General features: G+C 60.4%; 54 protein-coding genes (1 of these 54 running past the window's edge). 19 read left to right on the forward strand and 35 right to left on the reverse strand.

The features are described from left to right. Window positions 1-29 precede the first annotated feature (29 nt). The 18 genes from ACF8GF_RS14575 to rpmH form a co-directional block, all read right to left on the reverse strand. Window positions 30-449: a F0F1 ATP synthase subunit epsilon gene (locus ACF8GF_RS14575; protein ID WP_003260039.1), complete on the reverse strand. Its 420-nt coding sequence runs from the start codon at window positions 447-449 to the stop codon at window positions 30-32. Window positions 450-492: 43 nt separating this feature from the next. Continuing rightward, window positions 493-1,869 (reverse strand): F0F1 ATP synthase subunit beta, encoded by a 1,377-nt coding sequence (gene atpD / locus ACF8GF_RS14580; protein ID WP_003253197.1) that lies wholly within the window; start codon window positions 1,867-1,869, stop codon window positions 493-495. Window positions 1,870-1,896: 27 nt separating this feature from the next. Next, window positions 1,897-2,757, reverse strand: coding sequence for a F0F1 ATP synthase subunit gamma (atpG, locus tag ACF8GF_RS14585; RefSeq protein ID WP_003253195.1), 861 nt, complete (start codon window positions 2,755-2,757; stop codon window positions 1,897-1,899). Window positions 2,758-2,805: 48 nt separating this feature from the next. After that, entirely contained in the window at window positions 2,806-4,350 is a 1,545-nt protein-coding gene (gene atpA / locus ACF8GF_RS14590; protein WP_176682956.1) for a F0F1 ATP synthase subunit alpha, read from the reverse strand. 21 nt (window positions 4,351-4,371) lie between these two features. Continuing rightward, window positions 4,372-4,908: a F0F1 ATP synthase subunit delta gene (locus ACF8GF_RS14595; protein ID WP_003253191.1), complete on the reverse strand. Its 537-nt coding sequence runs from the start codon at window positions 4,906-4,908 to the stop codon at window positions 4,372-4,374. 12 nt (window positions 4,909-4,920) lie between these two features. Next, complete coding sequence (locus ACF8GF_RS14600; RefSeq protein ID WP_010955888.1) at window positions 4,921-5,391, reverse strand: F0F1 ATP synthase subunit B; 471 nt, start codon at window positions 5,389-5,391, stop codon at window positions 4,921-4,923. Window positions 5,392-5,447: 56 nt separating this feature from the next. Next, a complete protein-coding gene (gene atpE / locus ACF8GF_RS14605; protein ID WP_003097235.1) occupies window positions 5,448-5,705 on the reverse strand; it encodes a F0F1 ATP synthase subunit C in 258 nt (85 codons plus the stop codon). Window positions 5,706-5,849: 144 nt separating this feature from the next. Further along, window positions 5,850-6,719, reverse strand: coding sequence for a F0F1 ATP synthase subunit A (gene atpB, locus ACF8GF_RS14610; protein WP_010955889.1), 870 nt, complete (start codon window positions 6,717-6,719; stop codon window positions 5,850-5,852). A 16-nt stretch (window positions 6,720-6,735) separates the two neighbouring features. Then, window positions 6,736-7,143, reverse strand: a complete 408-nt coding sequence (locus tag ACF8GF_RS14615) for a F0F1 ATP synthase subunit I (RefSeq protein WP_010955890.1) — start codon at window positions 7,141-7,143, stop codon at window positions 6,736-6,738. Between the two features lie 149 nt (window positions 7,144-7,292). Then, window positions 7,293-8,165, reverse strand: coding sequence for a ParB/RepB/Spo0J family partition protein (locus ACF8GF_RS14620; RefSeq protein WP_003253185.1), 873 nt, complete (start codon window positions 8,163-8,165; stop codon window positions 7,293-7,295). A 9-nt stretch (window positions 8,166-8,174) separates the two neighbouring features. Then, entirely contained in the window at window positions 8,175-8,966 is a 792-nt protein-coding gene (locus ACF8GF_RS14625; RefSeq protein WP_003253182.1) for a ParA family protein, read from the reverse strand. An 18-nt stretch (window positions 8,967-8,984) separates the two neighbouring features. Continuing rightward, the gene (rsmG, locus tag ACF8GF_RS14630) at window positions 8,985-9,635 is read right to left on the reverse strand and encodes a 16S rRNA (guanine(527)-N(7))-methyltransferase RsmG (RefSeq protein WP_176682958.1); all 651 of its coding nucleotides are present in this window, start codon (window positions 9,633-9,635) and stop codon (window positions 8,985-8,987) included. After that, entirely contained in the window at window positions 9,632-11,524 is a 1,893-nt protein-coding gene (gene mnmG, locus ACF8GF_RS14635) for a tRNA uridine-5-carboxymethylaminomethyl(34) synthesis enzyme MnmG (protein ID WP_176682959.1), read from the reverse strand. The genes rsmG and mnmG overlap by 4 nt, the downstream gene beginning before the upstream one ends. 633 nt (window positions 11,525-12,157) lie before the next feature. Beyond that, window positions 12,158-13,528 (reverse strand): tRNA uridine-5-carboxymethylaminomethyl(34) synthesis GTPase MnmE, encoded by a 1,371-nt coding sequence (gene mnmE, locus ACF8GF_RS14640; protein ID WP_176682961.1) that lies wholly within the window; start codon window positions 13,526-13,528, stop codon window positions 12,158-12,160. An 87-nt stretch (window positions 13,529-13,615) separates the two neighbouring features. Beyond that, window positions 13,616-15,298, reverse strand: coding sequence for a membrane protein insertase YidC (yidC, locus tag ACF8GF_RS14645; RefSeq protein ID WP_176682962.1), 1,683 nt, complete (start codon window positions 15,296-15,298; stop codon window positions 13,616-13,618). A gap of 2 nt (window positions 15,299-15,300) precedes the next feature. Continuing rightward, entirely contained in the window at window positions 15,301-15,546 is a 246-nt protein-coding gene (gene yidD / locus ACF8GF_RS14650) for a membrane protein insertion efficiency factor YidD (RefSeq protein WP_003253169.1), read from the reverse strand. Further along, window positions 15,539-15,943, reverse strand: coding sequence for a ribonuclease P protein component (rnpA, locus tag ACF8GF_RS14655; RefSeq protein ID WP_003253166.1), 405 nt, complete (start codon window positions 15,941-15,943; stop codon window positions 15,539-15,541). The genes yidD and rnpA overlap by 8 nt, the downstream gene beginning before the upstream one ends. A gap of 13 nt (window positions 15,944-15,956) precedes the next feature. Continuing rightward, the gene (gene rpmH, locus ACF8GF_RS14660; protein WP_003253163.1) at window positions 15,957-16,091 is read right to left on the reverse strand and encodes a 50S ribosomal protein L34; all 135 of its coding nucleotides are present in this window, start codon (window positions 16,089-16,091) and stop codon (window positions 15,957-15,959) included. A gap of 593 nt (window positions 16,092-16,684) precedes the next feature. Between rpmH and dnaA the strand changes: the two genes are divergently transcribed. Genes dnaA through gyrB form a run of 4 tightly spaced genes read left to right on the forward strand, consistent with a single transcriptional unit; the run spans window position 16,685 to window position 22,890 of the window. Beyond that, a complete protein-coding gene (gene dnaA, locus ACF8GF_RS14665) occupies window positions 16,685-18,202 on the forward strand; it encodes a chromosomal replication initiator protein DnaA (protein ID WP_392461463.1) in 1,518 nt (505 codons plus the stop codon). A gap of 40 nt (window positions 18,203-18,242) precedes the next feature. After that, window positions 18,243-19,346, forward strand: a complete 1,104-nt coding sequence (gene dnaN / locus ACF8GF_RS14670; RefSeq protein ID WP_021785316.1) for a DNA polymerase III subunit beta — start codon at window positions 18,243-18,245, stop codon at window positions 19,344-19,346. A 15-nt stretch (window positions 19,347-19,361) separates the two neighbouring features. After that, window positions 19,362-20,465, forward strand: a complete 1,104-nt coding sequence (gene recF, locus ACF8GF_RS14675) for a DNA replication/repair protein RecF (protein WP_176682964.1) — start codon at window positions 19,362-19,364, stop codon at window positions 20,463-20,465. A gap of 4 nt (window positions 20,466-20,469) precedes the next feature. Beyond that, window positions 20,470-22,890 carry a DNA topoisomerase (ATP-hydrolyzing) subunit B gene (gene gyrB, locus ACF8GF_RS14680; protein ID WP_103469538.1) on the forward strand — a complete coding sequence of 807 codons (2,421 nt, stop codon included), beginning with the start codon at window positions 20,470-20,472 and terminating at the stop codon, window positions 22,888-22,890. 64 nt (window positions 22,891-22,954) lie between these two features. Here gyrB and ACF8GF_RS14685 read toward each other — a convergent pair whose 3' ends face one another. Both ACF8GF_RS14685 and ACF8GF_RS14690 read right to left on the reverse strand, forming a co-directional pair. Beyond that, a complete protein-coding gene (locus ACF8GF_RS14685; RefSeq protein ID WP_392487810.1) occupies window positions 22,955-23,362 on the reverse strand; it encodes an RcnB family protein in 408 nt (135 codons plus the stop codon). A 129-nt stretch (window positions 23,363-23,491) separates the two neighbouring features. Beyond that, a complete protein-coding gene (locus ACF8GF_RS14690) occupies window positions 23,492-24,784 on the reverse strand; it encodes a sigma-54 interaction domain-containing protein (protein WP_392487811.1) in 1,293 nt (430 codons plus the stop codon). A gap of 222 nt (window positions 24,785-25,006) precedes the next feature. Between ACF8GF_RS14690 and ACF8GF_RS14695 the strand changes: the two genes are divergently transcribed. Genes ACF8GF_RS14695 through ACF8GF_RS14705 form a run of 3 tightly spaced genes read left to right on the forward strand, consistent with a single transcriptional unit; the run spans window position 25,007 to window position 28,015 of the window. Next, on the forward strand, window positions 25,007-25,891 hold the full coding sequence (locus ACF8GF_RS14695; RefSeq protein ID WP_176682967.1) for an MBL fold metallo-hydrolase: 885 nt from the start codon (window positions 25,007-25,009) through the stop codon (window positions 25,889-25,891). 40 nt (window positions 25,892-25,931) lie between these two features. Then, complete coding sequence (locus tag ACF8GF_RS14700; protein ID WP_176682968.1) at window positions 25,932-27,200, forward strand: FAD/NAD(P)-binding oxidoreductase; 1,269 nt, start codon at window positions 25,932-25,934, stop codon at window positions 27,198-27,200. Then, window positions 27,197-28,015, forward strand: coding sequence for a sulfite exporter TauE/SafE family protein (locus ACF8GF_RS14705; RefSeq protein ID WP_392461457.1), 819 nt, complete (start codon window positions 27,197-27,199; stop codon window positions 28,013-28,015). Before ACF8GF_RS14700 ends, ACF8GF_RS14705 begins: the two co-directional genes overlap by 4 nt. Here the strand turns inward: ACF8GF_RS14705 and ACF8GF_RS14710 are convergent. After that, window positions 28,004-28,891, reverse strand: a complete 888-nt coding sequence (locus tag ACF8GF_RS14710) for a LysR family transcriptional regulator (protein WP_021784548.1) — start codon at window positions 28,889-28,891, stop codon at window positions 28,004-28,006. The two genes, ACF8GF_RS14705 and ACF8GF_RS14710, sit on opposite strands and share 12 nt — an antisense overlap. Before the next feature lie 231 nt (window positions 28,892-29,122). Between ACF8GF_RS14710 and ACF8GF_RS14715 the strand changes: the two genes are divergently transcribed. Beyond that, complete coding sequence (locus ACF8GF_RS14715; RefSeq protein WP_176682970.1) at window positions 29,123-30,769, forward strand: GMC family oxidoreductase; 1,647 nt, start codon at window positions 29,123-29,125, stop codon at window positions 30,767-30,769. A 97-nt stretch (window positions 30,770-30,866) separates the two neighbouring features. After that, window positions 30,867-32,486 (forward strand): MFS transporter, encoded by a 1,620-nt coding sequence (locus tag ACF8GF_RS14720; protein WP_176682971.1) that lies wholly within the window; start codon window positions 30,867-30,869, stop codon window positions 32,484-32,486. Between the two features lie 177 nt (window positions 32,487-32,663). Here ACF8GF_RS14720 and ACF8GF_RS14725 read toward each other — a convergent pair whose 3' ends face one another. Genes ACF8GF_RS14725 through glyQ form a run of 4 tightly spaced genes read right to left on the reverse strand, consistent with a single transcriptional unit; the run spans window position 32,664 to window position 37,025 of the window. After that, window positions 32,664-33,449, reverse strand: coding sequence for a 1-acyl-sn-glycerol-3-phosphate acyltransferase (locus ACF8GF_RS14725; protein ID WP_209969016.1), 786 nt, complete (start codon window positions 33,447-33,449; stop codon window positions 32,664-32,666). A 46-nt stretch (window positions 33,450-33,495) separates the two neighbouring features. After that, entirely contained in the window at window positions 33,496-34,023 is a 528-nt protein-coding gene (gene gmhB / locus ACF8GF_RS14730; protein ID WP_176682973.1) for a D-glycero-beta-D-manno-heptose 1,7-bisphosphate 7-phosphatase, read from the reverse strand. Window positions 34,024-34,026: 3 nt separating this feature from the next. After that, window positions 34,027-36,081, reverse strand: coding sequence for a glycine--tRNA ligase subunit beta (gene glyS, locus ACF8GF_RS14735; RefSeq protein WP_176682974.1), 2,055 nt, complete (start codon window positions 36,079-36,081; stop codon window positions 34,027-34,029). After that, window positions 36,078-37,025: a glycine--tRNA ligase subunit alpha gene (gene glyQ / locus ACF8GF_RS14740; protein WP_003253126.1), complete on the reverse strand. Its 948-nt coding sequence runs from the start codon at window positions 37,023-37,025 to the stop codon at window positions 36,078-36,080. The genes glyS and glyQ overlap by 4 nt, the downstream gene beginning before the upstream one ends. 83 nt (window positions 37,026-37,108) lie before the next feature. On the opposite strand from glyQ, the gene ACF8GF_RS14745 reads away from it, so the two are divergent. Both ACF8GF_RS14745 and ACF8GF_RS14750 read left to right on the forward strand, forming a co-directional pair. Continuing rightward, window positions 37,109-37,660, forward strand: coding sequence for a DNA-3-methyladenine glycosylase I (locus ACF8GF_RS14745; protein ID WP_392487812.1), 552 nt, complete (start codon window positions 37,109-37,111; stop codon window positions 37,658-37,660). 41 nt (window positions 37,661-37,701) lie between these two features. Then, window positions 37,702-38,589: a lysophospholipid acyltransferase gene (locus ACF8GF_RS14750; protein WP_003253121.1), complete on the forward strand. Its 888-nt coding sequence runs from the start codon at window positions 37,702-37,704 to the stop codon at window positions 38,587-38,589. 99 nt (window positions 38,590-38,688) lie between these two features. On the opposite strand, the gene ACF8GF_RS14755 is transcribed toward ACF8GF_RS14750, so the two are convergent. The 5 genes from ACF8GF_RS14755 to def are packed head-to-tail and all read right to left on the reverse strand — an operon-like array spanning window position 38,689 to window position 43,218. After that, window positions 38,689-39,003, reverse strand: a complete 315-nt coding sequence (locus ACF8GF_RS14755) for a tetratricopeptide repeat protein (protein ID WP_003253119.1) — start codon at window positions 39,001-39,003, stop codon at window positions 38,689-38,691. 11 nt (window positions 39,004-39,014) lie between these two features. Then, a complete protein-coding gene (trkA, locus tag ACF8GF_RS14760) occupies window positions 39,015-40,388 on the reverse strand; it encodes a Trk system potassium transporter TrkA (protein ID WP_010951472.1) in 1,374 nt (457 codons plus the stop codon). Window positions 40,389-40,411: 23 nt separating this feature from the next. Next, window positions 40,412-41,722, reverse strand: coding sequence for a 16S rRNA (cytosine(967)-C(5))-methyltransferase RsmB (gene rsmB, locus ACF8GF_RS14765; RefSeq protein WP_176682976.1), 1,311 nt, complete (start codon window positions 41,720-41,722; stop codon window positions 40,412-40,414). Then, window positions 41,719-42,651, reverse strand: coding sequence for a methionyl-tRNA formyltransferase (fmt, locus tag ACF8GF_RS14770; RefSeq protein ID WP_392487813.1), 933 nt, complete (start codon window positions 42,649-42,651; stop codon window positions 41,719-41,721). Before fmt ends, rsmB begins: the two co-directional genes overlap by 4 nt. Before the next feature lie 60 nt (window positions 42,652-42,711). Continuing rightward, complete coding sequence (def, locus tag ACF8GF_RS14775) at window positions 42,712-43,218, reverse strand: peptide deformylase (RefSeq protein WP_003253111.1); 507 nt, start codon at window positions 43,216-43,218, stop codon at window positions 42,712-42,714. Window positions 43,219-43,424: 206 nt separating this feature from the next. Between def and dprA the strand changes: the two genes are divergently transcribed. From dprA to ACF8GF_RS14795, 4 genes are all read left to right on the forward strand, one after another. Next, on the forward strand, window positions 43,425-44,522 hold the full coding sequence (gene dprA / locus ACF8GF_RS14780; RefSeq protein ID WP_019436826.1) for a DNA-processing protein DprA: 1,098 nt from the start codon (window positions 43,425-43,427) through the stop codon (window positions 44,520-44,522). 42 nt (window positions 44,523-44,564) lie between these two features. Continuing rightward, complete coding sequence (locus ACF8GF_RS14785) at window positions 44,565-45,122, forward strand: L-threonylcarbamoyladenylate synthase (RefSeq protein WP_014859478.1); 558 nt, start codon at window positions 44,565-44,567, stop codon at window positions 45,120-45,122. Between the two features lie 333 nt (window positions 45,123-45,455). Beyond that, window positions 45,456-45,950: a hypothetical protein gene (locus ACF8GF_RS14790; protein WP_064492537.1), complete on the forward strand. Its 495-nt coding sequence runs from the start codon at window positions 45,456-45,458 to the stop codon at window positions 45,948-45,950. Between the two features lie 428 nt (window positions 45,951-46,378). Further along, window positions 46,379-46,696: a hypothetical protein gene (locus tag ACF8GF_RS14795; protein WP_049588432.1), complete on the forward strand. Its 318-nt coding sequence runs from the start codon at window positions 46,379-46,381 to the stop codon at window positions 46,694-46,696. 127 nt (window positions 46,697-46,823) lie between these two features. Here the strand turns inward: ACF8GF_RS14795 and ACF8GF_RS14800 are convergent, their stop codons facing one another. Next, window positions 46,824-47,801 (reverse strand): NADPH:quinone reductase, encoded by a 978-nt coding sequence (locus ACF8GF_RS14800; protein WP_176682978.1) that lies wholly within the window; start codon window positions 47,799-47,801, stop codon window positions 46,824-46,826. Between the two features lie 134 nt (window positions 47,802-47,935). Between ACF8GF_RS14800 and hemF the strand changes: the two genes are divergently transcribed. Both hemF and aroE read left to right on the forward strand, forming a co-directional pair. Next, complete coding sequence (gene hemF, locus ACF8GF_RS14805) at window positions 47,936-48,847, forward strand: oxygen-dependent coproporphyrinogen oxidase (protein ID WP_104960527.1); 912 nt, start codon at window positions 47,936-47,938, stop codon at window positions 48,845-48,847. A 25-nt stretch (window positions 48,848-48,872) separates the two neighbouring features. Further along, a complete protein-coding gene (aroE, locus tag ACF8GF_RS14810) occupies window positions 48,873-49,697 on the forward strand; it encodes a shikimate dehydrogenase (RefSeq protein WP_003253098.1) in 825 nt (274 codons plus the stop codon). A gap of 129 nt (window positions 49,698-49,826) precedes the next feature. Here aroE and ACF8GF_RS14815 read toward each other — a convergent pair whose 3' ends face one another. The 3 genes from ACF8GF_RS14815 to betC all read right to left on the reverse strand — a co-directional run bounded on the left by ACF8GF_RS14815 (window position 49,827) and on the right by betC (window position 53,992). Beyond that, window positions 49,827-51,392 (reverse strand): SulP family inorganic anion transporter, encoded by a 1,566-nt coding sequence (locus ACF8GF_RS14815; RefSeq protein ID WP_176682980.1) that lies wholly within the window; start codon window positions 51,390-51,392, stop codon window positions 49,827-49,829. Between the two features lie 144 nt (window positions 51,393-51,536). Next, the gene (gene choX, locus ACF8GF_RS14820) at window positions 51,537-52,460 is read right to left on the reverse strand and encodes a choline ABC transporter substrate-binding protein (protein WP_392487814.1); all 924 of its coding nucleotides are present in this window, start codon (window positions 52,458-52,460) and stop codon (window positions 51,537-51,539) included. A gap of 14 nt (window positions 52,461-52,474) precedes the next feature. Continuing rightward, complete coding sequence (gene betC / locus ACF8GF_RS14825; RefSeq protein ID WP_176682982.1) at window positions 52,475-53,992, reverse strand: choline-sulfatase; 1,518 nt, start codon at window positions 53,990-53,992, stop codon at window positions 52,475-52,477. A 108-nt stretch (window positions 53,993-54,100) separates the two neighbouring features. On the opposite strand from betC, the gene ACF8GF_RS14830 reads away from it, so the two are divergent. Continuing rightward, window positions 54,101-55,000 (forward strand): choline sulfate utilization transcriptional regulator, encoded by a 900-nt coding sequence (locus ACF8GF_RS14830; RefSeq protein WP_392461445.1) that lies wholly within the window; start codon window positions 54,101-54,103, stop codon window positions 54,998-55,000. Between the two features lie 119 nt (window positions 55,001-55,119). On the opposite strand, the gene ACF8GF_RS14835 is transcribed toward ACF8GF_RS14830, so the two are convergent. Beyond that, entirely contained in the window at window positions 55,120-55,737 is a 618-nt protein-coding gene (locus tag ACF8GF_RS14835; RefSeq protein ID WP_392460489.1) for an NAD(P)H-binding protein, read from the reverse strand. A 52-nt stretch (window positions 55,738-55,789) separates the two neighbouring features. Between ACF8GF_RS14835 and ACF8GF_RS14840 the strand changes: the two genes are divergently transcribed. After that, a protein-coding gene (locus ACF8GF_RS14840; protein ID WP_020189868.1) for a DOPA 4,5-dioxygenase family protein crosses the window boundary here: on the forward strand, window positions 55,790-55,893 show its 5' end (the start). 229 nt of this gene lie beyond the right edge of the window; 104 of the gene's 333 nt are visible here — the first part of the coding sequence; the start codon lies at window positions 55,790-55,792; the stop codon falls past the right edge of the window.

Genomic DNA, 55,893 nt, shown 5'->3' on the forward strand with positions numbered 1-55,893 from the left:
TCGCAACAGAAGTTATCAGCCGTAGCCGATTACTTGCCTCTGCGCATTTGCTGGACGGTACGCAGCTGAGCTGCGGCCTCGGCCAGACGTGCGGCGGCGGCGCCGTAGTCGAAGTCCGCGCCTTTCAGATTCAGGGCGTTCTCGGCAGCCTTGAGGGCCTCCTGAGCCTGAGCTTCATCCAGGTCTGCAGCACGTTGCACGGTATCGGCAAGCACCTTGACCATGTTCGGCTGAACCTCGAGGAAACCACCAGAGATGTAGAACACCTCTTGTGCGCCACCCTGCTTGGTCAGCGTGATCGGACCAGGCTTGAGATTGGTGATCAGTGGCGCATGGCCTGGAGCGATACCAAGATCACCCAGGTTACCGTGCGCAACCACCATCTCGACCAGGCCGGAGAAGATCTCTCCTTCCGCGCTGACGATATCGCAATGGACTGTCATAGCCATCTGCTTGCCTCAACCTGATAGCGCCCCTTGCGGGGCGCAGGAATTACAGTTTCTTGGCTTTCTCGATCGCTTCGTCGATGCTGCCGACCATGTAGAACGCTTGTTCTGGCAGGTGGTCGTAGTCACCTTTGAGGATGCCGCTGAAGCCAGCGATGGTGTCTTTCAGGGAAACGTACTTGCCTGGCGAACCGGTGAAGACTTCTGCCACGAAGAACGGCTGCGACAGGAAGCGCTGGATCTTACGAGCGCGGGCTACCAGTTGCTTGTCGGCTTCGGACAGTTCGTCCATACCCAGGATCGCAATGATGTCCTTCAGCTCTTTGTAGCGCTGCAGAACATACTGAACGCCACGAGCGGTCTCGTAGTGCTCGTTGCCGATCACGTTCGGGTCCAGCTGGCGCGAAGTCGAGTCCAGTGGGTCGACCGCTGGGTAGATACCCAGGGAGGCGATGTCACGGGACAGAACGACGGTGGCGTCCAAGTGGGCGAAGGTGGTCGCTGGCGACGGGTCGGTCAAGTCGTCCGCAGGTACATATACGGCCTGTACGGAGGTGATCGAACCTTCCTTGGTGGAGGTGATGCGCTCTTGCAGAACGCCCATCTCTTCAGCCAGGGTCGGCTGGTAACCTACTGCCGAAGGCATACGGCCCAGCAGTGCGGATACTTCGGTACCGGCCAGGGTGTAACGATAGATGTTGTCGACGAACAGCAGAACGTCGTTACCTTCGTCACGGAACTTCTCGGCCATGGTCAGGCCGGTCAGCGCTACACGCAGACGGTTTCCTGGTGGCTCGTTCATCTGACCGTAGACCAGCGCTACCTTGTCGAGAACGTTGGAGTCCTTCATCTCGTGGTAGAAGTCGTTACCCTCACGAGTACGCTCACCCACACCAGCGAACACGGAGTAACCGCTGTGTTCCATGGCGATGTTACGGATCAGTTCCATCATGTTTACGGTCTTGCCGACACCGGCACCACCGAACAGACCAACCTTACCACCCTTGGCGAACGGGCAAACCAGGTCGATAACCTTGATGCCGGTTTCCAGCAGGTCGTTGCCGCCCGCCTGGTCAGCGAACGAAGGCGCTGGCTGGTGGATACCGCGACGCTCTTCTTCGCCGATCGGGCCGGCTTCGTCGATCGGGTTGCCCAGTACGTCCATGATACGGCCCAGGGTGGCCTTACCAACTGGAACGGAAATGGCAGCGCCGGTGTCGACGACATCCAGACCGCGCTTCAGGCCTTCGGTCGAGCCCATCGCAATGGTACGAACCACGCCGTCGCCCAGCTGCTGCTGAACTTCCAGGGTGGTTTCCGCGCCTTGTACTTTAAGCGCGTTGTATACACTCGGCACGACGTCACGTGGGAATTCCACGTCGATGACGGCGCCGATGATTTGAACGATACGTCCGCTACTCATAGCTGGATCCTCTGAATATGTGAACCGTTAAACCGCGGCAGCGCCGCCGACGATTTCCGAGATCTCCTGGGTGATCGCAGCCTGACGCGCCTTGTTGTAGATCAACTGAAGCTCTTTGATCAAATCACCGGCGTTGTCTGTGGCGTTCTTCATGGCGATCATCCGGGCCGCTTGTTCAGCAGCGTTGTTCTCGACCACCGCCTGGTATACCTGCGACTCCACGTAACGCACCATCAAGCCGTCCAGCAGCTCTTTTGCGTCGGGTTCATACAGGTAGTCCCAGTGATGCTTGAGATCCTGATCCGGGGTTGCCACCAACGGTACCAATTGCTCGACCGTCGGCTTCTGGGTCATGGTATTGATGAACTTGTTCGAAACCACCGAGAGGCGATCGATACGGCCGTCCAGGTAGGCGTCCAGCATCACTTTGACGGAGCCGATCAGATCGTTGATCGATGGCTCTTCGCCCAAGTGGCTGATCGCTGCTACGACGTTGCCGCCAAAGATGCGGAAGAAAGTCGCACCCTTGCTGCCGATCACGCACAGGTCGATTTCCACGCCCTGTTCGCGGTTTGCGCTCATGTCCTTGACCAGGGCCTTGAACAGGTTGGTGTTCAAGCCACCGCACAGACCACGGTCACTGCTCACCACGATATAACCGGCGCGCTTTACAGGGCGCTCGATCATGAACGGGTGGCGGTATTCCGGGTTGGCGTTGGCCAGATGACCGATCACCTGGCGGATACGTTCCGCGTAAGGACGGCTAGCAGCCATGCGCATTTGTGCCTTGCGCATCTTGCTGACCGCCACTTTCTCCATGGCGCTGGTAATTTTTTGCGTGCTTTTGATGCTCGCAATCTTACTGCGAATCTCTTTTGCGCCTGCCATGTATCACCTATCAGGTTAGCAAGCGGGGGCCTGAGCCCCCGCTGCGGCTTACCAGGTCTGGGTGGCCTTGAACTTCTCGATACCGGCTTTCAGGCCTGCGTCGATTTCGTCGTTGAAGTCACCCTTCACGTTGATCTTCGCCATCAGTTCAGCGTGATCACGGTTGAAGAAGGCGATCAGTGCTTGCTCGAAGCTGCCGATCTTGGAGACCTCTACGTCGGTCAGGAAGCCACGCTCAGCGGCGTACAGCGACAGAGCCATGTCCGCGATGGACATCGGCGCGTACTGCTTCTGCTTCATCAGCTCGGTAACGCGCTGACCATGCTCCAGCTGCTTGCGGGTCGCTTCGTCCAGATCGGACGCGAACTGGGCGAATGCAGCCAGTTCACGGTACTGAGCCAGAGCGGTACGAATACCACCGGACAGCTTCTTGATGATCTTGGTCTGAGCGGCACCACCTACGCGGGATACCGAAACACCGGCGTTAACTGCAGGGCGGATGCCCGAGTTGAACATGGCCGATTCCAGGAAGATCTGACCGTCGGTGATGGAAATCACGTTGGTCGGAACGAACGCAGAAACGTCGCCAGCCTGGGTTTCGATGATCGGCAGAGCGGTCAGGGAACCAGTTTTGCCAGTGACAGCACCGTTGGTGAACTTCTCGACGTACTCTTCCGAAACGCGCGATGCACGCTCCAGCAGACGGGAGTGGAGATAGAACACGTCGCCTGGGTATGCTTCGCGTCCTGGTGGACGGCGCAGCAGCAGGGAGATCTGACGGTAGGCAACAGCCTGCTTGGACAGGTCATCGTAAACGATCAGTGCGTCTTCACCGCGGTCGCGGAAGAACTCGCCCATGGTGCAACCGGCGTATGGCGCCAGGAATTGCAGTGCGGCGGATTCCGAAGCACTGGCAACAACCACGATGGTGTTGGCCAGGGCGCCGGTTTCTTCCAGCTTGCGAACGATGTTGGCAACGGTGGAACGCTTCTGGCCGACTGCAACATAAACACAGAAAATACCGGAGTCTTTCTGGTTGATGATGGCGTCGATGGCCATGGCGGTCTTGCCGATCTGACGGTCGCCAATGATCAGCTCGCGCTGGCCACGGCCGACAGGGATCATGGCGTCGACGGACTTGTAGCCAGTCTGTACAGGCTGGTCTACCGACTTACGCCAGATCACGCCTGGAGCCACTTTCTCGACTGCGTCGGTCTCGGTGTTGCCCAGAGGACCTTTGCCGTCGATCGGGTTACCCAGTGCGTCAACGACGCGGCCCAGCAGTTCCTTACCAACCGGAACTTCCAGGATGCGGCCGGTGCACTTGGCGCTCATGCCTTCGGCGAGGGTGTCATAGCCACCCAGGATCACTGCACCTACGGAGTCTTGCTCCAGGTTCAGGGCCATGCCGTAGACGCTGCCAGGGAACTCGATCATTTCGCCGTACATGACGTCGGCCAGACCGTGGATCCGCACGATACCGTCGGATACCGAAACGACGGTACCTTCGTTACGGGCTTGGGAGCTCACATCGAGGTTATCGATGCGGCCCTTGATGATTTCACTAATTTCGGAAGGATTGAGTTGCTGCATTGCTCTGCTGCCCCTTCAAACTCAAGATTTCAATGCTTCGGCCAGTTTCGCGATTTTGCCGCGAACAGAGCCATCGATTACCAGGTCACCGGCGCGGATGACGACGCCGCCAATCAGGCTGGCATCCTCCGACGCGTGCAGGCGCACTTCCTGGCCTAACCGTGCACTGAGAACCTTGGCGAGTTTGTCTTGCTGTTCTTGGTTCAACGCGAAGGCACTGGTGACTTCCACGTCCACGGATTTCTCTTGCTCGGCCTTGTACAGGTCGAACAGAGCGGCAATCTCCGGCAGAAGCAGGAGACGGTCGTTTTCCGCGGCAACATGAATGAAATTCTGTGCCTGTGCATTGAACTTGTCACCGCACACGTCAATGAACGTGGCGGCCTTTTCTGCGCTCGTCAGTCGCGGGGCCTTGAGCAGGCGCTGCATGGTGTCGTCTTGCGACACCGCAGCAGCCAGGCCGAGCATGGCTGACCAATTGGCCAGTTGCTGATGGGCCTGGGCATGCTCAAAGGCAGCCTTAGCGTAAGGTCGGGCCAACGTGGTCAGTTCTGCCATGATCGCCCTCGCTTAAATTTCAGCGGCCAGTTTGTTAACCAGCTCCGCATGCGCGTTTTGATCGATTGTGGCGCCAAGGATCTTTTCAGCACCACCAACGGCCAGAGCACCCACTTGGGCACGCAGGGCGTCTTTAGCGCTGTTCAGTTCCTGTTCGATCTCGGCCAGAGCCTGAGCCTTCACACGGTCAGCTTCGACGCGAGCCTGTTCACGGGCTTCGTCGACAAGCTGAGCAGCGCGTTTCTTGCTTTGCTCGATGATTTCGGCTGCCTGTGCTTTAGCTTCACGCAGTTGCTGACCCGCTTTCTCTTGGGCCAGCTCCAGGTCGCGAGCTGCGCGGTTGGCAGCGTCCAAGCCGTCGGCAATCTTCTTTTGGCGCTCTTGCAGGGCAGTGATGACCGGAGGCCATACATACTTCATGCAGAAGAGTACAAAAATCAGGAAAGCAACGGATTGGCCAATCAGGGTTGCATTAATGTTCACGCCAACACCTCGCTCGGTCTTAATTCATACAGCCATCAACTCGTGGTGACGAGTGATTAGCCGGCGATCTGACCAACGAACGGATTCGCGAAGGTGAAGAACAGAGCGATACCAACACCGATCATGGTTACGGCGTCGAGCAGACCGGCAACGATGAACATTTTGACCTGCAGCATTGGAACCATTTCTGGTTGACGAGCAGCGCCTTCCAGGAATTTGCCACCCAGCAGGCCGAAACCAATGGCGGTACCCAGAGCACCCAGGCCGATCAGCAGAGCAACAGCGATAGCGGTCAGACCAACTACAGTTTCCATCTTTCCTCCCGACTTTTACGTCGTATTGGTTAGGTTTTTAGTTTGAAGCGGTAAAACAAATCGTTTGGTACAGCATGCCCTTGCGGACTTTTTAAGCCCTCCCCCCGTACAGGCAGGGAAGGCTATCAGACACGCCAGGCGGTCTTAATGGTTATCTTCGTGAGCCATCGACAGGTAGACGATGGTCAGCATCATGAAGATGAAAGCTTGCAGGGTGATGATCAGGATGTGGAACACAGCCCACGCCCATTGCAGCACCACACCCAGGCCGCTGAGCCACAGCAGGCCCGAGCCGAACATTACAGCGATCAGGATGAACACCAGCTCGCCAGCATACATGTTGCCGAACAGACGCAGTGCCAGCGAGATCGGCTTGGCGATCAGGGTGACGAATTCCAGCAGGAAGTTGACCGGAATCAGCAGGATCTGCACGAAGATATTCTTGCTGCCAAACGGGTGCAGGGTCAGCTCACCGATGAAGCCGCCCAGGCCCTTGACCTTGATGCTGTAGAAGATGATCAGGGCGAAGACGCAGAAGGCCATGGCCAGGGTCGCGTTCGGGTCGGTGGTCGACACGGCGCGGAACGGAATGTGCGGGTCACCGGAAATCAGGATGGCCAGCTGAGGAATCCAGTCGACCGGTATCAGGTCGACGGCGTTCATCAGGAATACCCAGACGAAAATGGTCAGCGCCAGCGGCGCGATTACCGGGCTACGGCCGTGGAAGGAGTCCTTCACGCTGCCGTTGACGAAGTCGACCATCACTTCAACGAAGTTCTGCAGACCGCCAGGTTGGCCGGAAGTCGCCTTCTTGGCCGCCATGCGGAAGATCAACAGGAAGATCAGACCCAGCGCGACGGACCAACCCAGGGTGTCCAGGTGGAACGCCCAGAAGCCCATTGCCTTGGCTTCTGCAGCCGAATGGGCGAAGCCCCAGCTGCCGTCTGGTAGTTGACCGTAGGTCAGGTTCTGCAAGTGGTGCTGGATATAGCCCGAAGCGGTTTCTGCTGCCATGGTTGCCTCAAACGCCCTAAGGTCTCGAAAGTCTTTTATTCATCAGCAGGGGCGCGAACCAGCTGACCAAAAGGGTCAACACGAAGACGCCGAATACTGCTAGCGGCGCCAGTGGCTTCACTCCTGCAAAGGTCAGTGCAAAAAGCACTGCCGTCAAAATCATCTTGCCTGCCTCGCCAGCGTAAAACGACTTGACGATAGCTTGTGCCGCCCGAGCCCCGCTGAAGCGAAAAGCCTTCCAGGCGAAATACACATTGGGCAGCCAGGCAATCAAACCTCCGCAAAGGCCTGAATATCCACTGACCGACCCTTTCCACTGCCACAACACCAAGGTTGCCAGCAGCAGTACGACAAATTGAGCCAGCAGTACCGGAAAAACCGCCCAGCGATGGAAAGGCAGGCGGTTTGGCGTGCGTATTTCCATCACAACTGCTCCTCGGAAGTCGACCAACAAGTCAGCTATGACTTGGCATAATTTGTGCCGACAAAATGCGCGCAGAGTATAGGGGTGGATTAACCCCTATTCAACTCTTCGGTAGTGATTTCCGACTTCACGCTACAACAGGAATTGTTTCAGCGGATGTGAGCGAGCACGCCTTGCAACTCGTCAAGCGAGTTGTAGCGAATAACCAACTGGCCTTTGCCCTTGTTGCCATGACGGATCTGCACGGCCGAGCCCAGGCGCTCTGCGAGCCGCTGTTCAAGGCGAGCGATATCCGGATCAGGTTTGCTCGGTTCGACCGGATCAGGCTTGTCGCTGAGCCACTGACGGACCAGTGCTTCGGTTTGGCGCACGGTGAGGCCACGTGCGACAACATGACGCGCCCCCTCCTCCTGACGATTTTCATCCAGGCCGAGCAATGCACGGGCATGCCCCATCTCCAGGTCACCGTGGGCGAGCATGGTCTTGATCGCATCGGGCAAGGTAATGAGGCGCAGCAGGTTGGCCACGGTCACCCGCGACTTGCCCACAGCGTCAGCCACCTGCTGCTGGGTAAGCTCGAATTCCTGTTGCAGGCGCTGCAGGGCCATGGCCTCTTCCAGTGGGTTGAGGTCTTCGCGCTGGATGTTCTCGATCAATGCCATGGCGATGGCGGCTTCGTCGGGCACTTCGCGGACCATGGCCGGGATCGTGTCCAGGCCGGCCTGCTGGGTAGCGCGCCAACGGCGCTCACCGGCGATGATCTCGTATCGGTTGTCGCCAATCGGGCGCACCACGATCGGTTGCATCACACCATGGTTGCGAATCGAGTGCGCAAGCTCTTCCAGCGCCTCCGGGTCCATGTCCCGGCGAGGCTGATACTTGCCACGCTGGACCAGCTCGACCGGCAGGTGTTGCAGTTCTTTCTGGTCGATCTTCACAGCCTGCTCTTCGAGCGCGCTGACGGAAGGACCACTGAGCAGTGCATCCAACCCACGTCCGAGACCCCGTTTCTTGACGGCCATACGGATTCCTTAAGTTGTTTGTGCAGTGCGTGATGGACGGCGTTGACGGCGTACCAGTTCCCCTGCCAGGGCCAGGTAAGCCAGCGCGCCCCGCGATTGCTTGTCGTAAGCAAGGGCTGGCATGCCGAAGCTGGGGGCCTCGGCCAAGCGAATGTTGCGCGGAATGACCGTGTCGTACAGCTGAGGGCCAAAGTGCTCCTTCAACTGCGCCGAAACATCGTTGTTCAGGCTCAGACGCGGATCGTACATGGTCCGCAGCAGGCCCTCGATCTTCAACTCCGGGTTCAACCGGGCGGCGATGCGCTTGATGTTATCCACAAGGTCGCTGAGACCTTCCAGCGCGTAGTACTCACACTGCATGGGGATAATTACGCCATCGGAAGCGACCAGCGCATTGAGCGTGAGCATCGACAGCGACGGTGGGCAGTCGATGAGGATGTAGTCGTAGTTATCGCGGATGGGCGCCAGCGCGTTGCGCAGACGGCTCTCCTTGACCTGCATTTCCAGCAGCACCACCTCAGCGGCGGTCAGGTCACGGTTGGCCGGCAGCAACTGGAAGCCTCCGTGCTCGGAGTAGTGCATAGCCTGGGCCAAGTCGCACTCCCCGATCAGCAGGTCGTAGACCGAGTGCTCGAGCTCGTGCTTGTCCACACCGCTGCCCATGGTGGCGTTGCCCTGCGGATCGAGGTCGATCAGCAGGACACGACGCTTGGTCGCAGCCAGCGAGGCGGCGAGATTGATACAGGTGGTTGTCTTGCCCACACCACCTTTCTGGTTCGCGATTGCGAATACCTTAGCCATTGTTGCGAGTGTTCCCAGTCATGCCTTGCGGCGCAGTATCAGCAGATGGCGCTGGCCCTGGCAACCCGGAACGGTCAGGGCCTGTTCGCTTTCCACTGTGAAGTCTGCGGGCAATGCTACCAGTTCATCGGCAGGATGCAGCCCCTTCATTGCAAGCCATTGCGTCCCGGTGTCGCCCAAGTGGCGGGTCCAATTGGTGAAGTTCTCCATGCTGCTGAAGGCGCGGGAGATGATTCCGTCGAACGGTTGTGGCGGCTGGAAGGCCTCGACCCGGCTGTGGATAACCGTGAGGTTGTCCAGCTTGAGTTCCATTTTCACCTGTGTCAGGAAACGGGTCTTCTTGCCATTGGCGTCCAGCACGGTCACCCGCTTGTGCGGATGCAAAATTGCCAACGGGATCCCCGGCATGCCTCCACCGCTGCCGACGTCCAGCCAACTGTCACGTTCGCTGTGGATAAACGACATGACACTGAGGCTATCCAGGAGATGGCGTGAAACCATCTCGTCCGGGTCGCGCACGGCAGTCAGGTTGTACGCTTTGTTCCATTTGATCAGCAGGGCCAGGTAGCCGAGCAGCTTTTCGTGATGCTCGGCGCTCAGCTCGACTCCGAGTTTGCGCGCACCTGTGGACAACTCTTCAGCGTGTTGCGGGGTGACCAGGGAACTCAAGCGCTTTGCTCCAATTCGCGGCCAGCGCCGCGTTTTTTCAAGTGTATCAACAACAGGGAAATCGCCGCCGGGGTCACGCCAGGGATGCGCGAAGCCTGCCCCAAGGTTTCCGGACGGGTCTGGCCCAGCTTGCCCTGGATCTCCTTGGACAGGCCGGAGATCGTCGAGTAGTCGATATCCACAGGCAGGCGGGTGTCTTCGCTGGCACGCAGTCGGGCGATTTCATCCTGCTGGCGGTCGATGTAACCCGCGTATTTGGTGCGGATCTCGACCTGCTCGGCGACCTGCTGGTCGATCGCTTCACCACCGGTCGCCTCAATCAGGCCGGCGTAATCGATTTCCGGCCGCGCCAGCAGGTTGAGCAGGCTGTATTCGTGGCTAAGCGGTGTACCAAACTTATCCACAATCGCTTGGCCTTGCTCAGTGTTCGGGCGCACCCAGGTCGATTTCAGGCGCTGTTCCTCACGCTCGATACCGTCGCGCTTGGCACAGAACGCGGCCCAGCGCTGGTCATCGATCAGGCCCAGTTCACGGCCCTTTTCGGTCAGGCGCAGGTCGGCGTTGTCTTCGCGCAGGATCAGGCGGTACTCGGCGCGCGAAGTGAACATGCGGTACGGCTCCTGAGTACCCAGGGTAATCAAGTCGTCGACCAGCACACCGATGTAGGCTTCATCGCGGCGCGGGCACCAGCTGTCGCGACCTTGCGCACGCAGTGCAGCGTTGGTCCCGGCCAGCAGGCCTTGGGCACCGGCTTCTTCGTATCCGGTGGTGCCGTTGATCTGCCCGGCGAAGAACAGACCGCCGATGACTTTGGTCTCGAGGCTGTACTTGAGGTCACGGGGATCGAAGTAGTCGTACTCGATGGCATACCCGGGGCGCACGATGTGGGCGTTTTCCATGCCGCGGATCGAACGGACCAGCTCCAGTTGCACGTCGAACGGCAGCGAAGTGGAAATACCGTTGGGATACAGCTCATGGGTGTTCAAGCCTTCCGGCTCAATGAACACCTGGTGGCTTTCCTTGTCGGCGAAGCGGTGGATCTTGTCTTCGATCGACGGACAGTAACGCGGGCCGACACCTTCGATCACGCCCGAGTACATCGGTGAACGGTCGAGGTTCGAGGCAATGATCTCGTGGGTGCGCGCATTGGTGTGGGTAATCCAGCAGCTCACCTGACGCGGGTGCATTTCAGCATTGCCCATGAACGACATCACCGGGATCGGCGTATCGCCCGGCTGTTCGGTCATTACCGAGAAATCCACAGAGCGGCCGTCAATGCGTGGCGGGGTACCGGTTTTCAGACGGCCGACGCGCAGCGGCAGTTCACGCATGCGGTGGGCCAGGGCAATCGAAGGTGGATCACCGGCGCGACCACCGGAATGGTTTTGCAGACCAATGTGGATAAGGCCGCCGAGGAAGGTACCGGTAGTCAGTACCACCGATTCGGCAAAGAAACGCAGGCCCATCTGGGTCACCACGCCTTTGACCTGGTCCTGCTCGACGATCAGGTCGTCGCAGGACTGCTGGAATATCCACAGGTTTGGCTGGTTTTCCAGGATTTCACGCACCACTGCCTTGTAGATGGCGCGGTCGGCTTGTGCACGGGTGGCACGTACGGCCGGGCCCTTGCGGTTGTTCAGAACGCGGAACTGGATGCCGCTCTTGTCGGTGGCCAGCGCCATGGCGCCGCCGAGCGCATCGATCTCTTTGACCAGATGGCTTTTGCCAATACCGCCGATGGCGGGGTTGCAGCTCATGTGACCGAGGGTTTCCACGTTATGGGTCAGCAGCAGGGTTTTCACACCCATGCGTGCAGACGCAAGCGCAGCCTCGGTACCGGCATGGCCGCCGCCGATGACGATCACGTCAAAACGGGAAGGGAAATCCACCACGCACCTCGTGCCTGTTTTTGCGAATAGAGAAGGTAAGCGGACAAGTATAGGGACTTCACCCCCTGTAAAGAAACCGTCTGAGCAAATTTTGACCAGTCTGTGGATGAGTGGCAAACAACAGAAATCAGAGAGAAGAAATTTAAAAAGCTTTGTTTTTATGTTTATTCTTATGCACAACGATATCTGTGGATAAAGTCTCCTATCCCACGAATGACGCTATGTAGAGAGAAATTAAACCCTGTGTCTGGAGTGGCATGAGGGCTATGGATAACGCCATTTAGCCTGTGGATTAAATGCCTGTTTACCCACAGGCGGTTTTTTCCTCAGAAAAAAAGCCCGCTTATCAACTGAGCTGAAGGCGACTTTTCCACAGGGCTCCTGAGCACAGTTTTCAAGCCGGGCATGAAAAATTCATCGCGCTGGCGGGCAGACATGATCAGGTTGAAGCGGTCGAGCCCGCGAAAGGATGGGTACATCCGCAGAGATCTGGTGCTTGTAAGGGCTTCTTCGCGGGCCCGCCCGCTCACATGGGTGCTTGGGTCATCGGCCTGCATTCAGCTTCTGCAACGAATTTCAGGCAAAAAAAAGCCGCTCCCTAAGGAGCGGCGCTTGACCTTGCCAGGCTGTGGATTACTTGCCGATGCAGAAGCTGGAGAAAATCCGCCCAAGCAGGTCATCCGAGCTGAATGCTCCTGTGATTTCCCCCAGCGCATGCTGTGCCTGGCGTAAGTCCTCAGCCAGAAGCTCTCCTGCGCCCGCCAAGGTCAATTGTGCACGGCCGTGCTCCAGGTGCTCGCTGGCCTGGCGCAAGGCATCCAGATGGCGCCGGCGGGCGCTGAATCCACTCTCTGCAGTCTGTTCGTAACCCATACAGCCCTTCAGATGCTCACGGAGCAGTTGCAGCCCTGTGTCGTCGCCCTTGGCGCTGAGGGTAATGGTCACGTGGCCGTCATCGCACTGTTCCAGCGCTACCCGCTCACCACTCAGGTCGGCCTTGTTGCGAATCAGCGTGACTTTGGCCGGATCCGGCCGCTGAGCGAGAAACTCAGGCCAGAGAGCGAACGGATCGCTGGCCTCGGGCGCAGTGGAGTCGACCACGAGCAGAACGCGGTCTGCCTCGCCAATTGCCTTCAGGGCACGTTCCACACCGATCTTTTCCACATGGTCATCGGTATCGCGCAAGCCGGCAGTATCGACAACGTGCAGCGGCATGCCGTCGATGTGGATATGTTCGCGCAGGATATCCCGCGTGGTACCGGCGATGTCCGTGACAATGGCTGCTTCCCGTCCGGCCAGCTGGTTCAGCAAGCTTGATTTACCGGCATTCGGCCGGCCGGCAATGACTACCGTCATGCCGTCGCGCAGCAAGGCGCCTTGCCCGGCCTCGCGCTGCACAGTGGATAACTCGCTGCGCACGGCATCAAGCATCGACAGCACGTGGCCATCGGCAAGGAAGTCGATCTCTTCCTCAGGAAAGTCGATCGCCGCCTCGACGTAAATACGCAGGGCAATCAACGCCTCGGTGAGGCTGTGCACACGCCTGGAGAATTCCCCTTGCAGCGAGCGCAGGGCGTTGCGCGCTGCCTGGCTGGAACTCGCCTCGATCAGGTCGGCGATGGCTTCGGCCTGAGCCAGGTCGAGCTTGTCGTTGAGGAAAGCGCGCTCGCTGAATTCGCCCGGGCGGGCCAGACGACAGCCGACTTGTACACAGCGCTGCAGCAGCATGTCCAGCACCACAGGACCGCCGTGACCCTGCAGTTCAAGCACGTCCTCGCCAGTGAACGAATTAGGCCCAGGAAAGAACAACGCAATCCCTTCGTCCAGCACCAGCCCGTCATCGTCGCGGAATGGGCCGTAATGGGCATGCCGCGGGGTCAGGGTGCGGCCGGTGATCAACAGGCCGGCCTTGGCAGCCAGAGGGCCGGACAACCTGACAATACCCACACCACCACGGCCCTGGGCCGTGGCGATGGCGGCGATGGTTTCACGCACAGTGTTCATGCTCGAAAGCCTCTACGACAAAACGACAGATAGCAAAAACGCCCCACTAGGGGGCGTTTTTTATTCACAGGCTAGCGTATTAGCCCGTCAAGCAGCAGCTTTTTTGGTAGCTGCTTCGATACGGCGAGTGATGTACCACTGCTGTGAAATCGACAGGCAGTTGTTCACAACCCAGTACAGCACCAGACCGGCAGGGAACCACAGGAAGAAGAAGGTGAAGATGATTGGCATCATTTTCATCACCTTGGCCTGCATCGGATCCGGCGGTGTCGGGTTCAGGCGCTGCTGGATGAACATGGTGGCGCCCATGATGATCGGCAGGATGAAGAACGGATCCTTGATCGACAGGTCGGTAATCCACAGTATCCATGGGGCCTGGCGCATTTCCACGCTTTCCAGCAATACCCAGTACAGGGCCAGGAATACCGGCATTTGCACCAGGATCGGCAGGCAGCCGCCCAGCGGGTTGATCTTCTCTTTCTTGTAAAGCTCCATCATCGCCTGGGACATCTTCTGGCGATCGTCACCGAAGCGTTCCTTGAGTGCGGCGAGCTTAGGTGCAACGGCACGCATACGGGCCATCGAGCGGTAGCTGGCAGCCGACAGCGGGAAGAACAGGCCTTTGATCAACATGGTCAGCACGATGATCGACCAGCCCCAGTTACCCAGCAGGCTGTGGATATGTTGCAGCAGCCAGAAGATCGGCTGGGCGATAAACCACAGGAAGCCGTAGTCGACGGTCAATTCCAGGCCTGGGGACAACTCTTTCAGCTTGGACTGGATCTTCGGGCCAGCGTACAGCATGGCGCTGGTTTCGACCTTGCCGCCAGCCGGTACGCTGATAACTGGGCCGGTGTAGCCGATGATGTAGTTGCCTTGGCTATCCTTGCGGGTCTGGACAACGTTGTTGTCCGACTTGGCTGGAATCCAGGCGGTCACGAAGTAGTGCTGCAGCCAGGCAACCCAGCCGCCGGACACATTTTCTTTCAAACTACCTTTGTCGATGTCCTTCATCGAGACCTTTTTGTAAGGCTCGGAAGCTGTCCACAGGGCGGCACCCAGGTAGGTAGCGGTACCGGTGGCAGTACTGGAGGACGGATCGCCGCTGGCATCACGCTTGAGCTGGGCAAACATGTTGCCGCTCCACGCCTGGCTGCTCTGGTTGTCGATCAGATAGCTGACATTCAGGTCGTACTCACCGCGCTTGAAGCTGAAACGCTTGATGTAGTTGACGCCGTTGTCACTGAACTTCAGATCTACCACCAGTTGTTCCTGGCCGTCGGCCAGCTGGTAGCTCTTCTGTTCGGCAGCATACAGGGGACGGCCGCTGGCGCGGGCATCCGGACCGTCGGTGCCGGTCAGACCGCTTTGTGCCAGGTAAACACGCTCACCACCGTTGTCGAACAACTGGAATGGAATGTTCGGGTGGTCTTGACGGCGTGGGTACTTCGGCAGGTTCAGCTGGACGATGTCACCACCGACCGGATCGATAGCCAGTTCCAGAACGTCGGTCTTGACTCGGATCAGGTCCTTGCTGAGTGCGACCGGTGCCAGTTCGGCAGGGCTCGATTCGGCGTTGGCGCTCGGTACATCGGCGCTGGCACCGTTGTTACCGGCCGGCACGCCATCGGGCAAGCCCGGAGCAACAGTGCTGGCAGCAGTATTCTGAGTCGGCAGGGCAGCCTGGCCGTAGTCATCGTTCCACTTCAGGACCATGACGTAGGACACGACTGCCAGCGCGGCGATCAGGATCGTGCGTTTAATATCCATGATTACTCGGCTATCGAAGAAGTTCGGGAGGAAGGAGCGGGTGGAACGGGGTCGAAACCGCCGTCATTCCACGGATGACAACGCCCCAGGCGACGAACGGCCAGCCACCCACCACGCCAGATGCCATGGTTTTCGATGGCTTCATACGCGTAACAGGAGCAACTGGGGAAAAACCGACAGTGATTGGCCATCAGAGGACTAATGGCGTAACGGTAAAACTGGATCGGAACGAGTGCCAGTTTACGCATCTTGGCTGTCTACCCCTGCGGAATTGGCGGTGACTGCTGGTGTCGGCCGGCTGCGTGCCAGGCGTTTCCAGAGCTTGCCAAAGTGTTGGTGCAATTCCGGGTTTTCTATCTCACCCAATCCCTTGCGCGCGACGATCACGATGTCCAGGCCAGCAAGCAATTGCTGGTTCAGACGAAAGGAATCGCGCATCAAGCGCTTGAGGCGGTTGCGTTGAACGGCGAGCTTGACACTCTTCTTGCCGATTACCAAGCCAAGGCGTGGGTGATCGAGGCCGTTCTCGCGAGCAAGGATCAGCAGGTTTTTCCCTGGAACCTTGCCGGTTGGGGAGTCGAAGACCGCTTTGAAGTGTCGGGGTGTAAGCAGTCGCTTTTCCCGACTGAAGTCCTGACTCACCACCTGTGCCGAAAAATCAAATGGCCAGACGCTTACGGCCTTTGGCACGACGACGCGACAGAACAGCACGGCCGTTCTTGGTAGCCATACGGGCACGGAAACCGTGGGTGCGGGCGCGCTTGATGGTGCTTGGTTGGAAAGTACGTTTCATGGCGTGTTACCTGGTTTGTCGACGACGGGCCGGGATGGCCCCCTTTTTAAGAGACCGGCGATTCTAGAGAAAGCAAGCCCATAGGTCAATTTCCAACCAGTCATTCCATATAGAGCTGTGATGGACGGTGCCTCCTGGTTCGTGCCAAAGGGTGCTTGATCGGACACACGAATCGGGGACAACATGAAAAAAAAGAAGAGAGATATAAAAAGCTTTTCTGAAGAACTTATAAATCTTAGGTGGATAACCTTCTGTGGATAACAATCGCTAGGCCATGATTTACGTGATGTACAGAGTTTTACAACTTTGTTCTGAACCGGTGCTGCGACTGTTCCCATCGTGGGCGAAAGCTGTGGATGAAAATGCAGTTTATCCACAGTGAAGTTATCAACAGGCTGGTACCCAGGGTTGTGCATAGACCTCATGGGCCGTTATCCACAGGTCTTATTCACAGAGGCAGAAAGCCGTTTTGGTCGATAAATGGCTGTTTTGTCATGGTTCCTAACGTGTCCACATGTGGATAACTGAACGCTCGACCGGTACAATGGCGGTTTGTTTTTGCCTCATCCGGCTTTCAAACTCAGGGGATATCCGTGTCAGTGGAACTTTGGCAGCAGTGCGTGGAGCTTCTGCGCGATGAACTGCCTGCCCAGCAATTCAACACCTGGATCCGTCCGCTACAGGTCGAAGCCGAAGGCGACGAGTTGCGCGTCTATGCGCCTAACCGTTTCGTTCTCGATTGGGTCAATGAAAAGTACCTGGGTCGCTTGCTCGAGCTGTTGGGGGAGAACGGTAGCGGCATTGCACCTGCCCTTTCCTTATTAATAGGTAGCCGCCGCAGCTCGGCCCCAAGGGCTGCGCCCAACGCTCCGGTCAGCGCTGCCGTTGCGGCTTCGCTGGCGCAGACCCAGGCACACAAGGCGGCCCCGGCAGCAGCGGTTGAACCCGTTGCCGTGGCCGCGGCCGAGCCTGTACTGGTCGAGACGTCTTCGCGTGACAGCTTTGATGCCATGGCAGAGCCCGCTGCGCCGCCGCCCAGTGGTGGTCGGGCTGAACAGCGCACCGTGCAGGTTGAAGGTGCGCTCAAGCACACCAGTTACCTGAACCGGACCTTTACCTTTGACACTTTCGTCGAAGGCAAGTCGAACCAGCTCGCCCGCGCGGCTGCCTGGCAGGTTGCGGACAATCCCAAGCATGGCTACAACCCACTGTTCCTTTACGGCGGCGTGGGTTTGGGTAAAACCCACCTTATGCATGCTGTGGGTAACCATCTGCTGAAGAAGAACCCGAACGCCAAGGTGGTGTACCTGCATTCGGAGCGTTTCGTCGCGGACATGGTCAAAGCGTTGCAGCTCAATGCCATCAACGAATTCAAGCGCTTCTACCGCTCGGTGGACGCGTTGTTGATCGACGATATCCAGTTTTTCGCTCGCAAAGAGCGCTCGCAGGAAGAGTTTTTCCACACCTTCAACGCCTTGCTTGAGGGTGGCCAGCAGGTAATTCTTACCTCTGACCGCTATCCCAAGGAAATCGAAGGCCTGGAAGAGCGTCTGAAGTCGCGCTTTGGTTGGGGGCTGACGGTGGCTGTCGAGCCGCCAGAGCTGGAGACCCGCGTAGCAATCCTGATGAAGAAGGCCGACCAGGCCAAAGTCGAGCTCCCGCATGACGCAGCCTTTTTCATCGCTCAGCGCATCCGATCCAACGTCCGTGAGCTGGAAGGTGCACTGAAGCGGGTTATCGCTCACTCGCACTTCATGGGGCGTGACATCACCATCGAGCTGATTCGTGAATCGCTCAAGGATCTGTTGGCGCTGCAAGACAAACTGGTCAGTGTGGATAACATTCAGCGTACCGTCGCTGAGTACTACAAGATCAAGATCTCCGATCTGTTGTCCAAGCGTCGTTCGCGTTCTGTCGCGCGCCCGCGTCAGGTAGCCATGGCCCTGTCCAAGGAGTTGACCAACCACAGTCTGCCGGAAATCGGCGACATGTTCGGTGGTCGCGACCATACGACCGTGCTGCACGCCTGCCGCAAAATCAATGAACTGAAGGAATCCGACGCGGACATCCGCGAGGACTACAAGAACCTGCTGCGGACGCTGACGACCTGATGGCCGTCTGCGCAGCTAATTGAAGGCAAGGGACTAGACCATGCATTTCACCATTCAACGCGAAGCCCTGTTGAAACCCCTGCAACTGGTCGCCGGTGTCGTCGAGCGCCGTCAGACCTTGCCGGTCCTGTCCAACGTATTGCTGGTCGTACAAGGCCAGCAACTGTCGTTGACCGGTACCGACCTGGAAGTCGAACTCGTAGGCCGCGTGCAACTGGATGAGCCGGCCGAGCCTGGCGAAATCACTGTTCCGGCGCGCAAGCTGATGGACATCTGCAAAAGCCTGCCTAACGACGCCCTGATCGATATCAAGGTCGATGAGCAGAAATTGTTGGTAAAGGCCGGCCGCAGCCGCTTCACCCTGTCGACCCTGCCTGCCAACGACTTCCCGACTGTGGAAGAAGGCCCGGGTTCGCTGACCTGCAATCTGGAGCAGAGTAAGCTGCGCCGCCTGATCGAGCGAACCAGCTTCGCCATGGCCCAGCAGGATGTGCGCTACTACCTTAACGGCATGCTGCTTGAGGTTTCCCGCAACACGTTGCGCGCCGTATCCACTGACGGTCACCGCTTGGCGCTTTGCTCGATGAGCGCGCCGATCGAGCAGGAGGATCGACACCAGGTCATCGTGCCGCGTAAAGGTATCCTGGAGTTGGCGCGCCTGCTGACAGACCCAGAAGGCATGGTCAGCATCGTGCTGGGTCAGCATCACATTCGCGCCACTACTGGCGAGTTCACCTTTACCTCCAAGCTGGTGGACGGCAAATTCCCGGACTACGAGCGCGTACTGCCCAAAGGCGGTGACAAGCTGGTTGTCGGAGACCGCCAGGCGCTGCGTGAAGCCTTCAGCCGTACTGCGATTCTCTCCAACGAGAAGTACCGTGGTATTCGCCTGCAACTGGCTGCCGGACAACTGAAGATCCAGGCTAATAACCCCGAGCAGGAAGAAGCTGAAGAAGAAATCAGCGTGGACTACGAAGGTAGCTCGCTGGAAATTGGTTTCAACGTCAGCTACTTGCTGGACGTGCTGGGCGTGATGACTACTGAGCAAGTTCGTCTGATCCTGTCCGACTCAAACAGCAGTGCGCTGCTGCAGGAAGCTGGCAATGACGATTCTTCCTACGTTGTCATGCCGATGCGCCTGTAACCTGTAGCAGGCGAAATGTCCCTTCGACGTATCATGGTCACCGCGGTGCGCAACTTGCACCCGGTGACACTCTTACCCTCCCCCCGCATCAACATCCTTTACGGCTCCAACGGCAGCGGCAAGACCAGCGTGCTCGAAGCCGTGCATTTGCTCGGCCTGGCCCGTTCATTTCGCAGCACCCGCCTGAATCCGGTTATTCAGTACGAACAATCTGCCTGTACGGTGTTCGGCGAGGTGCAGCTGACGGAGGGGGGCACGAGCAACCTGGGTGTGTCCCGTGAGCGACAAGGGGAGTTCACTATCCGCATCGATGGGCAGAATGCGCGCAGCGCCGCGCAATTGGCTGAGTTACTGCCGCTGCAGCTCATCAACCCAGACAGCTTCCGGCTGCTTGAAGGTGCCCCCAAAATACGCCGCCAGTTTCTGGATTGGGGGGTGTTCCACGTGGAACCTCGTTTTCTGCCAGCCTGGCAACGCCTTCAGAAGGCGCTGCGGCAGCGGAACTCATGGTTGCGTCATGGTACACTTGACCCAGCTTCGCAAGCCGCCTGGGACCGGGAATTGTGCCTGGCTAGCGCGGAAATAGATGAATACCGTCGCAACTACATCAAGGCCTTGAAGCCCGTCTTCGAGCGAACCCTGAGCGAACTGGTCGAGCTGGACGGGTTGACCCTAAGCTACTACCGAGGCTGGGACAAGGACCGCGAACTGCAAGAAGTACTCGCCTCCTCTCTCCTTCGCGATCAGCAGATGGGCCATACCCAAGCCGGTCCGCAGCGTGCTGATCTGCGTTTGCGGTTGGCTGGCAACAACGCAGCCGACATCCTTTCGCGTGGTCAGCAAAAGTTGGTGGTGTGCGCATTGCGCATTGCCCAAGGCCATCTCGTTAGTCAGGCTCGCCGCGGTCACTGTATTTATCTCGTGGATGACTTGCCGTCCGAACTGGATGACCAGCATCGCCGCGCACTGTGCCGCTTGCTTGAAGAATTACGCTGCCAGGTGTTCATCACCTGTGTAGATCACGAATTACTGAGGGAAGGCTGGCAGACGGAAACGCCAGTTGCTTTGTTCCACGTGGAACAAGGCCGTATCACCCAGACCCACGACCATCGGGAGTGAAGGCATGAGCGAAAATCAAACGTACGACTCCTCCAGCATCAAGGTGCTGAAAGGTTTGGATGCCGTACGCAAGCGTCCCGGCATGTACATTGGCGACACCGATGATGGTAGTGGCCTGCACCACATGGTCTTCGAGGTGGTCGACAACTCGATCGACGAAGCCCTCGCCGGTCACTGCGATGACATCACTGTCATCATCCACCCGGACGAATCTATCAGTGTGCGCGACAACGGGCGCGGCATTCCGGTCGATGTGCATAAGGAAGAAGGCGTTTCCGCAGCCGAGGTCATCATGACTGTGCTGCACGCCGGCGGTAAGTTCGACGACAACTCCTACAAAGTATCCGGCGGTCTGCACGGTGTAGGTGTGTCGGTTGTGAACGCCCTGTCCGAAAAGCTGGTTCTGACCGTTCGCCGTAGCGGCAAGATCTGGGAACAGACTTACGTTCACGGTGTTCCACAAGCACCTATGGCGGTTGTTGGTGACAGTGAAACCACGGGTACCCACATCCACTTCAAGCCATCGGCTGAAACCTTCAAGAACATTCACTTCAGCTGGGACATCCTGGCCAAGCGTATCCGCGAACTGTCGTTCCTCAACTCGGGCGTCGGCATTCTGCTGAAGGATGAGCGCAGCGGTAAGGAAGAGTTCTTCAAGTACGAAGGCGGCCTGCGTGCGTTCGTCGAGTACTTGAACACCAACAAGACGCCGGTCAACTCTCAGGTTTTCCACTTCAACGTTCAGCGTGACGATGGCGTGGGTGTTGAAGTCGCCCTGCAATGGAACGACAGCTTCAACGAAAACCTGCTGTGCTTCACCAACAACATTCCGCAACGTGATGGCGGTACCCACCTGGTGGGCTTCCGTTCCTCGCTGACCCGTAGCCTTAACAACTACATCGAGCAGGAAGGCCTGGCCAAGAAGAACAAGGTGGCAACCACTGGCGACGACGCCCGTGAAGGCCTGACCGCGATCATCTCGGTAAAGGTACCGGATCCGAAGTTCAGCTCGCAGACCAAAGACAAGCTGGTCTCCTCGGAGGTGAAAACCGCCGTGGAACAGGAGATGAACAAGTTCTTCGCCGATTTCCTGTTGGAAAACCCGAACGAGGCCAAGGCCGTCGTTGGCAAGATGATCGACGCTGCTCGCGCCCGTGAAGCTGCACGTAAAGCTCGTGAGATGACCCGTCGTAAAGGTGCGCTGGATATCGCTGGCCTGCCGGGCAAACTGGCGGACTGCCAAGAGAAGGATCCTGCCCTCTCCGAACTGTACCTGGTGGAGGGTGACTCTGCGGGTGGCTCGGCCAAGCAAGGCCGCAACCGTCGTACCCAGGCGATCTTGCCGCTGAAGGGTAAAATCCTCAACGTCGAGAAAGCGCGCTTCGACAAGATGATTTCTTCCCAGGAAGTGGGCACGCTGATCACCGCGCTGGGCTGTGGTATCGGCCGCGAAGAGTACAACATCGATAAACTGCGTTATCACAACATCATCATCATGACCGATGCTGACGTTGACGGTTCGCACATCCGTACGCTGCTGCTGACCTTCTTCTTCCGTCAGCTGCCGGAGCTGGTCGAGCGTGGCTACATCTATATTGCCCAGCCACCGCTGTACAAGGTGAAGAGAGGCAAGCAGGAGCAGTACATCAAGGACGATGAGGCCATGGAAGAGTACATGACCCAGTCGGCTCTGGAAGATGCCAGCCTGCACCTGGACGAATCCGCGCCAGCAGTTTCTGGTGTGCAGCTGGAAGCGCTGGTGAATGAGTTCCGTAGTGTCATGAAGACCCTCAAGCGCCTGTCGCGCTTGTACCCGGAAGAGCTGACTGAGCACTTCGTCTACCTGCCGGAGGTGACTCTGGAGCAGTTGGGCGACCACGCTGTGATGCAGGCCTGGCTGGCCCAGTTCCAGGCGCGTCTGAACTCCAATCAGAAGTCTGGCTTGGCTTACAACGCCAGCCTGCGTGAAGACAAAGAGCGCAACGTATGGCTGCCTGAAGTAGAGATCACCTCCCATGGCTTAGCCAGCTACATCACGTTCAACCGCGACTTCTTCGGCAGCAATGACTACCGTACCGTAGTCAACATTGGTGCCAAGCTGTCGAGCCTGTTGGGTGAAGGTGCGTACGTACAGCGCGGTGAACGTCGCAAGGCAATCGTCGAGTTCAAAGAGGGCCTGGATTGGCTGATGAACGAGACCACCAAGCGCCATACGATTCAGCGATACAAAGGGCTGGGTGAGATGAACCCGGACCAGCTGTGGGAAACCACCATGGACCCGACCGTTCGCCGCATGCTCAAGGTCACGATCGAAGATGCCATTGCTGCTGACCAGATCTTCAACACCCTGATGGGTGATGCGGTCGAGCCGCGTCGTGACTTCATCGAAAGTAACGCGCTGTCGGTCTCGAACCTGGACTTCTGATCAGGTGTAAGTCGCCAGACACTAAGAAGCCCGCTGATGCGGGCTTTTTAGTGTCTGCAAAAAATCAGTAGCCGGTGAGAATGTTCACGATCACACCGCTGGCAATAGCCACCAGCACATAGTCGCCATTCACATACAGCCAGCGATGATCACGAGGTGGCGCATAAAGGTGGCGCGCTTTCCAGTCGGTTACCCAGTAACGGTCACCACGGTAATGTGGATCAACGGCATGACCACGGTGCCACTGCTTATGAGGTATCGGCATGCCGTGCTGTGGACGGAAGTTTGGATCTCGGTAAGCAGGACCGCGGCCGTTGTCATGGCGGCCCTGCTGGTGCGGCTGAGCATGTGGCGGGTTGCCTTGGTGCGATCGGCTGCCATCATGTCGATCAGGTGGGCCAGGCTGCGCGAAGCTGGCCAGCGGTACGCTGAGTATGAGCGCGGCGCAGATCACGGTTAGGGTTTTCTTCATTTGATGCGGTCCTCTGCGTGTTATCGCCTGGCACGTATTGATTGCCAGATTCGGTTAACTGATCAGACCACGATTTTTCCCTTGTAATGTCAGGACGCAGGTAAAGGTCCGGTAAAGTCTGCCGTTCTTTCAGTGCAGCCCGAGCGCTTTCAAGCGGCGATACAGCGTGCGTTCACTCATGCCTAGGTGGCTGGCCAGTTCGCTACGCGACCCCTTGAACTGCTCCAGCGCCTGCGCCAATTCACCCAGGTCAATGCGACGGCCGCTTCCTTTAGCTGCGCCAGCCAGTCCGGTGTCTTCCGGCAAATGCTCCGGTCTGATCACACCGTCATCGGCAAACAAACGCGCGCGCTCCAGAATGTTGCGCAGCTCGCGGATATTGCCCGGAAACGGATGCAACGCAAGTTGCTGCAAGGCGTCTTCACTTAGCTTGGGCGTCGGCTGGCCGGCCATGCGCTGCAGCAGGCTCTGGGCGAGTAGCGGTAGATCTTCCACCCGTTCGCGTAACGCAGGCAGACGAATCGGGAAGCCGCTGATGCGGTAGTAAAGGTCTTCACGGAAAGAGCCATCCGCGACCATTTTCTTGAGCGGTTTGTGGGTGGCCGATATCAGGCGGAAATCCGAATGCACAGTGCGCAGGCTGCCCACGGGACGGAAACTGCCGGACTCGATCAGGCGCAGCAGCTTCACCTGCATCGCCAGCGGCACTTCACCGATTTCGTCGAGGAACAGGGTGCCGCCATGGGCCGCCTCGGCCAAGCCTATCTTGCGCTGATTCGCTCCGGTGAACGCGCCCTTCTCATAGCCGAACAATTCACTCTCGAACAATGACTCGGTCAGGCCGGTGCAGTCGACCACTACCAGCGGGCCGTTGGCCCTGGGGCTGCCCATGTGCACTGCACGGGCGAACAGCTCCTTACCGGTCCCCGACTCCCCCTGCAACAACACCGGGATCTGCGCCGGTGCCGCACGCTGCAGGCTGGCCAGCGCGGCCTTGAAGGTTGGCGCGCGGCCGACCAACCCTTGCTCCTGAGGCTGCGCCGAGGCGAGGGTGATGGTGGTGAGGCGTTCGACAAAGGCCACTACCTTGCCCTGTTCATCCAGGATCGGCCGCAACTCGACATCCACATGCTCCGGGCCGCGTGGTGTGTGATGAATGTGCAATACCCGCTCCGGTACCTTGCTGTCCCACGCTTTGCGCATCGGGCAATGTTCGCCAGCCTGGTCGCACGGCACAGCGTAGTGATGCGAAACCCTGTGGCACTTCTCGCCCAGTGGGGCCTGATCATGCCGGCCAAACTGACGGCGATAGGCCGCATTGGCGGCGAGGATGTTGTAGTCGGTGTCCAACACGATGGTCGGGAGGGCATCGTGCTCAAGGTAGGAAACCAGAGCTAGGATGAGAGGATGGGCTTCAGGCATGACGGCACCGTATGGATGACCGATGCAGGGTAACAAGGACTGCCAAACACTGCCATTAGCTGTCAGTCGACTGCCATCTGGGCTGTCAGTTTTATCGGCAACTGTCTGCAACTGGCCGGTTTTGTTGGCCAGTGAGTGGCAAAAAGCCTGGCATGCATCTTGATAAAGCTCCTGTCACTGCCTACGCCTGTACAAGGCGGGGCGGATAAATTGGAGAACGTGATGATCATCGGCAACAACCTTCACGTGGACGCCTTTTACGACGAGGCGACCTCGACCATCAGCTACCTGGTCATGGACCGTGAAACCCGACAATGCGCATTGATCGACAGCGTGCTGGATTACGACCCCAAGTCCGGGCGTACCTGCAGTGCTTCGGCTGATCGCCTGATCGAGCGCGTGAACGAGCTGAATGCCAGTGTGCGGTGGGTGCTGGAAACCCATGTACACGCCGACCATCTTTCAGCCGCTGCCTATCTGAAGGAAAAGCTGGGCGGCCATACCGCTATCGGCGCGCACATTACCCAGGTGCAGAAAGTGTTTGGCGCCTTGTTCAACGCAGAGCCCGGCTTCGCCCGAGATGGCAGCCAGTTCGATGTGCTGCTCGAAGACGAGGAAGGCTTCCGGATTGGCAACCTGCAGGCTCGGGCGCTGCACACACCTGGGCACACACCCGCGTGCATGAGTTTCATGATCGAGGATGCCGGCGAGATCGCGGTCTTCGTTGGAGACACCTTGTTCATGCCCGACTATGGCACCGCCCGCTGCGACTTTCCCGGGGCCGATGCCCGCACCTTGTACCGCTCAATCCGTCGCCTGCTGGCCTTCCCCGACCAGACTCGGTTGTTCATGTGCCACGACTACCTGCCGGGTGGCCGCGACATGCAGTACGTCACTACTGTCGCCGAGCAACGTGCCCACAACATTCACATCCATCAGGGTATCGATGAGGACAGCTTCGTAGCCATGCGCGAGGCCCGCGACAAGACGCTCGAAATGCCCGTGCTCATCCTGCCTTCGGTGCAGGTGAACATGCGTAGCGGCCAACTGCCCCCACCGGAGGAGAACGGTGTGAGCTATCTGAAGATCCCGCTGAACAAGCTGTAACCGCCCTGCCCTCATAATCAGATTTCCAGGATTTGCCGCCATGCCTGCCTTGTTGTCCCCTGCCAATACCGACCACCACAAGGTGGTCATCGTCGGTGCCGGTGCCGCCGGTATCGCCACTGCTTCCAGTCTGATCAGCCGCGACCCATCGTTGGACGTCGCCTTGATCGACCCTGCCGAAGTGCACTACTACCAACCCGGCTGGACCATGGTCGGCGCCGGTGTGTTCAAGGCCCCAAGCACTGCCCGCACCATGGCGTCGACCATTCCTCGCGGTGTTCGCTGGATCAAGGCGCGGGTACAGGGATTCGACCCGTTGGGTCAGCTGGTCATCCTCGATGATGGTCGTACCATCAGCTATGAACAGCTGATCGTCTGCCCCGGCCTCAAGCTGGACTGGGCAGCCATCGATGGGCTTAGCGAGACCCTGGGCCGCAACGGTGTCACCTCCAACTATCGCTACGACCTGGCGCCCTATACCTGGGAACTGGTGCAGAAGCTCAAGCAAGGACGGGCGGTGTTCAGCCAGCCGCCCATGCCGATCAAGTGCGCCGGTGCACCACAGAAGGCGCTGTATCTGTCTTGCGACCACTGGCTGCGCCATGGTCATTTGGGGGCGGTGAAAGCCAGCTTCTACAATGCGGGTGCCGTACTGTTCGGTGTCGCCGACTACGTGCCCGCGCTGATGAAGTACATCGAAAAATACGCCGTCGACCTCAACTTCTCCCACCGGCTAGTTGCCGTAGACGGCCCGGGCAAGCGCGCTACATTCTTGCGTACCTTGCCCGATGGCAGCAGCGAAACGCGGATCGAGGCCTTCGACATGCTGCACGTGGTACCACCACAGGTGGCGCCAGACTTCATTCGCGAAAGCCCGTTGGCCGATAGCTCCGGCTGGGTCGACGTCGATCCGCATACCCTGCGCCATCGCAAATACACCAACGTTCATGCCCTGGGTGACGTGGCTAACACCAGCAACGCCAAGACCGCCGCGGCGGCCCGCAAGCAGGCACCGGTGGTCGCCAACAATGTGCTGGTGGCACTGGGCAGGCTGGCAACCCTGGCCCAGTACGACGGCTATGGCTCGTGCCCGCTTACCGTTGAGCGCGGCAAGATCGTCTTGGCCGAGTTCACCTATGGCGGCAAGCTGGCACCGAGCTTCCCCAATTGGTTGCTGGATGGCCGCAAGCCAACACGCTTGGCCTGGCTGCTCAAAGCACAGGCGCTACCACCGTTGTACTGGCAAGGCATGCTCAAGGGGCGCGAGTGGTTGGCACGCCCGCAACTGGTAGCCGAGGGTGGGCAGTGATCGAGCATCAACTGTTAGGAGCGGGCCTGGGCGCAATCATCGGCGCGGTGCTGGCACTGACCGGCGCAGGCGGTGGCATTCTCGCTGTACCTTTGCTGGTGTTCGGCCTGGGGCTATCGATGGTCGAGGCGGCACCGGTCGGCCTGTTGGCTGTTGGTTTGGCTGCGGCGGTTGGCGCAGTGCTGGGCTTGCGACAAGGGCTGGTGCGTTATCGGGCCGCGCTGTTCATTGCGTTGGTTGGTGTGGCAGCAGCGCCGTTCGGGCTGATGCTGGCGCACCGCCTGCCGAATACACCGTTGCAGTTGGCGTTCGCCGGGGTGCTGGTTTATGCCTGCCTGCGCATCTGGCGCAAGGCGGCCAAAGAACTGCGTGGCGAAGCCAATGACGCCCATCGCTTTATCGAGCCGTGTGTGCTGAACCCTCTGCAGGGGCGTTTGCGTTGGACCCTGCCCTGCGCGCGCGCACTGGCATTCACGGGGGCCCTGTCCGGGTTGTTGTCCGGCCTGCTCGGCGTGGGTGGGGGGTTCGTCATTATCCCGGCCCTGAACCGCTACACCAACCTGCGCATGGCAAGCATCGTCTCCACCTCGCTGGCGGTGATTGCCTTGGTCTCTACCGGCAGTGTGGTCAGCGCCAGCCTTGCAGGCGTCATGCACTGGCAGGTTGGCGCCCCGTTTGCCGTCGGCGCGGTGCTCGGCCTGCTGCTGGCGCGACCCTTGGCAGCCAGGTTGGCCGGGCCGCGCCTGCAGCAGATGTTTGCCGTGGCAGGTTGGGTCGCTGCCCTGTTGTTGGCGGGCAAGGCGCTACTGGGCTAGCAGCTCACTCTGTTCGGCCGCGCACAACGCCAGCAGGTAGTCCCACACCACCCGCAGGCGCACAGACTTGTGCAGCTCGCGGCGGGTGCAGATCCAGTAGCTGCGCTGGATGGTCTCACCCGGCAGCACGCGCACCAGTGTCGGGTCGTGGCGCGCCATGTAATTGGGCAGCACGGCGATGCCCAGCCCTGCGCGGGCAGCGGCTTGCTGGGCGATCACGCTGGTGCTGCGAAACACCACGTTGGGTGCTCGGCAGAAACTGTTGAGAAACAGCAGTTCCTGGCTGAACAGCAAATCGTCGACGTAGCCGATCCAGCTGTGCCGGGCCAGGTCTTCGCGGTGGCGCAATGGCGGCGCGCGGTCCAGGTAGTCCTGGCTGGCGTATAGCGCCAAGCGGTAGTCGGTGAGTTTGCGGGTGATCAGCAGATCGGCGTTGGGCCGCTCCAGATGGATGCTGATTTCTGCCTCGCGGTTGAGGATGCTGACGAAACGCGGCACCGCCACCAACTCCACTTCCAGGCCGGGGTAGCGCTCGAACAACGCGTTCATGCGCGGGGTGAAGAACATGATGCCGATGCCTTCGGTCACCCCCAGGCGAATCTTGCCCAGCGGGGTGATGGCCTGGGTGATTTCTTCCTGCGCCAGCAGGGCGACGTTTTCCATGGCTTCGGCATGCTTGAGCAGGGCTTGGCCCGAGGGGGTCAGCTCGTAACCCTGGGCATGCTGCACGAACAGCGCGGTTCCCAGGCTCTGCTCGATGCTCTCGATATGCCGGGCCACGGTGCTGTGGGTCGTGTTCAGGCGCTTGGCGGCAGTCAGCAGGCGGCCGCTGCGCTGCAACTCGAGGAAAAACCGCAGATCGTTCCAGTCGAACATGCTTGTCCTTTTTGGCAGTTCGTTCCGGCCTCTTCGCGGGCAGTCCAGGTGCGCTGAACATCCTGAAGGCAACGTGGTCCCGTTGGGAGCGGGAGCGCCCGCGAAGAGGTCGGTACAGGCTTGCCACTGTGCTAAAACGCACAGCGGCTGCGCGAAATCTCGTGTTTCCACCACGAAATTACTCACTAAGATGGACCGGGACAAGAATAAAAAACAGGCGCGAGGTTGCACATGCCGTCAGCCGATTCTGTCTTCGACTACGTGGTGGTAGGGGCCGGTCCCGCCGGATGCCTGCTGGCCAATCGTTTGTCCGCCGACCCTTCCTGCCGCGTGCTGCTGCTGGAGGCGGGTGGCCGTGACAATTATCCCTGGATCCACATCCCCGTCGGTTACCTCTACTGCATCGGCAACCCGCGCACCGACTGGTGCTTCAAGACCGAGGCACAGCCTGGCCTCGGTGGTCGCGCTTTGGGTTATCCAAGGGGCAAGGTGCTAGGTGGCTGTTCTTCGATCAACGGCATGATCTACATGCGGGGCCAAGCCGCCGACTATGACCATTGGGCCGCGCAAGGCAACGACGGCTGGGCGTGGAAAGATGTGTTGCCGCTGTTCAAGGCCAGCGAAAACCACTTTGCCGGCGCCAGCGAGCACCATGGCGCGGAGGGCGAATGGCGGGTCGAGCGCCAACGCTACAGCTGGCCGATCCTTGATGCTTTCCGTGATGCCGCCGAGCAGAGCGGTATTGGCAAGGTCGAGGATTTCAACACCGGCGACAACCAGGGTTGTGGATATTTTCAGGTCAACCAGCGCAGTGGTGTACGTTGGAACGCTTCCAAAGCCTTCCTGCGGCCGATCAAGGATCGCGCCAACCTCACCGTGCTGACTGGCGTGCAGGTTGACCAGGTACTGCTCGACAACACCCGCGCAAGGGCGGTGAAGGCGCTCTGGCAAGGGGCCTGGCATGAGTTTGCGGCGCGTCGCGAGATCATCCTCTGTGCTGGGGCGGTTGGTTCACCGGGCATCCTCCAGCGCTCCGGCATCGGTCCGCGTCAGTTGCTGGAAAGCTTGGGCATTGGTGTTCGCCACGATATGCCCGGCGTTGGTGGCAACTTGCAGGACCACCTGCAACTGCGCCTGATCTACCAGATCCGCAACACCCGCACCTTGAACCAGATGGCCAACAGCCTATGGGGCAAGATGGGCATGGGCCTGCGTTATCTCTACGACCGTAGCGGGCCCCTGGCCATGGCGCCGAGCCAGTTAGGCGCGTTCGTGCGTTCAAGCCCCGAACAGGCCACCGCCAACCTTCAGTATCACGTACAGCCGCTGTCACTGGAACGCTTCGGTGAGCCGTTGCATCAGTTCCCGGCCTTTACTGCCTCGGTGTGCAACCTGCGCCCGGCCAGCCGTGGGCGCATCGACATCTGCAGCACCGACATGAACAGCACGCCGCTGATCGATCCCAATTACCTCAGTGCTCCCCAGGACTTGCGTGTTGCTGCCGATGCCATTCGCCTTACCCGGCGCATCGTCCAGGCCCCTGCCCTCGCCGCTTTCGAGCCCAAGGAATATTTGCCGGGCCCGGCGCTGCAAAGCGAGGAAGAACTGTTCGAGGCCGCTGGCAAGATCGGCACCACCATCTTCCACCCGGTCGGTACCTGTCGCATGGGCAACGGTGCCATGGACGTTGTGGATAACCAGCTGCGCGTGCATGGCATCCCCGGTCTACGTGTAGCCGATGCTTCGATCATGCCGCAGATAACTTCCGGCAATACGTGTTCCCCCACCCTGATGATCGCCGAAAAGGCGGCGCAACTGATCCTCAAAGGAGCTGCTACCCAGACCTACCTGAACCAAGACGCGTTACCGACGCCCTGACCCGGGTGCGTGCAGTACCGGCGGCTTGCGGTCAGAAGTCGCCGACAGTGGAACAACAAGAATAATCACTGTGGCCTAACGGCCGAGGACAGCAACGATGTCGGATTACATCCAAGAGCAGGATGCGGTGGCCAGCAGCCCCAGCCGCCGTGAAGAACGCAAGATCATTTTCGCGTCATCCCTCGGGACGGTTTTCGAGTGGTATGACTTTTTTCTCTATGGTGCGTTGGCAGCGGTCATCAGCAAACAGTTCTTCGCTGGCGTGAACGATACCACCGCTTTCATCTTCGCCCTGATGGCCTTCGCTGCGGGCTTTCTGGTGCGGCCGTTTGGCGCGCTGGTGTTCGGCCGCCTGGGTGACATGATCGGGCGCAAGTACACTTTCCTGGTCACCATCGTGCTGATGGGCCTGTCCACTTTCGCTGTGGGGTTGTTGCCCACCTACGCCAGCATCGGCATCGCCGCACCGATCATCCTGGTGATCCTGCGCATGCTTCAGGGGCTGGCGCTGGGCGGCGAGTATGGCGGTGCAGCCACTTACGTGGCAGAGCATGCGCCGCCCGGCAAGCGTGGTTTACACACCGGTTTCATCCAGTCCACCGCAACGCTGGGCCTGTTGTTGTCGCTCTTGGTGGTGCTGGGTAGCCGGTATATCAGTGGCGACCAGTTCGAAACCTGGGGCTGGCGCTTGCCGTTCCTGCTGTCGATCGTGCTGCTGGCGATCTCTACCTGGATTCGCATGAGCATGCACGAGTCGCCGGCCTTTGTGAAAATGAAGGCTCAGGGCAAGGTCAGCAAGTCGCCCATCCGTGAGTCGTTCACCTCCTGGCCAAACCTGAAAGTGGTGCTTACCGCCCTGTTCAGCATCAACGCGGGGCAGGCCGTGACCTTCTACACGGCGCAATTCTACGTTCTGTTCTTCATGACCCAGATGCTGAAAATGGACTCGGCTCAGGCCAACACCCTGCTCATCATCAGCGTTGTGATTGGCGCGCCGTTCTTCGTGTTCTTCGGCTGGTTGTCCGACCGTATCGGCCGCAAGCCGATCCTGATGCTTGGCCTGTTGCTCGCCACGGTACTGTACTTCCCACTGTTCAAGGCGCTAAGCCACTACGCCAACCCACAGATCGACGCCGCCAGCCGTCAGGCGCCGATCGTGGTCACCGCCGACCCGCAAGGCTGCACATTCCAGTTCGACCCAGTGGGCAAGGCTCGTTTCGACAGCCCGTGCGACAAGGTCAAGACCTTCCTGGTCAAGCAGGGTCTACCGTACAGTTCGGTAAGCGTGGCCGGCAGTGATGTGGTGGTGAACATCGGTGACAAGACCATCAACGGCTTTGACGAAACTGCCATGCGCACTGCAATCGAGCAGGCTGGTTACCCGGCCAAGGCTGACCCTGCGCAGGTCAACCAGGTAATGGTGGTGGTCCTGATCGTGGCGATGATCCTGATCGCGACCATGACCTATGGTCCGTTGGCGGCGGTGATGGTCGAGCTCTTCCCGACCCGCATCCGCTACACCTCGATGTCACTGCCCTACCACATTGGTAACGGCTGGTTCGGTGGTTTCCTGCCTACCGTATCGTTCGCGCTGGTGGTCTACACCGGGGATATCTTCTACGGGCTGTGGTACCCGGTGCTGGTGACCGGGATCAGCCTGGTAGTAGGGATCTTCTGTCTGAAAGAAACCAAGGATGTCGATATCGACAAAGTCTGATGCTGTCCACATGCCATAAAAAAACCGGCTGTAAAAGCCGGTTTTCTTATGCCTCAAAAAAACTTATGCACGGTTTTCAGAAAAATTTCATACATAAAAATAAATAGCAAATTCAAAGGCTTAGCTATCAATTCAAGCATTTAATCCAAAAACTGCACACAAGTTATCCACAGAAGATCATGCCATCTGCTCCTGAGGTTTTTCCTCTGCTGGCGGCAGCGATCCCATGGCCCGCTGGGTCGCTTCGTTCCAGGCTGCAGCGCGGTCGTTGAGTTCGGCGATGGCCCGTGGCCCAGTGCCGTTGGCGTACATCGGTTCGCCAATGACCACTTCGATTGTACCGGCACGCTTGCCCCAACCGGTCTTGGGCCAGAACTTGCCGGCGTTGTGGGCAATCGGCAGCACCGGCAGCCCGGCATTCACGGCAAGTGCGGTACCGCCGCGGGAGAACTTGCCGATGGTGCCGAACGGCACACGGGTGCCTTCTGGGAAAATCAGCACCCACGTCTTCTGCTTGAGCAGTTCGTCACCCTTGCTCGCCACCTGGCGCAGCGCTTCCTTGGGGTTGTCGCGGTTGATCGCGATGGGCCGCAGCATGGCCATGGCCCAGCCGAAGAACGGTACATACAGCAGTTCGCGCTTGAGCACTTGGCTTAGCGGCGAGAAGTACTGCGACAGGAAGAAGGTTTCCCAGGTGCTCTGGTGATTGGACAGAATCACGCAAGGCTCAGCTGGCACGTTCTCGGCGCCAGTGATCTTGTAGTCGATGCCCAGGATGGTGCGCACCAGAAACAGCGCGCAGCGGCACCAGTACACGTTGATGAACTTGTAGCGCTTGGGGAACGACAGGAACGGCGCGACGAAGAAGCTCAGCGAGCACCACAGCAGCGAACTGGTGCCCAGCAGCAGGTAAAAAAGAAAGATTCTGATCGCCTGCAGGATCGACATAGTGGCTTGTACCATTGCGGGGCATGCCCGCCTGTGAAAAATGCGCCAAAAGGCGCACTGTTTAAATTAGTTCTCTGGCGATAGCTGCCAGATCGTCGAAAATCAGTGTAGTTTCCGGGACACCTTTTTCCAGGGTCCGCTCGCCCTTGCCGGTCTTCACCAGCACGGGTTGTGCACCGACGGCCAGGGCGGCCTCCAGGTCACCTTTGCTGTCGCCGACGAACCAGACGCCTTTCAGGCCGATCTGGTAATGCTCGGCGATCGCCCGCAGCATGCCGGGCTTGGGCTTGCGGCAATCGCACCCTTCGTCCGGCCCATGCGGGCAATACACGATATGGCCCACCTCGCCGCCCTGCTCGGCCACCAGCGCGCGCAGGCGCGCGTGCATGGCTTCGAGGGTTGCCAGCGGGTAGTAGCCACGGGCAATGCCGGACTGGTTGGTGGCCACGGCCACCGTCCAGCCCGCCTTGCTCAACTGCGCGATCGCATCGACCGAACCGGGGATCGGCACCCATTCTTCCAGCGTCTTGATGTACGCATCGGAGTCGTAGTTGATCACCCCGTCACGGTCGAGAATCAGCAGTTTCAAGGCTTACCCCAGCAGCGAAATGTCAGCCACGCCCAGGAACAGGCCGCGCAGACGGCTGAGCAGGGCATAACGGTTGGCACGTACCTTGGCGTCTTCGGCGTTGACCATGACCGCCTCGAAGAAGGCATCGACCGGGTCACGCAGGGCCGCCAGGCGGGCCAGCGATTCGCTGTACTGACGTGCCGCAGCCATCGGTTGCACGGCCTGGTCGGCCTGCTGGATGGCCGAGTACAGGGAAAACTCGTTGGCATTGTCGAAGTACTTCGGTTCGACCTGCTCGGCGATGGCACCTTCGGCCTTGCTCAGCAGGTTCGACACGCGCTTGTTCACCGCAGCCAGGGCCTCGGCTTCCGGCAGTTTGCGGAACGCCTGCACGGCTTGTACGCGCTGGTCGAAGTCCAGCGCGGAGCCTGGCTGCAGTGCACGTACCGACAGGTACGTGGCCACATCGATGCCTTCGTCTTCGTAACGCGCGCGCAGACGGTCGAAAATGAACTCCAGTACTTGCTCGGCCAGGCCGGCGGCCTTGACCTTGGCGCCGAACTGCTTGACCGCGAACTCGACCGCACCGGTCAGGTCCAGGTCCAGTTGCTTCTCGATCAGGATACGCAGCACGCCCAGAGCAGCACGGCGCAGGGCGTACGGGTCCTTGCTGCCGGTAGGCAGCATGCCGATGCCGAAGATGCCCACCAGGGTGTCGAGCTTGTCGGCGATGGCCACGGCAGCACCGGTCAGGGTCTGCGGCAGCTCGGCGCCTGCACCGCGCGGCATGTACTGCTCGTTCAGGGCCAGGGCTACATCTTCCGGCTCACCGTCGTTGAGCGCGTAGTAGTAACCGGCAACACCCTGCATTTCAGGGAATTCGCCGACCATCTCGGTGGCCAGGTCGCACTTCGACAGCAGGCCGGCACGGCCAGCGCGCTGGGCGTCGCCGCCGATCAGCGGGGCGACGAAGGCGGCCAGCCTGGAAACACGTTCGGCCTTGTCGTACACGGTGCCGAGCTGAGCCTGGAACACCACGTTCTTGAGGCGCTCGTTGAAGGTTTCCAGTGGCTGCTTCTTGTCCTGCTTGAAGAAGAACTCGGCGTCGGTCAGGCGTGGGCGCACGACCTTTTCGTTGCCTTGCACGATCTGCTTCGGATCGCGGCTTTCGATGTTGGCCACGGTGATGAAGCGCGGCAGCAGCTTGCCTTCGCTGTCCAGCAGGCAGAAGTACTTCTGGTTGTCCTGCATGGTGGTAATCAGGGCTTCCTGCGGCACCTCAAGGAAACGCTCTTCAAACGAGCACACCAGCGGCACTGGCCATTCGACCAGAGCAGTCACTTCGTCCAGCAGCGCCGGCGGCACGATGGCCGTGCCTTCCTGCTGCATGGCCAGCTCGGCGGTACGCTTGCTGATCAGCTCGCGGCGCTCGGCGAAGTCGGCCAGCACGTAAGCTTTACGCAGGTCCTCGACATAGTTGGCCGGGGTGGTGATGACCACGGATTCCGGATGGTGGAAGCGGTGGCCACGGGATTCACGGCCTGCCTTCTGCGACAGAATGGTGCAGTCGACCACTTGGTCGCCCAGCAGCATTACCAGCCATTGGGTCGGGCGTACGAACTCTTCACGGCTGGTCGCCCAACGCATGCGCTTGGGGATCGGCAGGTCGTTCAGCGAATCTTCGACGATGGTCGGCAGCAGGTCTGTGGTGGCCTTGCCCGGGATGTGCTGGGAGAAGCGCAGCTTGGGGCCGCTCTGGTCGATTTCGGCCAGTTCAACACCGCATTTCTTGGCGAAGCCCAGCGCAGCCTGGGTCGGCTCGCCTTCGGCGTTGAAGGCTGCCTGCAGGGGTGGGCCGTCGATGTTGATGCTGCGGTCAGGCTGCTGCACGTCCAGCTGGCGAATCAGTACGGCCAGACGACGCGGCGCGGCGTACACCTGCTTGGCGGTGTAGTTCAGGCCAGCAGCCTGCAGGCCTTTTTCGATACCGGCCAGGAAGGCGTCGCCGAGGTTGGCGAGGGCCTTGGGTGGCAGCTCTTCGGTGCCCAGTTCTACCAGAAAATCTTGAGCACTCATTGTGCAGCCTCCAGCTTAGCCAACACTTCGTCACGCAGTTCAGGGGTGGCCATCGGGAAGCCCAGGCGTGCGCGGGCTTGCAGATAGCTTTGCGCCACGTCCCGGGCCAGGGTACGTACACGCAGGATGTAACGCTGGCGCTCGGTTACCGAGATGGCGCGGCGGGCGTCCAGCAGGTTGAAGGTGTGCGAGGCCTTCAGGACCATTTCATAGGTCGGCAGCGGCAGCTCCAGCTTGATCAGGCGGTTGGCTTCGCTTTCGTAGAAATCGAACAGTTCGAACAGCTTGTCGACGTTGGCATGTTCAAAGTTGTAGGTCGACTGCTCCACCTCGTTCTGGTGGAACACGTCGCCGTAGGTGACCTTGCCGAACGGGCCGTCGGCCCACACCAGGTCGTACACCGAATCGACGCCCTGGATGTACATGGCCAGGCGCTCCAGGCCGTAGGTGATTTCACCGGTGACCGGGTAGCACTCGATGCCGCCTACCTGCTGGAAGTAGGTGAACTGAGTGACTTCCATGCCGTTGAGCCAGATTTCCCAGCCCAGACCCCAGGCGCCGAGGGTCGGCGATTCCCAGTTGTCTTCGACGAAACGAATGTCGTGCACCAGCGGATCCAGGCCGATGGCTTTCAGCGAGCCGAGGTACAGCTCCTGGAAGTTGGCCGGGTTCGGTTTGAGCACCACCTGGAACTGGTAGTAGTGCTGCAAGCGGTTGGGGTTTTCGCCATACCGCCCGTCGGCAGGACGACGGCTAGGCTGCACATAGGCGGCGTTCCAGGTTTCTGGACCCACGGCGCGCAGGAATGTAGCGGTGTGGAAAGTGCCGGCGCCTACTTCCATATCGTAGGGCTGAAGTACCACACAACCTTGAGCCGCCCAGTAGTTCTGCAGGGCGAGGATCAGGTCTTGGAAGGTACGCACGGCTGGCGTAGGCTGGCTCACGAAATTCACCTGTATCTGGGGATGCGGATGTAAAGAGCGGGAGTATAACCTGATTCGCCTCGCCCTCTACTCATTGGAGCCTTATGCCACGCTGCTTTTGGTGTACCGACGATCCGTTGTACCAGGCCTACCACGACCAGGAATGGGGAATACCACAGCGCGACCCGGCGTTGCTCTTCGAGATGCTTTTGCTCGAAGGGTTCCAGGCGGGGCTTTCGTGGATTACCGTTTTGCGCAAACGCGAGCGTTATCGCCAGGTGATGTACGGCTTCGACCCCGTAAAGCTGGCGGCCATGAGCGACGAACGTATCGAAGAATTGATGCAGGATGCAGGCATCATCCGCAATCGCCTCAAGCTCAAGGCTGCGCGGCGCAACGCCCAGGCCTGGCTGGCTGTGGATAACCCTGCCGAATGGCTGTGGTCGTTCGTCGGCGGCTCGCCGAAGATCAACCACTTCAAGGCGCGCGGCGAGGTGCCGGCGGTTACCGATGAAGCCAAGGCAATGAGCAAGGCCCTGCAGAAAGCTGGCTTCACGTTCGTCGGTCCGACCATCTGCTACGCCTTCATGCAGGCCACGGGCATGGTCATGGACCACACCACCGACTGCGATCGCTACGCCGCCTTGTTGCGCTGAGGGGTTACAATGCGCGCCTTGCTGAAATAAGGAATTCGCCTGTGGAAAAGTTCAAAGGCGCCCTGATGGTCGGGGTGCTGCGCCTGTTTGCCAAGCTGCCCTGGGGTGCTGTGCAGCGTGTCGGCGCCGGTATTGGCTGGCTGATGTGGAAAATCCCCAACAGTTCGCGCAACGTGGTACGGATCAACCTGGCCAAATGTTTCCCGGAGATGGACCCGGTTGCCCGTGAGCAACTGGTTGGCCAGGCGCTGCGGGATATCGGTAAATCCTTTGTCGAAAGTGCCTGTGCCTGGATCTGGCCGCCGCAGCGCTCGCTGGAGCTGGTCAAGGAAGTGCATGGCCTGGAAGTGCTGGAGCAGGCTTTGGCCTCGGGTAAAGGCGTGGTCGGCATCACCAGCCACCTGGGCAACTGGGAAGTGCTGAACCACTTCTACTGCAACCAGTGCAAACCGATCATCTTCTACCGCCCGCCGAAGCTGAAGGCGGTGGATGATCTGCTGCGCGAGCAGCGCGTGCAGATGGGCAATCGCGTGGCGCCGTCGACCAAGGAAGGCATCCTCAGCGTGATCAAGGAAGTGCGCCGTGGTGGCCAGGTGGGTATTCCTGCCGACCCGGAGCCGGCGGAATCGGCGGGCGTGTTCGTGCCGTTCCTCGGCACCCAGGCGCTGACCAGCAAGTTCGTGCCGAACATGCTGGCCGGTGGCAAGGCGGTAGGCGTGTTCCTGCATGCGCTGCGGTTGCCGGATGGCTCGGGCTTCAAGGTGTTCCTGGAGGCGGCGCCAGAGGAGATGTACAGCACCGATGTGAATGTGTCGGCGGCGGCGATGAGCAAGGTGGTCGAGCGTTATGTGCGCGAGTACCCGAGCCAGTACATGTGGAGCATGAAGCGCTTCAAGAAGCGCCCGGCCGGCGAACCGCGCTGGTATTAAGCCATTCACCGGCCTCTGGTAGGAGCGGGTTTACCCGCGAATGCGGTGTTGGATTTTCCGACGCATTTGCGGGTAAACCCGCTCCTACAGGGGGCCGCGTCAACCCGCTGCTCTGTTGAGCTTCTTCAGGAATACGGTCATCTCTTTTTCGGCCTGCTTGTCACCATGGGCCTGCGCCGCCACGATCCCGTCTTCCCACGCCTTGCGCGCCGCCGCCAGGTCGCCCTGCAACTGATAGGCCTTGCCCAGCAGCTTCCATGCTGCCGAGTATTTCGGGTCCTGCTCTACACAGCGCGCCAGGTGCACCGCTGCTTCAGCGCCGTTGCCTTCATCCAGCCAGGCCTTGCCCAGGCCAAACCTCAGCAGCGGGTTATCCACACCTTTGGCCAGCATCTTCTCCAGCGATTCGCGCATGCCCTCTTCTCCTAGAAGAAACTCAAGCCGACGTGGAACAGCTTCTCCACATCGCGAATATGCTTTTTATCCACAACGAAGAGGATCACATGGTCCCCTGATTCGATCATGGTGTCGTCATGGGCAATCATCACCTCTTCATCACGGATGATCGCACCAATCGTGGTGCCCGGTGGCAGCGTGATGTCCTCGATTGCCTTGCCGACCACCTTGCTCGACTTCGAGTCCCCGTGTGCCACCGCCTCGATAGCCTCGGCTGCACCACGGCGCAGCGAGTGCACACTGACGATGTCTCCGCGACGGACGTGCGCCAGCAGGGTGCCGATGGTGGCGAGCTGCGGGCTGATGGCAATGTCGATATCGCCGCCCTGCACCAGGTCGACATAAGCCGGGTTGTTGATGATGGTCATCACCTTGCCTGCGCCCAGGCGCTTGGCCAGCAAGGACGACATGATGTTGGCTTCGTCATCGTTGGTCAGGGCCAGGAAAATATCGGCGTCGGCGATGTTCTCTTCGAGCATCAGGTCTTTGTCAGAGGCGCTGCCCTGCAGCACTACAGTGCTTTCGAGGGTATCGGAGAGGTGCCGACAACGCGCCGGGCTCATCTCGATGATCTTCACCTGATATCGGCTTTCGATGGCTTCCGCCAGGCGCTCGCCAATCTGCCCGCCGCCGGCGATGACAATGCGTTTATTAGTCTCGTCGATGCGGCGCAGTTCGCCCATCACCGCGCGGATATCCTTCTTCGCGGCAATGAAGAACACCTCGTCGTCGGCTTCGATCACCGTATCGCCACGCGGGGTGATCGGCCGGTCGCGGCGGAAGATGGCCGCCACGCGGGTGTCGACGTTGGGCATGTGCGCTCGGATCTGGCGCAACTGCTGGCCGACCAGCGGGCCGCCATAGTAGGCCTTCACTGCCACGAGTTGGGCCTTGCCTTCGGCGAAGTCGATCACCTGCAGCGAGCCTGGGTGTTCGATCAGGCGCTTGATGTAATTGGTCACCACCTGCTCGGGGCTGATCAGAACGTCGACCGGGATATGGTCGTTGTCGAACAGCTCTTCGCGGGTCAGGTAGGACGATTCGCGCACCCGTGCAATCTTGGTCGGTGTATGGAACAGCGAATAGGCCACCTGGCAGGCAACCATGTTGGTCTCGTCACTGTTGGTTACCGCCACCAGCATGTCGGCGTCGTCGGCACCGGCCTGACGCAGCACCGTCGGCAGCGAACCGCGGCCCTGGACAGTGCGGATGTCCAGGCGGTCGCCGAGGTCGCGCAGGCGGTCGCCGTCGGTGTCGACCACGGTAATGTCGTTGGCTTCGCTGGCCAGGTGTTCAGCCAGCGTACCGCCTACCTGCCCTGCGCCGAGGATGATGATCTTCATGCGCTACTCCCTATCCTTTGTTCTTATCCGCGCGAGGCGGCGATCTTGATCAGCTTGGCATAGTAGAAACCGTCGTGGCCGCCTTCCTGGGCCAGCAGTTGACGGCCGTGGGGCTGGCGCAGGCCGGCTTCGGTCGCCAGGTCCAGCTCACGGGCGCCCGGGGTGCGCGCGAGGAAGGCTTTGATCACTTCAGTGTTCTCGGTCGGCAAGGTGGAGCAGGTGGCGTATAGCAGCATGCCGCCCACTTCCAAGGTCGGCCACAGGGCATCGAGCAGTTCGCCTTGCAGCGTGGCCAAAGCCGGGATGTCGTCGGCTTGGCGGGCCAGTTTGATGTCCGGGTGGCGGCGAATCACGCCGGTGGCCGAGCACGGCGCGTCGAGCAGAATGCGCTGGAATGGCTTGCCGTCCCACCAGCTGGCAGTGTCGCGGGCATCGCAGGCGATCAGCTCGGCATCCAGTTGCAGGCGGTCGAGGTTTTCTCGCACGCGGGTCAGCCGCTTGGCTTCGAGATCGATGGCCACGACGTGCGCCAGGCCGGCCTCGGCCTCCAGCAGGTGGCAGGTTTTGCCGCCCGGTGCGCAGCAAGCATCGAGCACGCGTTGGCCGGGGGCCAGTTCCAGCAGGTCGGCAGCTAGCTGCGCAGCTTCGTCCTGCACGCTCACCCAGCCTTCGGCGAAGCCTGGCAGGCCGCGCACGTCGCAGGCTTCGGCCAGCACGATGCCATCCCGGCTGTACTGGCATGCGCTGGCGCCAATGCCGGCTTCGGCCAGCAGTGCCAGGTAGGCATCGCGGCTATGGTGACGGCGGTTGACCCGCAGAATCATCGGCGGGTGGGCATTGTTGGCGGTGCAGATGGCTTCCCACTGCTCCGGCCAGAAGGCTTTCAGCGCCTTCTGCAACCAGCGCGGGTGGGCGGTACGCACCACCGGGTCGCGCTCCATGCCGGCGAGCAGTTCCTCGCCTTCGCGCTGGGCTCGGCGCAGCACGGCATTGAGCAGGCCCTTGGCCCACGGCTTCTTCAGCTTGTCGGCACAGCCCACGGTCTCGCCGATGGCGGCATGGGCCGGAATGCGGGTGTAGAACAGCTGGTACAGGCCGACCAGCAGTAGCGCCTGAACATCGGCATCGGCTGCCTTGAAGGGCTTTTGCAGCAGCTGTGCGGCCAGCAGGTCGAGGCGTGGCTGCCAGCGTGCGGTGCCGAACGCCAGGTCCTGGGTCAGGCCGCGGTCGCGTTCATCTACCTTGTCCAGTTGCGCCGGCAGCGAGCTGTTCAGCGAAGCCTTGCCGCTGAGCACAGCGGCCAGCGCACGGGCGGCGGCGAGGCGTGGGTTCATTGGCCCAGCACCTTGCCAGCGGCGAACTTCTCGCGGCGGCTGTTGAACAGATCACTGAAGCTCAATGCCTTGCCGCCAGGCAGTTGCAGGCGGGTCAGGCTCAGGGCTTGGTCACCGCACGCAACTACGAGGCCGTCCTTGCTGGCGGAAAGTATCTCGCCTGGGGCGCCTTGGCCTGTGGACAGGTTGGCGGCCAGCACCTTGACGCTTTCACCATCCAGAGTGCTGTGACACACCGGCCATGGGTTGAAGGCGCGGATCAGGCGTTCCAGCTCGACAGCCGGGCGGGTCCAGTCGATACGCGCTTCGTCCTTGTTCAGTTTGTGCGCGTAGGTGGCCAGGGCATCGTCCTGTACTTCACCTTGCAGCGAACCGTCAGCCAGGCCGGCGATGGCCTGAATGACTGAGGGCGGGCCCATTTCGGCCAGGCGATCGTGCAAGGTGCCGCCGGTGTCGTCGGCGCTGATCGGGGTGACTACTTTGAGCAGCATCGGGCCGGTGTCCAGGCCGGCCTCCATGCGCATCACGGTCACGCCGCTTTCGGCGTCGCCTGCTTCCACGGCACGCTGGATCGGCGCGGCACCGCGCCAGCGTGGCAGCAGGGAAGCGTGGCTGTTGATGCAACCCAGACGCGGGATATCCAGCACCACCTGCGGCAGGATCAGGCCGTAGGCGACCACTACCATCAGGTCTGGTTTCAGTGCGGCCAGTTCGGCCTGCGCATCGGCGTTGCGCAGGGTCTGCGGCTGGAACACCGGGATGTCATGGGCCACGGCCAGTGCCTTGACCGCACTTGGCATCAGCTTCTGGCCACGGCCGGCCGGGCGGTCGGGCTGGGTGTAGACGGCCACGATCTCGTAGGGGCTGTCGAGCAGGGCCTTGAGGTGTTCGGCGGCAAACTCTGGAGTGCCTGCAAAGACGATGCGCATGGAGTTCTCGCTTCAAAAAAGAAAAAGGCTTGCCGGAGCAAGCCTTCAGGAAGGTGGGGATCAGGCTTGCTGGCGGTGCTGCTTTTCCAGCTTCTTCTTGATCCGGTCGCGCTTGAGCTGCGACAGGTAGTCGACGAACAGCTTGCCGTTGAGGTGGTCGAATTCGTGCTGTACGCACACTGCCAGCAGGCCTTCGCATTCCAGTTCGAACGGCTTGCCGTCGCGGTCCTGGGCCTTGACCCGGACACGCAGCGGGCGGTCGACGTTCTCGTAGAAGCCCGGTACCGACAGGCAGCCCTCCTGGTACTGGCCCATGTCATGGGTCAGCTCTTCGACCGACGGGTTGATGAAGACGCGCGGTTCGCTGCGGTCTTCGCTGAGGTCCATGACCACAACCTGCTTGTGCACGTTCACCTGGGTAGCGGCCAGGCCGATGCCAGGGGCTTCGTACATGGTTTCAAACATGTCGTCGATCAGCTGACGCAGGGCGTCGTCGAACTCCGTCACCGGTTTGGCGAGGGTGCGCAGGCGCGGGTCCGGGAATTCGAGAATGTTCAAGATGGCCATAAGGTCAGGCAGTCACTGTGCGTTCGGTTGAAAACTGAGCACACATAATAAAGGGAAACGGGGATTTCGGCACCTGGCAAGCTCGTCTAGGGTGACTATGGGCTTGATAGCCCCCAATCAATGGACAGCTTTTCAAAGTGTTACTCACAGAGTTATCCACAGCTTGTACCACGTAAATGGCCCTGTTTCGATCAAGGATGATCTCAATGCCCAGTCACCATTCGTCGCCCTGCCCGCCTGCCGAACTGGAGGCACGCTTACGCCTGCATCGCCTCCCCGAGGCTGGACTGCGGCGCTTTCGAACGTTGCTCGAAGCCTTCGGCAGTGCCTCCTCCGCGCTCAGTGCTCCCGCTTCGGCCTGGCGAGCGTTGGGCATTCCCCAAGCCACCATCGATGCCCGGCGCAGTGCCGAGGTACGCGATGGCGCACTGGCTGCAATGGCTTGGCTGGAGCGCCCTGGCCAGCATTTGCTGATGTGGGACGGCCCAGACTACCCAGCCTTGCTGGCAGAAATCGACGATGCCCCGCCGCTGCTTTTTGTCGCTGGCGAACCTGCCTTGCTCGATCGCCCTCAGCTGGCCATCGTGGGCAGCAGACGTGCCACACCCCCGGCGCTCGACACCGCTCGGGCATTTTCCCGCTACCTCGCGCAGGCCGGCTTCACCATTACCAGCGGGCTGGCGGTGGGGGTCGACGGTGCCGCTCATCGGGCCGCGTTGCAGGCTGGCGGCGGCACGATTGCCGTGCTCGGTACGGGCTTGCAAAAACTTTATCCACAGCGGCATCGGGACCTTGCGCAGGCGATGATCGACAACGGCAGTGCGCTGGTTTCCGAGTATCCCCTGGATGCCGGGCCGCTGCCCGGCAACTTCCCCCGGCGCAACCGCATCATCAGTGGGCTGTCGCTCGGTGTGCTGGTGGTCGAGGCGAGCCTCGCCAGCGGCTCGCTGATCACGGCGCGCCTGGCGGCGGAACAAGGCCGCGAGGTGTACGCCATTCCGGGCTCCATTCATCACCCGGGGGCCAAGGGCTGTCACCAGCTGATTCGTGATGGGGCGCTGCTGGTGGAAACTGTGGAGCAGATTCTGGAAAGCTTGCAGGGTTGGCAGAACCTGCCGCCTGCGGTTGTGGACAGGTTCGACCATCCCCTGCTTGCCCTGCTGCATGCCGCCCCCCAGACCAGTGAAAGCCTGGCCCACTGTAGCGAGCAGCCGCTGGCCGACGTGCTGGCGCAGTTGACCGAGCTGGAGCTGGAAGGCCGGGTCAGCAATGAAGCCGGGCGTTGGTTTGCCCGCGCGGGCTAAGTACACTGCTCACATGCAAGGTATATAGGCGGAGAAACAGCAATGGTGAGCAGTTTTCGTGTGCAACAAGCCGCACGTGAGATCCGGGCGGGCGCGGTGATCGCCTACCCGACGGAAGCGGTCTGGGGCCTGGGCTGCGACCCATGGAACGAGGACGCGGTGTATCGCCTGTTGGCGCTGAAGTCGCGTCCTGTGGATAAAGGGCTGATTCTGATCGCTGATAACATCCGTCAGTTCGACTTCCTGTTCGAGGACTTCCCCGAAGACTGGATCGACCGCATGAGCAGCACCTGGCCGGGGCCGAACACCTGGCTGGTGCCGCACCAGGACCTGTTGCCCGAATGGGTGACCGGGCAGCATGACACGGTGGCGCTGCGGGTCAGTGATCACCCGGTGGTGCGTGAGCTGTGCGCGCTGGTGGGGCCGTTGATTTCCACCTCGTGCAACCCTGGCGGGCGCCCGGCGGCGAAGACCCGCTTGCGGGTTGAGCAGTACTTCCATGGCCAGTTGGACCTGGTGCTGGGTGGTGCGCTGGGCGGGCGGAAGAACCCGAGTGTGATTCGCAACCTGGCAACCGGCGAAGTCGTTCGCCCGGGTTGATAACAATCCACAGGCCTGGCTCGGGACTCGGGCCCTGTGGGAGCGGGCGCGCCCGCGAAGAATACAACTCGGTGCCTGGCACGGGCTTCGCCCGTGTTCGCGGGCATGCCCGCTCCCACGAGGTTAGGGCCAATTCACCGCAGATTTTTCTGATTATGTCTCGAATGGCTGTCCGGTACTGAGTTTGGGAAATTTCTTACTCCCTGCGTCCACTGTCTTCACCTTCCCTGTATAAACCCCAGCCCCTAGCTTGCTAGCCATGCGTCGCACGTGCGGCGCTCGATCTTTGACGCTAGCAAGAACCGTCGCCAATCGGCGGGAGTACTGGGGAACATGCCGCTATTCGAAAATGCCGAGTACCTGATAAGGGCGAATCTTGAGCAACTTGCGTCCAACCACCGGGTCAGGGCGGTGGAAATTGGTAGGTTCACCGCTGATCAGTTTGACGCGATCAATAGGCAGAAGGACGGGCAGGATTTGCCACAGCTTGAGGACCCAGGCATCGTTTTCATCGGTAGCCATGCCTACAGAAGCCGGGTAGTACGAGATGGTTACACCATCGATGACATGATTCTGCAGATCAAGGCAGCACTGGCTGCGACGTCGATCTGGAAAAGTGCCACGCACATGACTGCCCTTCGCAGCACGTTTGGTCGCGATGATGGCTATGGTAACGAGGTCTTCGATGAGGCGATTTTTGAACTGACGGCCCGCAAGCCCAAGGCAGAGCTCTATTCCATCATCCCGAAAGGGGATAGAAACAAGCCAAAAAATAAAGGCCGCTTAAGCGGCCTAAATGGCGGGGATGCACTCGCCCGGATAACTTGAAACTCAACCGGCGCACCAGCACATCCTCAAGCAGAAAGGCTACGCTTCCGAATCTGTACGGTCAAGCCGGGATCTTTTTCTCGCGTGCTATAGATGGGCCTTCTGTGGCTTTCTAAGTGATCAGGGTTTTCTGATTTTTGCCAAAATATCTGTCCAGCTGGGCACTTCGGAAATATCCTACGACCCGCGTCTCCTTCCATCACCTTCTAAGTGGGAACCTCTGCCTCTAGGCTCTATCCGTCGCCGAATAACTTGGCGATCGGGTGTGGTAGCCCGGATGCATTTTTTCCATGACAGTCTATGGTGGCTGTGCGTGGGAGGCTTTCGAGCCTGCCTGGATTGGAAAATGCCCGGGTCTACCACCTCGCGTACAGTCGCCACCCATTCACGTGGTAGTGAAGGTTGGCGGCCTTGAGGAGCATTTTCCAATGATGAAGAAAATAGTCCCCGATCCACCTCTCCCATGCACCTCCACCCGCCCCTTCGGCCGCTGCGATGCCGGCCACGATCCACTCTTCACCGTCAACCCAAACATTTCTGCCGAGGACGCTCTGGTCCACGTAGCCCTGTACCTGCGCAGCGCTTACGAAACCGGCTACAAAGCTTTGGACTACATGCGTGAAGAAGGCCGTGGCATGTTCTGGTCGAACCTGCATGCGATTGAGATGGCAGAGGGTGTGATCGAGGCGATACTCGATGGCATCGAGTCGACGCCATCGCCGTCACGCCCAGCCTCCAAGGCATAGCGAAGTTATCGAAGCCGACGCAGTACCTGTGAGAGCGGGCTTGCCCGCGAACACCGGCAAAGCCGGTGCCATCCATCGCGGTGGCTTCTTCGCGGGTAAACCCGCTCCTACAGGGAATGTGTGTGGCTTAGGGGATTAGTACAGTCGATCCTACAGTCCGCCGCGCCGACAGCTCTGCCTGCGCCTGGGCCGCCTCGCTCAGTGGATACCGCTGCTGGATATCCACAACCAGCTTCCCGCTCGCAATCATCGCAAACAGGTCATCGGCCATGGCCTGGGTGTTCTCGGCATTGTTGGCATAGGTGGCCAAGGTCGGCCGGGTGACATACAGCGAGCCCTTCTGCGCCAGGATCCCCAGGTTCACCCCGCTCACCGCACCGGAAGCATTGCCAAAGCTCACCATCAACCCACGCGGGCGCAGGCAGTCCAGCGAGGTCAGCCAGGTGTCGGCACCCACGCCGTCATACACCACCGGGCATTTCTTGCCGTCGGTCAGCTCCAGTACGCGCTTGGCCACATCTTCACGGCTGTAGTCGATGGTCGCCCAAGCCCCCAGCGCCTTGGCCCGCTCTGCCTTCTCGGCAGAGCTCACGGTGCCGATCAGCTTGGCGCCCAGGGCCTTGGCCCACTGGCAGGCCAGCGACCCTACACCACCGGCTGCGGCATGGAACAGGATCACATCACCCGCCTTCACCTCATAGGTCTGCTTCAGCAGGTACTGTACGGTCAAACCCTTGAGCATCACCGCCGCCGCCTGCTCGAAGCTGATGGTGTCCGGCAGCTTGACCAGGTTGGCTTCCGGTAGCGTATGCACCTCGCTGTAGGCGCCCAGCGGGCCGCCGGCATGTGCCACACGGTCTCCTACCTTCAGCCGGGACACGCCTTCGCCCACGGCCTCTACCACACCTGCCGCTTCGGTACCCAGGCCAGAAGGCAGGGACGGCGGCGCATACAGCCCGCTTCGGAAGTAGGTGTCGATGAAGTTCAGGCCGATCGCATGGTTACGCACACGCACCTGTTGTGGCCCGGGCGGGGTGGGTTCGAATTCCACAAACTGCAGCACTTCCGGGCCGCCATGCTGGCTGAACTGGATACGCTTGGCCATCTCGCACTCCTGTAGTCGGGATCGGGAAAGGCCTTCTATCGGACGCCTTTGCTTGGTCGTCGTCAACTGCGGCGCGCGCGCTGGCGGTGGTATGCTACGCGGCGAATTCTTCCCTGCCCGTTCCTGGTGACCCGATGACTAGCCGCACCGAGGCCGTGAAAGCCTACCTGCTCGACCTGCAAGACCGCATCTGCTCTGCCCTCGAAACAGAAGACGGCGGTGCCCGCTTCGTCGAGGACGCCTGGGTGCGCGAAGCCGGTGGCGGGGGCCGCACGCGGGTTATCGGTGAGGGCAAAGTGATCGAAAAAGGTGGGGTCAACTTCTCCCATGTGTTTGGTAGCGGCCTGCCGCCGTCGGCCAGTGCCCACCGCCCCGAACTGGCAGGCCGTGGTTTCGAAGCCTTGGGCGTGTCGCTGGTGATACACCCGCACAACCCGCATGTGCCCACTTCCCACGCCAACGTTCGCTTCTTCATCGCCGAAAAGGAAGGTGAAGAGGCCGTATGGTGGTTTGGCGGCGGCTTTGACCTGACGCCATACTATGGCAACGAAGAAGACTGCATTCATTGGCACCGAGTGGCCGAGCAGGCTTGCGCGCCGTTTGGCGCCGACGTGTACCCACGCTATAAAGCCTGGTGCGATCGCTACTTCCACCTCAAGCACCGTGGCGAGCCACGGGGTATTGGCGGCTTGTTCTTCGATGACCTGAACGAGTGGGACTTCGACACTTGCTTCGCCTTCATCCGCGCCATTGGCGATGCCTTCGTCGACGCCTACCTGCCGATCGTCCAGCGCCGCAAGAACACGCCCTACACCCCGCAGCAGCGCGAGTTCCAGGAATACCGCCGTGGCCGGTACGTGGAGTTCAACCTGGTCTATGACCGCGGCACCCTGTTCGGCCTGCAGTCCGGTGGCCGCACCGAATCCATCCTCATGTCGCTGCCACCGCAGGTGCGTTGGGGCTATGACTGGAAGGCCGCGCCTGGTAGTGAAGAGGCGCGCCTGACAGAGTACTTCCTGCAAGACCGTGACTGGCTCGGCCAGTAAGCCTGTGGATAAACAAGGAGCCGTCATGGACCAGTACGTCGTTTTTGGTAACCCCATCGGCCACAGCAAGTCGCCGCTGATCCACCGCCTGTTCGCCGAGCAGACCGGTCAGGACCTGGAATATGCCACGCTGCTGGCGCCGCTGGACGAATTCAGCGACTGCGCGCGCGGCTTCTTCAAGCAAGGCAGTGGCGGCAACGTCACCGTGCCGTTCAAGGAAGAGGCTTACCGCCTTTGCGACAGCCTGACCCCGCGTGCCCGGCGCGCAGGCGCAGTGAACACGCTGAGCAAGCTGGCTGATGGCACCCTGCAGGGCGACAACACCGACGGCGCTGGCCTGGTGCGCGACCTGACGGTGAATGCCGGGGTCGAGCTGGCGGGCAAGCGCATTCTCATCCTCGGTGCCGGTGGCGCCGTGCGCGGCGTGCTGGAGCCTATTCTGGCGCACAAGCCGCAGTCGCTGGTGATTGCCAACCGTACCGTGGAAAAGGCCGAGCAGCTGGCGCGCGAGTTCGATGAACTGGGGCCGGTGGTGGCCAGCGGGTTTGCCTGGTTGCAGGAACCTGTGGATGTGATCATCAACGCCACCTCGGCGAGCCTGGCCGGGGAATTACCACCGATTGCCGACAGCCTGGTCGAGGCGGGTCGTACGGTTTGCTACGACATGATGTATGGCAAGGAGCCGACGCCGTTTTGCCAGTGGGCGACCAAGCTGGGGGCTGCCAAGGTGCTGGATGGGTTGGGGATGCTGGCCGAGCAGGCGGCTGAAGCCTTCTTTATCTGGCGTGGCGTGAGGCCGGATACGGCGCCGGTGTTGGCTGAACTGCGCCGGCAACTCGCTCGGGGCTGAGATGGCCGGGCCCGCTTTGCGGCCCTATCGCGACGCAAGGCCGTTCCCACAAAGTACGTCGTACGCCGATCCTCTGTGGGAGCGGCCTTGTGTCGCGATGGGCTGCAAAGCAGCCCCAGCATCCCAACCTCATTCCTCAAACCGGATCGGGCATAACTCCACCCCTTCCAGCTTCTGCAACTCCTCGATCACCTGCGGCCTGGCCCGGTGCAAGGTCAAACTCCCCCCCAAGCGCCGCAACCGCCGCGCCTCGCGGTGCAACATATCCACACCCGAGTAATCAATGAAATTCACCTGCCGGGCATCGATCACTACATGCGGCCCCTGGCAGCGCTGCAAGCGCACCTGCAGGTAATGCGCCGCACCAAAGAAAATCGACCCACCTACCCGCAATACATCCGCGTCCCCTTCACGGCTTTGTTGGATCCGTGGTCGTGAGGTGCGCTTCAAATAGAAGAACAGCGAAGCCAGCACGCCGGCATAGATGGCCGTCTGCAGCTCCAGCAGCAATGTCGCTGCAGCCGTCAGCGCCATCACCAGAAACTCAGAGCGGCTGACCCGGAACAATGCACGGATCCCTCGGTGGTCCACCAACCCCCAGCAGATCAGCAGAATGCTGCCGGCCATGGCCGGTATCGGCAGGTGCGCGATCAGGCCGGCGCCGGTCACCGCGAACAACGCCACCCACAGCGCCGAAAACACCCCGGCCATGGGCGAGCGGGCGCCCGCCTCATAGCTCAGGCCCGAGCGGGTGAAGGAACCGGCAGACAGGTAACCAGAGAAAAATGCACCGGCAATGTTCGACAGGCCCTGTGCGCGTATTTCCTGGTCCGGGTCGATCAGTTGTTCTGAACGTGCCGACAACGAACGGGCAATCGACAGACTGGTGACCAACCCCAGCATGCCTACCGCCACGGCGCTGGGCAGCAGACGCAACATGAGCTCCACGTCCAGCAAAGGCAGCGGGCTGAAAGGCGGGAGTTGCCCGGTGAACGCTGCCACCCGCGGCACATGGCCAAAGAAGCCCGGCATCAGCCAGGCCAGCAAGCTGACCAGGATCAGGCTTATCAACAGGCTCGGCCAGCGTGGGCGCCAGAGTTTGAAGGCCACACCGATCACGACGGTGGCCAGGCCCAGCAGCAAGGAAGGCAGGTCGACCTCGCCTGCGTGGCTGGCCAGGTCCTGTACGGTCATCAGCGCGGTGGCCTGGCTGGGCAGGGCCATGCCCAGCAGGTTGGGTAGCTGGCCCAAGGCAATGACGATGGCGGCACCCAGCGTGAAACCGAGCACCACGGAATGGGAGACGAAATTGACCAGCGCGCCGAAGCGCAACAGCCCGAGCAGCAGCTGGAAAATGCCGCCGAGGAAGGTCAGCAGCAACACCAGCGTGATGTAGTCAGCGCTACCGGCCACGGCCAGCGGGCTGATGCTGGCGTAGAGCACGATGGAAATGGCCGCGGTCGGGCCGCAGATCAGGTACCAGGAAGAGCCCCACAGGCAGGCAATCAGTACCGGCACAACGGCAGCATAGAGCCCGTATTCGGCGGGCAGGCCGGCGATCAGGGCGTAGGCGATGGATTGCGGCAGGGCGAGGATGGCGCCGCTCAGGCCTACCAGCAGGTCCTGGCGCAGGTTGCGGCCCGATTGGCGGGGAAGCCAGCTGAGGAAGGGCAGCAGTAAAGAGAGGCGATGCATGGGTTATCCACAATCCTTAAGGGGTCGCCAAGCCCTGTGGGAGCGGGCATGCCCGCGAAAAAGCCAACGCGTTGCTTGGCACCGGCTTTGCCGGTGTTCGCGGGCGCGCCCGCTCCCACAGGGTTGGTGTGTTGCTTTGTGAGATTACAGTTTGGCTTTGACGGCCTCCAGGGCATCCCCATCGGCCTTGGTGGTAACCCCGGCCAACCACCCATCCAATCGTTCAGGATGCGCTTTCACCCAGGCCTTGGCCGCTTCATCGAAACTGATCTTCTTGTCCACCACCTCGGCCATGATGCTGTTTTCCATGTCCAGTGTGAACTTAAGGTTACCTAGCAGCTTCGCGGCATTCGGGCAGGCTTGTGGATAACCCTTGCGCGTCAGCGTGTATACCTCGCCCTTGCTGCCGAACCACTTTTCCCCACCGGTCAGGTAGTGCATTTTCAGCTTCACGTTCATCGGGTGCGGGGTCCAGCCAAGGAAGGTGATGAATTGCTGCTTCTTCACCGCCCGGTCGACCTGGGCCAGCATCGCCTGCTCGCTGGACTCCACCAGCTTCCACTGGCCGAGGTTGAATTCATTCTTGTCGATGATTTTCTTGAGCGACAGGTTGGCCGGGGCGCCGGAGCCGATTCCGTACAGCTTTTTGTCGAACTGCCCGGCGTGTTTTTGCAGGTCAGCGAAGTCCTTCACCCCGGCATTCCACACATAGTCGGGCACTGCGAGGGTGAACTCGGTTCCCTCCAGGTTGCGCGACAGCTGCTGCACATCGCCGTTGGCGATGAACTTGTCATGGAAACCTTGATGTGCGGGCATCCAGTTGCCGAGGAAGGCGTCGACCTGGCCGTCCTTGAGGCCGCCGTAGATGATCGGTACGGCCAGGCTGTCGATCTTCACCTGGTAACCCAGGCTTTCCAGTAACAGGCGTGCCACGGCATTGGTTGAGGCAATATCACTCCAGCCGGGGTCGGCCATTTTCACGGTACTGCATTGCGCATCGCTGTCTGCGGCGCGGGCCGTGGTGGCGCTCAGGGCCAGGGCGAACACGGCGGCGGAGAACTTGTGCATGGCGGCCTCTCTTCTCAATCCAGGGGGGCGGGCTGTGGATAACGTGCCTTGCGTTCGAGGTCATCGAGATCGATGTGGTTGCGCATGTACTGCTGGCTGGCGTCCACCAGTGGTTGGTGGTCCCAGCTTTTCAGCTTGCCGATGGCCAGCGCTTCAGCCACCAGCCGGCGGCGGCGCTGGCTGGCCAGTACCTGCTGGCGCAGGCTGGGGATGTCCCAGCGCCGTTGCGCTTCATCGACAAATGCCTGTAGCAGCGTCTGGTGGTCCGGGCTGCCGGTGAGGTTCTCCCGCTCGTGCGGGTCGCGGCTCAGGTCATAGAGTAGACATGGGTCGTCTTCGCTGTACACGAACTTGTAGTGCCCGCGGCGGATCATCATCAGCGGGCCGACGGTGCCTTCGGCCATGTACTCGCCGATCACCTCGTCGTGACCGCCCTGCCCTTGCAGGTGGCCCAACAGTGAGCGGCCATCCAGATGCAGGTCTTTACTCACAGCGCCGCCAGCCAGTTCGACCAAGGTTGGCAACAGGTCGCAGGTCGACACCGAGGCAGTGACCCGGCCCGCTGCGAAGTGCTTCGGCGCATGGATCAGCAGCGGCACCCGCGCCGACATTTCGAACCAGTGCATTTTGTACCAGAGGCCACGTTCGCCAAGCATGTCGCCGTGGTCGCCGGAAAACACGATCAGTGTGTCATCGGCCAGGTTGCATTCCTCCAGGGTCTGCAGCAGTTGGCCAATGTTGTCATCGATATAGCTGCACGCGCCGAAGTAGGCGCGGCGGGCGTCGCGGACCTTGTCCACAGGCAATGGCTTGTCCCACAGGTCGTAGACCTTCAGCAAGCGCTGCGAATGCGGGTCGAGTGCTGCCTGGCTGAACTCGGCACGGGGCATGGGGATATCCACACCTTCGTAGCGGTCCCAGTAGCGTTTGGGAATGGTGTAGGGGTCGTGCGGGTGCGTCATCGAAACGGTCAGGCAAAATGGCCGGCCATCGTTTTCGCGCACATGGTCGTACAGGTACTGGCGCGCCTTGAACACCACCTCCTCGTCGAAATCCAGCTGATTGGTGCGCACGCACGGACCCGCCTGCAGCACCGAGGACATGTTGTGGTACCAGCTTGGACGCACATCGGGTTCGTCCCAGTTCACCGCCCAACCATAGTCGGCCGGGTAGATGTCGCTGGTCAGGCGTTCTTCATAGCCGTGCAACTGGTCGGGGCCGCAGAAGTGCATCTTGCCTGACAGCGCGGTGCGGTAGCCCAGGCGACGCAGGTAATGGGCGTAGGTCGGCACATCGGCAGGGAAGTCGGCCGCGTTATCGTAGGCGCCAATACGGCTGGGCAACTGACCGCTGACCAGGGTGAAGCGTGATGGCGCGCACAGTGGGCTGTTGCAGTAGGCCGAGTCGAACACCACGGCGTGCTCGGCCAGGCGGCCGAGGTGCGGCATCTGGATGGGCGAAGGGCCGTAGATCGGCAGCAAGGGCGCGGCCATCTGGTCGGCCATGATGAACAGGATATTCGGACGCGTCATGGGGGCTTCCATCGTTGAGGGTTATGCGAACCGCTTGCCTACCAAGATGCGACTGTGGATAACATGGGTAAAGCCCATGGCGGGCAATGACTGGGATTAGCTACGCTTATGTTTGACCACCTTGCCGGGTTGTCGCTGGATACCTTGCGTGTATTCGAGGCTGCTGCGCGCCTGCGTGGCTTTACCGCTGCGGCGCTGGAGTTGGGTACCACGCAGCCGGCAGTGAGCCAGCAGGTGAAGCGCCTGGAGGCACAGTTGGGTACGCGCCTGTTTGACCGCATTTACCGGGGCATCGAGCTGACCGAGGCTGGCCAGGTGCTGTTCGAACAGGTGCAACAGGGGCTGCAGGCCATGGATGACGGTATCGCCCAGGCCAGCGGGCGTGGCCAGCATGAAGTGCTGCAGGTGGCCACCGACTTTGCCTTTGCGGCGTTCTGGTTGATGCCAAGGCTGCAACGCTTTCATGAGGCTTATCCACAGGTGGATGTGAGCCTGGTGACGGGTGAACGCAGCCAGGGCATGTTGCGCCCGGACATTGATGTGGCGGTGCTGTTTGGCGATGGACGCTTTCACCAAGGAGAAAGCCGCTGGCTATTCGATGAGGAAGTGTTCCCGGTGTGCAGCCCCCATCTGATTCATGGCAAAGCCTTGTCAGCTGTGGCTTTGCAACGATTGCCGCTGCTGCATTTGAAGGGCGAGCAGGCCAGCCGCTGGTTTGACTGGGCGGGGGTATTTCGTGGGTTTGGTGTGGAAAGCTCACCGCCGGCGGGGCAGCTGCGGTTTGATAACTATACCTTGCTGATTCAGGCAGCGATTGCCGGGCAAGGGGTGGCGATTGGCTGGGCGCACCTGGTGGACAGGTTGGTGGAGCAAGGGTTGCTGTGCCGGCCGCTGGAGGGGAGTTTGCGCTCGGAACGCGGCTATTACGTAGTCTTACCGCCGCGCAAGCGGCGTGGGGCGTTGATCGAGCGGTTCGTGGATTGGTTGGAGCAGGAGCGCAGCCTTTGAGATTTTGGGGCCGCTTTGCGGCCCATCGCGACACAAGGCCGCTCCCACAGTGGCACTGCACACGCCGGCCCATGTGTGGGCCTTGCGTCGCGATGGGCTGCGCAGCAGCCCCCGGCAATTTAGACCACGAAGTTCAGGTGCTCGCCCCGGTGCAAGTCCAGCTCCAGCATGTCCACCATCCCCGCTGCGATCCTGGCCAAGCGCCGCAACGGCTCAGCCAGCCCAGGCTCCAGCGTGCCTTCGGTACTGCGAAAATGCTCCATGCCCAACCCGGCCAGTTCCTGCGGTGCATTGATCAGCGTCCAGTGCAAGGCACTGCGCTGCAACCCATCAACCACCTGGGCCACGCATTCCCGCTCCACCTCGCTGTACTTGCTCGGCTCATCCAGCACATCGAAATCGCCCACAAGCAGCAGCCGGCGTATAGTCGTACGCGCAAGCCCCGCCACCAGCGCCTCGCTCAAGCGTGCCTGCCCCGGCAGGTCACCCGGCGCCAGCGCTGGTAACAGGGCGATCACCGCCGAGCCGCCCGCTGCGCCCTGCTCCGCCTGGTGGGCATCACCCAGCCCCCCTATCTTGAAGTGCAGGCCCGGGCGCGGCGAATGGCGGTTGAGGTCGTCGACCACGGCGATGACTTCGTGCTGGCGCGACAGCAGCTCGACCATCAGGGCATTGCCCAGGCTGCTTTCAGGCCCGAACAGGACCAGTTTGAACACTGGGGTTTCGGCGTTTTTCACTGCATCACTCCCGTTGCAGGTGGTGATGGTTGGACCGCAATCAGGAGTTATCGTGCAGAGGATCAAGGGTTACCACGCCCACGTTTATTACGACGCAGCCACCATGGAGCAGGCCCGCGAACTGTGCGAGGAGGCGGCGCGGCTGTTCCCCGTGAC

The organism is Pseudomonas sp. yb_5 (genome assembly GCF_043103865.1).
Lineage (GTDB): Bacteria > Pseudomonadota > Gammaproteobacteria > Pseudomonadales > Pseudomonadaceae > Aquipseudomonas > Aquipseudomonas putida_Y.

Bases quoted from the DNA above. Each gene is read 5' to 3' on its own strand.
- atpG (WP_003253195.1), bottom strand. From the start codon at position 2,757: ATGGCAGGCGCAAAAGAGATTCGCAGTAAGATTGCGAGCATCAAAAGC.
- rsmB (WP_176682976.1), bottom strand. From the start codon at position 41,722: ATGAACCCACGCCTCGCCGCCGCCCGTGCGCTGGCCGCTGTGCTCAGC.
- dprA (WP_019436826.1), top strand. From the start codon at position 43,425: ATGCCCAGTCACCATTCGTCGCCCTGCCCGCCTGCCGAACTGGAGGCA.
- ACF8GF_RS14710 (WP_021784548.1), bottom strand. From the start codon at position 28,891: ATGTTCGACTGGAACGATCTGCGGTTTTTCCTCGAGTTGCAGCGCAGC.
- gyrB (WP_103469538.1), top strand. From the start codon at position 20,470: ATGAGCGAAAATCAAACGTACGACTCCTCCAGCATCAAGGTGCTGAAA.
- fmt (WP_392487813.1), bottom strand. From the start codon at position 42,651: ATGCGCATCGTCTTTGCAGGCACTCCAGAGTTTGCCGCCGAACACCTC.
- mnmE (WP_176682961.1), bottom strand. From the start codon at position 13,528: ATGAACACTGTGCGTGAAACCATCGCCGCCATCGCCACGGCCCAGGGC.
- ACF8GF_RS14690 (WP_392487811.1), bottom strand. From the start codon at position 24,784: ATGCCTGAAGCCCATCCTCTCATCCTAGCTCTGGTTTCCTACCTTGAG.
- ACF8GF_RS14625 (WP_003253182.1), bottom strand. From the start codon at position 8,966: ATGGCTAAGGTATTCGCAATCGCGAACCAGAAAGGTGGTGTGGGCAAG.
- ACF8GF_RS14685 (WP_392487810.1), bottom strand. From the start codon at position 23,362: ATGAAGAAAACCCTAACCGTGATCTGCGCCGCGCTCATACTCAGCGTA.
- atpA (WP_176682956.1), bottom strand. From the start codon at position 4,350: ATGCAGCAACTCAATCCTTCCGAAATTAGTGAAATCATCAAGGGCCGC.
- ACF8GF_RS14755 (WP_003253119.1), bottom strand. From the start codon at position 39,003: ATGCGCGAATCGCTGGAGAAGATGCTGGCCAAAGGTGTGGATAACCCG.
- ACF8GF_RS14790 (WP_064492537.1), top strand. From the start codon at position 45,456: ATGCCGCTATTCGAAAATGCCGAGTACCTGATAAGGGCGAATCTTGAG.
- ACF8GF_RS14745 (WP_392487812.1), top strand. From the start codon at position 37,109: ATGCCACGCTGCTTTTGGTGTACCGACGATCCGTTGTACCAGGCCTAC.
- ACF8GF_RS14715 (WP_176682970.1), top strand. From the start codon at position 29,123: ATGCCGTCAGCCGATTCTGTCTTCGACTACGTGGTGGTAGGGGCCGGT.
- ACF8GF_RS14795 (WP_049588432.1), top strand. From the start codon at position 46,379: ATGATGAAGAAAATAGTCCCCGATCCACCTCTCCCATGCACCTCCACC.
- ACF8GF_RS14695 (WP_176682967.1), top strand. From the start codon at position 25,007: ATGATCATCGGCAACAACCTTCACGTGGACGCCTTTTACGACGAGGCG.
- ACF8GF_RS14720 (WP_176682971.1), top strand. From the start codon at position 30,867: ATGTCGGATTACATCCAAGAGCAGGATGCGGTGGCCAGCAGCCCCAGC.
- glyS (WP_176682974.1), bottom strand. From the start codon at position 36,081: ATGAGTGCTCAAGATTTTCTGGTAGAACTGGGCACCGAAGAGCTGCCA.
- recF (WP_176682964.1), top strand. From the start codon at position 19,362: ATGTCCCTTCGACGTATCATGGTCACCGCGGTGCGCAACTTGCACCCG.
- yidD (WP_003253169.1), bottom strand. From the start codon at position 15,546: ATGCGTAAACTGGCACTCGTTCCGATCCAGTTTTACCGTTACGCCATT.
- yidC (WP_176682962.1), bottom strand. From the start codon at position 15,298: ATGGATATTAAACGCACGATCCTGATCGCCGCGCTGGCAGTCGTGTCC.
- ACF8GF_RS14575 (WP_003260039.1), bottom strand. From the start codon at position 449: ATGGCTATGACAGTCCATTGCGATATCGTCAGCGCGGAAGGAGAGATC.
- betC (WP_176682982.1), bottom strand. From the start codon at position 53,992: ATGACGCGTCCGAATATCCTGTTCATCATGGCCGACCAGATGGCCGCG.
- atpE (WP_003097235.1), bottom strand. From the start codon at position 5,705: ATGGAAACTGTAGTTGGTCTGACCGCTATCGCTGTTGCTCTGCTGATC.
- ACF8GF_RS14830 (WP_392461445.1), top strand. From the start codon at position 54,101: ATGTTTGACCACCTTGCCGGGTTGTCGCTGGATACCTTGCGTGTATTC.
- choX (WP_392487814.1), bottom strand. From the start codon at position 52,460: ATGCACAAGTTCTCCGCCGCCGTGTTCGCCCTGGCCCTGAGCGCCACC.
- ACF8GF_RS14620 (WP_003253185.1), bottom strand. From the start codon at position 8,165: ATGGCCGTCAAGAAACGGGGTCTCGGACGTGGGTTGGATGCACTGCTC.
- ACF8GF_RS14785 (WP_014859478.1), top strand. From the start codon at position 44,565: ATGGTGAGCAGTTTTCGTGTGCAACAAGCCGCACGTGAGATCCGGGCG.
- ACF8GF_RS14615 (WP_010955890.1), bottom strand. From the start codon at position 7,143: ATGGAAATACGCACGCCAAACCGCCTGCCTTTCCATCGCTGGGCGGTT.
- ACF8GF_RS14700 (WP_176682968.1), top strand. From the start codon at position 25,932: ATGCCTGCCTTGTTGTCCCCTGCCAATACCGACCACCACAAGGTGGTC.
- dnaN (WP_021785316.1), top strand. From the start codon at position 18,243: ATGCATTTCACCATTCAACGCGAAGCCCTGTTGAAACCCCTGCAACTG.
- ACF8GF_RS14725 (WP_209969016.1), bottom strand. From the start codon at position 33,449: ATGGTACAAGCCACTATGTCGATCCTGCAGGCGATCAGAATCTTTCTT.
- trkA (WP_010951472.1), bottom strand. From the start codon at position 40,388: ATGAAGATCATCATCCTCGGCGCAGGGCAGGTAGGCGGTACGCTGGCT.
- atpD (WP_003253197.1), bottom strand. From the start codon at position 1,869: ATGAGTAGCGGACGTATCGTTCAAATCATCGGCGCCGTCATCGACGTG.
- rpmH (WP_003253163.1), bottom strand. From the start codon at position 16,091: ATGAAACGTACTTTCCAACCAAGCACCATCAAGCGCGCCCGCACCCAC.
- def (WP_003253111.1), bottom strand. From the start codon at position 43,218: ATGGCCATCTTGAACATTCTCGAATTCCCGGACCCGCGCCTGCGCACC.
- ACF8GF_RS14815 (WP_176682980.1), bottom strand. From the start codon at position 51,392: ATGCATCGCCTCTCTTTACTGCTGCCCTTCCTCAGCTGGCTTCCCCGC.
- atpB (WP_010955889.1), bottom strand. From the start codon at position 6,719: ATGGCAGCAGAAACCGCTTCGGGCTATATCCAGCACCACTTGCAGAAC.
- ACF8GF_RS14595 (WP_003253191.1), bottom strand. From the start codon at position 4,908: ATGGCAGAACTGACCACGTTGGCCCGACCTTACGCTAAGGCTGCCTTT.
- hemF (WP_104960527.1), top strand. From the start codon at position 47,936: ATGACTAGCCGCACCGAGGCCGTGAAAGCCTACCTGCTCGACCTGCAA.
- ACF8GF_RS14800 (WP_176682978.1), bottom strand. From the start codon at position 47,801: ATGGCCAAGCGTATCCAGTTCAGCCAGCATGGCGGCCCGGAAGTGCTG.
- aroE (WP_003253098.1), top strand. From the start codon at position 48,873: ATGGACCAGTACGTCGTTTTTGGTAACCCCATCGGCCACAGCAAGTCG.